At 43.5% G+C, this 57,669-nt stretch carries 53 protein-coding genes and 8 tRNA genes; 58 read left to right on the top strand and 3 right to left on the bottom strand.

The window, feature by feature from the left end; all coding sequences use genetic code 11:
• Positions 1-163 precede the first annotated feature (163 nt).
• The 7 genes from B5F53_RS16515 to B5F53_RS16485 all read left to right on the top strand — a co-directional run bounded on the left by B5F53_RS16515 (position 164) and on the right by B5F53_RS16485 (position 754).
• Positions 164-237 (top strand) — tRNA-Asp (locus B5F53_RS16515).
• Positions 238-258: 21 nt separating this feature from the next.
• Positions 259-331 (top strand) — tRNA-Val (locus tag B5F53_RS16510).
• A gap of 18 nt (positions 332-349) precedes the next feature.
• Positions 350-422 (top strand) — tRNA-Thr (locus B5F53_RS16505).
• Between the two features lie 4 nt (positions 423-426).
• Positions 427-508, top strand: a tRNA-Tyr gene (locus tag B5F53_RS16500).
• Positions 509-524: 16 nt separating this feature from the next.
• A tRNA-Met gene (locus B5F53_RS16495) sits at positions 525-598 on the top strand.
• A gap of 4 nt (positions 599-602) precedes the next feature.
• Positions 603-675, top strand: a tRNA-Phe gene (locus B5F53_RS16490).
• Between the two features lie 6 nt (positions 676-681).
• A tRNA-Lys gene (locus tag B5F53_RS16485) sits at positions 682-754 on the top strand.
• A gap of 153 nt (positions 755-907) precedes the next feature.
• On the opposite strand, the gene B5F53_RS16480 is transcribed toward B5F53_RS16485, so the two are convergent.
• Positions 908-2,095 carry a metallophosphoesterase gene (locus B5F53_RS16480; protein ID WP_087225696.1) on the bottom strand — a complete coding sequence of 396 codons (1,188 nt, stop codon included), beginning with the start codon at positions 2,093-2,095 and terminating at the stop codon, positions 908-910.
• 94 nt (positions 2,096-2,189) lie between these two features.
• On the opposite strand from B5F53_RS16480, the gene B5F53_RS16475 reads away from it, so the two are divergent.
• From B5F53_RS16475 to B5F53_RS16450, 6 genes are all read left to right on the top strand, one after another.
• Entirely contained in the window at positions 2,190-3,029 is an 840-nt protein-coding gene (locus B5F53_RS16475; protein WP_087225693.1) for a SpoIID/LytB domain-containing protein, read from the top strand.
• A 77-nt stretch (positions 3,030-3,106) separates the two neighbouring features.
• Positions 3,107-3,880, top strand: a complete 774-nt coding sequence (locus B5F53_RS16470; protein ID WP_087225690.1) for a peptidoglycan DD-metalloendopeptidase family protein — start codon at positions 3,107-3,109, stop codon at positions 3,878-3,880.
• 96 nt (positions 3,881-3,976) lie between these two features.
• Positions 3,977-4,963 carry a LacI family DNA-binding transcriptional regulator gene (locus B5F53_RS16465; protein WP_087225687.1) on the top strand — a complete coding sequence of 329 codons (987 nt, stop codon included), beginning with the start codon at positions 3,977-3,979 and terminating at the stop codon, positions 4,961-4,963.
• A gap of 244 nt (positions 4,964-5,207) precedes the next feature.
• The gene (locus tag B5F53_RS16460; RefSeq protein WP_087225684.1) at positions 5,208-7,106 is read left to right on the top strand and encodes a sucrose-specific PTS transporter subunit IIBC; all 1,899 of its coding nucleotides are present in this window, start codon (positions 5,208-5,210) and stop codon (positions 7,104-7,106) included.
• A gap of 15 nt (positions 7,107-7,121) precedes the next feature.
• Positions 7,122-8,534 carry a glycoside hydrolase family 32 protein gene (locus B5F53_RS16455; RefSeq protein ID WP_087225681.1) on the top strand — a complete coding sequence of 471 codons (1,413 nt, stop codon included), beginning with the start codon at positions 7,122-7,124 and terminating at the stop codon, positions 8,532-8,534.
• A 211-nt stretch (positions 8,535-8,745) separates the two neighbouring features.
• On the top strand, positions 8,746-8,988 hold the full coding sequence (locus tag B5F53_RS16450; RefSeq protein WP_087225678.1) for a GIY-YIG nuclease family protein: 243 nt from the start codon (positions 8,746-8,748) through the stop codon (positions 8,986-8,988).
• Between the two features lie 98 nt (positions 8,989-9,086).
• On the opposite strand, the gene trhA is transcribed toward B5F53_RS16450, so the two are convergent.
• Positions 9,087-9,755, bottom strand: coding sequence for a PAQR family membrane homeostasis protein TrhA (trhA, locus tag B5F53_RS16445; protein WP_087225676.1), 669 nt, complete (start codon positions 9,753-9,755; stop codon positions 9,087-9,089).
• A gap of 403 nt (positions 9,756-10,158) precedes the next feature.
• Between trhA and B5F53_RS16440 the strand changes: the two genes are divergently transcribed.
• From B5F53_RS16440 to spoVT, 7 genes are all read left to right on the top strand, one after another.
• Entirely contained in the window at positions 10,159-11,013 is an 855-nt protein-coding gene (locus B5F53_RS16440) for a tyrosine-type recombinase/integrase (RefSeq protein WP_087225673.1), read from the top strand.
• A gap of 330 nt (positions 11,014-11,343) precedes the next feature.
• On the top strand, positions 11,344-16,173 hold the full coding sequence (locus B5F53_RS16435) for a SpaA isopeptide-forming pilin-related protein (RefSeq protein WP_087225670.1): 4,830 nt from the start codon (positions 11,344-11,346) through the stop codon (positions 16,171-16,173).
• Between the two features lie 111 nt (positions 16,174-16,284).
• Entirely contained in the window at positions 16,285-17,883 is a 1,599-nt protein-coding gene (locus B5F53_RS16430) for a SpaH/EbpB family LPXTG-anchored major pilin (protein WP_087225668.1), read from the top strand.
• 43 nt (positions 17,884-17,926) lie between these two features.
• Positions 17,927-18,808: a class C sortase gene (locus B5F53_RS16425; RefSeq protein ID WP_087225665.1), complete on the top strand. Its 882-nt coding sequence runs from the start codon at positions 17,927-17,929 to the stop codon at positions 18,806-18,808.
• 39 nt (positions 18,809-18,847) lie between these two features.
• Positions 18,848-19,897 carry a class C sortase gene (locus B5F53_RS16420; RefSeq protein ID WP_087225662.1) on the top strand — a complete coding sequence of 350 codons (1,050 nt, stop codon included), beginning with the start codon at positions 18,848-18,850 and terminating at the stop codon, positions 19,895-19,897.
• Positions 19,898-19,984: 87 nt separating this feature from the next.
• A complete protein-coding gene (locus B5F53_RS16415; protein ID WP_087225659.1) occupies positions 19,985-21,724 on the top strand; it encodes an RNA-binding domain-containing protein in 1,740 nt (579 codons plus the stop codon).
• Between the two features lie 181 nt (positions 21,725-21,905).
• Positions 21,906-22,454, top strand: coding sequence for a stage V sporulation protein T (gene spoVT / locus B5F53_RS16410; RefSeq protein ID WP_087225656.1), 549 nt, complete (start codon positions 21,906-21,908; stop codon positions 22,452-22,454).
• Positions 22,455-22,510: 56 nt separating this feature from the next.
• On the opposite strand, the gene B5F53_RS16405 is transcribed toward spoVT, so the two are convergent.
• Complete coding sequence (locus B5F53_RS16405; RefSeq protein WP_087225653.1) at positions 22,511-23,980, bottom strand: nicotinate phosphoribosyltransferase; 1,470 nt, start codon at positions 23,978-23,980, stop codon at positions 22,511-22,513.
• 203 nt (positions 23,981-24,183) lie between these two features.
• Here B5F53_RS16405 and B5F53_RS16400 point away from each other — a divergent pair.
• The 38 genes from B5F53_RS16400 (at position 24,184) to B5F53_RS16215 (ending at position 57,460) form a co-directional block, all read left to right on the top strand.
• Positions 24,184-24,255: transfer RNA gene (locus tag B5F53_RS16400), tRNA-Gln, on the top strand.
• 353 nt (positions 24,256-24,608) lie between these two features.
• Positions 24,609-25,448, top strand: coding sequence for an Rpn family recombination-promoting nuclease/putative transposase (locus tag B5F53_RS16395; protein ID WP_087225650.1), 840 nt, complete (start codon positions 24,609-24,611; stop codon positions 25,446-25,448).
• A gap of 44 nt (positions 25,449-25,492) precedes the next feature.
• Entirely contained in the window at positions 25,493-25,942 is a 450-nt protein-coding gene (locus B5F53_RS16390; RefSeq protein ID WP_087225647.1) for a DUF4869 domain-containing protein, read from the top strand.
• Entirely contained in the window at positions 25,932-26,342 is a 411-nt protein-coding gene (locus B5F53_RS16385; RefSeq protein ID WP_087225644.1) for an ATPase, read from the top strand. Before B5F53_RS16390 ends, B5F53_RS16385 begins: the two co-directional genes overlap by 11 nt.
• 83 nt (positions 26,343-26,425) lie before the next feature.
• The gene (locus B5F53_RS16380) at positions 26,426-27,019 is read left to right on the top strand and encodes a hypothetical protein (RefSeq protein WP_140398264.1); all 594 of its coding nucleotides are present in this window, start codon (positions 26,426-26,428) and stop codon (positions 27,017-27,019) included.
• A gap of 65 nt (positions 27,020-27,084) precedes the next feature.
• Complete coding sequence (locus B5F53_RS16375; protein ID WP_087225707.1) at positions 27,085-27,804, top strand: acyl-[acyl-carrier-protein] thioesterase; 720 nt, start codon at positions 27,085-27,087, stop codon at positions 27,802-27,804.
• A 7-nt stretch (positions 27,805-27,811) separates the two neighbouring features.
• Complete coding sequence (locus B5F53_RS16370) at positions 27,812-28,657, top strand: CvfB family protein (protein WP_087225638.1); 846 nt, start codon at positions 27,812-27,814, stop codon at positions 28,655-28,657.
• Between the two features lie 19 nt (positions 28,658-28,676).
• On the top strand, positions 28,677-32,147 hold the full coding sequence (locus B5F53_RS16365; RefSeq protein ID WP_087225705.1) for a DNA polymerase III subunit alpha: 3,471 nt from the start codon (positions 28,677-28,679) through the stop codon (positions 32,145-32,147).
• Between the two features lie 71 nt (positions 32,148-32,218).
• Entirely contained in the window at positions 32,219-33,232 is a 1,014-nt protein-coding gene (gene pfkA / locus B5F53_RS16360) for a 6-phosphofructokinase (RefSeq protein ID WP_087225635.1), read from the top strand.
• A 78-nt stretch (positions 33,233-33,310) separates the two neighbouring features.
• Positions 33,311-34,120 (top strand): TrmH family RNA methyltransferase, encoded by an 810-nt coding sequence (locus tag B5F53_RS16355; protein WP_087225632.1) that lies wholly within the window; start codon positions 33,311-33,313, stop codon positions 34,118-34,120.
• Positions 34,108-34,551 carry an NfeD family protein gene (locus B5F53_RS16350; RefSeq protein ID WP_087225630.1) on the top strand — a complete coding sequence of 148 codons (444 nt, stop codon included), beginning with the start codon at positions 34,108-34,110 and terminating at the stop codon, positions 34,549-34,551. Before B5F53_RS16355 ends, B5F53_RS16350 begins: the two co-directional genes overlap by 13 nt.
• A 13-nt stretch (positions 34,552-34,564) precedes the next feature.
• Positions 34,565-35,506 (top strand): SPFH domain-containing protein, encoded by a 942-nt coding sequence (locus tag B5F53_RS16345; RefSeq protein ID WP_087225627.1) that lies wholly within the window; start codon positions 34,565-34,567, stop codon positions 35,504-35,506.
• Positions 35,503-36,636, top strand: a complete 1,134-nt coding sequence (locus B5F53_RS16340; protein WP_087225624.1) for a patatin-like phospholipase family protein — start codon at positions 35,503-35,505, stop codon at positions 36,634-36,636. Before B5F53_RS16345 ends, B5F53_RS16340 begins: the two co-directional genes overlap by 4 nt.
• Before the next feature lie 28 nt (positions 36,637-36,664).
• Positions 36,665-37,666, top strand: a complete 1,002-nt coding sequence (argF, locus tag B5F53_RS16335) for an ornithine carbamoyltransferase (protein WP_087225620.1) — start codon at positions 36,665-36,667, stop codon at positions 37,664-37,666.
• Positions 37,657-38,430, top strand: coding sequence for a biotin--[acetyl-CoA-carboxylase] ligase (locus B5F53_RS16330; RefSeq protein ID WP_087225617.1), 774 nt, complete (start codon positions 37,657-37,659; stop codon positions 38,428-38,430). Before argF ends, B5F53_RS16330 begins: the two co-directional genes overlap by 10 nt.
• A gap of 9 nt (positions 38,431-38,439) precedes the next feature.
• Positions 38,440-38,775: a DUF6145 family protein gene (locus tag B5F53_RS16325; protein WP_087225614.1), complete on the top strand. Its 336-nt coding sequence runs from the start codon at positions 38,440-38,442 to the stop codon at positions 38,773-38,775.
• Positions 38,772-39,725 carry a tRNA dihydrouridine synthase DusB gene (dusB, locus tag B5F53_RS16320; protein WP_087225610.1) on the top strand — a complete coding sequence of 318 codons (954 nt, stop codon included), beginning with the start codon at positions 38,772-38,774 and terminating at the stop codon, positions 39,723-39,725. Before B5F53_RS16325 ends, dusB begins: the two co-directional genes overlap by 4 nt.
• Before the next feature lie 69 nt (positions 39,726-39,794).
• Positions 39,795-40,580 (top strand): ABC transporter permease, encoded by a 786-nt coding sequence (locus B5F53_RS16315; protein WP_087225607.1) that lies wholly within the window; start codon positions 39,795-39,797, stop codon positions 40,578-40,580.
• A 1-nt stretch (position 40,581) separates the two neighbouring features.
• Positions 40,582-41,313, top strand: a complete 732-nt coding sequence (locus B5F53_RS16310; protein ID WP_087225604.1) for an ABC transporter ATP-binding protein — start codon at positions 40,582-40,584, stop codon at positions 41,311-41,313.
• Positions 41,314-41,343: 30 nt separating this feature from the next.
• Positions 41,344-42,042, top strand: a complete 699-nt coding sequence (locus B5F53_RS16305; protein WP_087225601.1) for an IspD/TarI family cytidylyltransferase — start codon at positions 41,344-41,346, stop codon at positions 42,040-42,042.
• The gene (locus tag B5F53_RS16300) at positions 42,027-43,097 is read left to right on the top strand and encodes an NAD-dependent epimerase/dehydratase family protein (RefSeq protein ID WP_087225598.1); all 1,071 of its coding nucleotides are present in this window, start codon (positions 42,027-42,029) and stop codon (positions 43,095-43,097) included. The genes B5F53_RS16305 and B5F53_RS16300 overlap by 16 nt, the downstream gene beginning before the upstream one ends.
• A gap of 36 nt (positions 43,098-43,133) precedes the next feature.
• Positions 43,134-45,101, top strand: a complete 1,968-nt coding sequence (locus B5F53_RS16295) for a LicD family protein (RefSeq protein WP_087225595.1) — start codon at positions 43,134-43,136, stop codon at positions 45,099-45,101.
• Between the two features lie 25 nt (positions 45,102-45,126).
• A complete protein-coding gene (locus B5F53_RS16290) occupies positions 45,127-46,818 on the top strand; it encodes an InlB B-repeat-containing protein (protein ID WP_087225592.1) in 1,692 nt (563 codons plus the stop codon).
• Positions 46,819-46,904: 86 nt separating this feature from the next.
• Entirely contained in the window at positions 46,905-47,174 is a 270-nt protein-coding gene (locus B5F53_RS16285) for a DUF7724 family protein (protein ID WP_087225589.1), read from the top strand.
• Positions 47,167-47,388, top strand: coding sequence for a DUF7723 family protein (locus B5F53_RS16280; protein WP_087225586.1), 222 nt, complete (start codon positions 47,167-47,169; stop codon positions 47,386-47,388). Before B5F53_RS16285 ends, B5F53_RS16280 begins: the two co-directional genes overlap by 8 nt.
• Before the next feature lie 2 nt (positions 47,389-47,390).
• On the top strand, positions 47,391-47,675 hold the full coding sequence (locus B5F53_RS16275) for a DUF4160 domain-containing protein (protein ID WP_087225583.1): 285 nt from the start codon (positions 47,391-47,393) through the stop codon (positions 47,673-47,675).
• A gap of 199 nt (positions 47,676-47,874) precedes the next feature.
• Positions 47,875-48,024, top strand: a complete 150-nt coding sequence (gene rpmG / locus B5F53_RS16270; protein WP_140398263.1) for a 50S ribosomal protein L33 — start codon at positions 47,875-47,877, stop codon at positions 48,022-48,024.
• 22 nt (positions 48,025-48,046) lie between these two features.
• Positions 48,047-48,256 (top strand): preprotein translocase subunit SecE, encoded by a 210-nt coding sequence (gene secE / locus B5F53_RS16265; RefSeq protein WP_087225580.1) that lies wholly within the window; start codon positions 48,047-48,049, stop codon positions 48,254-48,256.
• 17 nt (positions 48,257-48,273) lie between these two features.
• Entirely contained in the window at positions 48,274-48,789 is a 516-nt protein-coding gene (gene nusG / locus B5F53_RS16260; RefSeq protein WP_087225577.1) for a transcription termination/antitermination protein NusG, read from the top strand.
• A 53-nt stretch (positions 48,790-48,842) separates the two neighbouring features.
• A complete protein-coding gene (gene rplK, locus B5F53_RS16255) occupies positions 48,843-49,268 on the top strand; it encodes a 50S ribosomal protein L11 (RefSeq protein WP_087225574.1) in 426 nt (141 codons plus the stop codon).
• 52 nt (positions 49,269-49,320) lie between these two features.
• The gene (gene rplA, locus B5F53_RS16250; protein ID WP_087225571.1) at positions 49,321-50,013 is read left to right on the top strand and encodes a 50S ribosomal protein L1; all 693 of its coding nucleotides are present in this window, start codon (positions 49,321-49,323) and stop codon (positions 50,011-50,013) included.
• A 100-nt stretch (positions 50,014-50,113) separates the two neighbouring features.
• On the top strand, positions 50,114-51,178 hold the full coding sequence (locus B5F53_RS16245) for an acyltransferase family protein (RefSeq protein WP_087225568.1): 1,065 nt from the start codon (positions 50,114-50,116) through the stop codon (positions 51,176-51,178).
• Positions 51,179-51,271: 93 nt separating this feature from the next.
• The gene (greA, locus tag B5F53_RS16240) at positions 51,272-51,754 is read left to right on the top strand and encodes a transcription elongation factor GreA (RefSeq protein ID WP_087225565.1); all 483 of its coding nucleotides are present in this window, start codon (positions 51,272-51,274) and stop codon (positions 51,752-51,754) included.
• 26 nt (positions 51,755-51,780) lie between these two features.
• Complete coding sequence (gene lysS, locus B5F53_RS16235) at positions 51,781-53,712, top strand: lysine--tRNA ligase (RefSeq protein ID WP_087225562.1); 1,932 nt, start codon at positions 51,781-51,783, stop codon at positions 53,710-53,712.
• A gap of 96 nt (positions 53,713-53,808) precedes the next feature.
• Positions 53,809-54,912, top strand: coding sequence for a PDDEXK nuclease domain-containing protein (locus B5F53_RS16230; protein ID WP_330396228.1), 1,104 nt, complete (start codon positions 53,809-53,811; stop codon positions 54,910-54,912).
• A 314-nt stretch (positions 54,913-55,226) separates the two neighbouring features.
• The gene (locus B5F53_RS16225) at positions 55,227-56,027 is read left to right on the top strand and encodes a MarR family transcriptional regulator (RefSeq protein WP_242970355.1); all 801 of its coding nucleotides are present in this window, start codon (positions 55,227-55,229) and stop codon (positions 56,025-56,027) included.
• On the top strand, positions 56,020-56,418 hold the full coding sequence (locus B5F53_RS16220) for a hypothetical protein (protein ID WP_242970354.1): 399 nt from the start codon (positions 56,020-56,022) through the stop codon (positions 56,416-56,418). Before B5F53_RS16225 ends, B5F53_RS16220 begins: the two co-directional genes overlap by 8 nt.
• A 181-nt stretch (positions 56,419-56,599) precedes the next feature.
• On the top strand, positions 56,600-57,460 hold the full coding sequence (locus B5F53_RS16215) for a tyrosine-type recombinase/integrase (RefSeq protein WP_087225556.1): 861 nt from the start codon (positions 56,600-56,602) through the stop codon (positions 57,458-57,460).
• Positions 57,461-57,669: the final 209 nt, after the last annotated feature.

Genomic DNA, 57,669 nt, shown 5'->3' with positions numbered 1-57,669 from the left:
AGGTAGATAGGACAGAGGTGGAAGTGCAGCAATGCATGGAGCTGACTGTTACTAATCGGTCGAGGGCTTGACCTGGAAGCATAAGGGAGAGGCCTTATGCAAAAGAAGAGTGGATTTGTTGCAGCATGTATGTGGTTTTGAAGGTACAATAGTTACCTGAAATGGCCCAGTGGCTCAGTTGGTTAGAGCGCCGCCCTGTCACGGCGGAGGTCGTGAGTTCGAGTCTCATCTGGGTCGTTTATTTCTAATTTATATAGCGGGATCTTAGCTCAGCTGGGAGAGCATCTGCCTTACAAGCAGAGGGTCATAGGTTCGAGCCCTATAGGTCCCATTTTGATACGGCACCCGTGCCGATGTGGCTCAATTGGCAGAGCAGCTGATTTGTAATCAGCAGGTTATCGGTTCGAGTCCGATCATCGGCTTCATGGATGGATTCCCGAGTGGCCAAAGGGGGCAGACTGTAAATCTGTTGGCAACGCCTTCGAAGGTTCGAATCCTTCTCCATCCATTTAAAATATTAATATCGCGGGGTGGAGCAGTCTGGAAGCTCGTCGGGCTCATAACCCGAAGGTCATAGGTTCAAATCCTGTCCCCGCTATTTTGCCCAGATAGCTCAGTTGGTAGAGCAGAGGACTGAAAATCCTCGTGTCGCTGGTTCGATTCCGGCTCTGGGCATTTTTTGGAGCATTAGCTCAGTTGGTAGAGCACTTGACTTTTAATCAAGTTGTCCGGGGTTCGAATCCCCGATGCTTCATGAAAAAACGGTATGGCTAACTGCCATACCGTTTTTTTATGTAATAGGAAATCCGATGGAATTTGACTGCCTGCGGCAGCCTGCATCTGGCGAGCCCCTCAAGAGTGAGGGAACGAGGAATTGAAGTGGGCTGCCCACTTTGTTTTTATTATACTAATTAAAATGAACCGTTATGGAACAAATCTCACTTCTGGTTCCCACGCGGATTCCAGGTCCCCATACGCCGGCTCCTGAGGTGACGATGCTGTGCATGTTACCGATTTCTAAATGGCCGTAAGAATTTTTCCAGGATAAACGGGTAATTAGATTAACAGGAAACATCTGTCCGTCGTGGGTATGACCTGAAAGATGCAGATCGATTCCACAGGTAGATAAGGTCTGTAAATCCTTTGGCTGATGATCCATTAAGATAAGGAACATTTTTTTATCTGTCTCAGATAGTAATTCCTCAGGAGACAATCGTTTTTCCTTTAATTTCTTTGTACGCTCTTCATCCTTTCGCCCTATCAGACAAAAAGAATCTCCCAGGTAAGTTTTCTGGTCTTCCAGTAACCGGATACGGGATTTCTGCAGAAATTCTTCCATACGCGGATCGGCAGTGATATTTTTTCTATTGGAGAAGGTGAATCCTGCTAAAATTGGCTCCTCAATGTCGTGATTACCCCAACAGGCATAAATGCCACAGGGGGCTTTCAGGCTTTGAAAAACGGTAATCAAATTTCCCGGAGAATCCAGAGCCTCATATTCGTTATCAAATATATCACCGGCAATACAGATGAGATCCGGGTGAAGGCGGTTAATGGCCTGTACGATTTTCATTGCGTGTATAGTTCCGGAATTATAGCCCAGATGGAGATCCGCCAGAAGAACAATTTTCAGTGAATCTTTTGTATGGGGCTTACCGGTTACAGTAATCTGGTAAGAAGTAATCTGCAGTCGTTTCGACTGATAAATCCCATAAGCGCTGATGGTTATTATAAAAAAGGCGGCAAAGGCTCCGGTTAGTATAAATACCATCCGGTTATCTAAAAACTTCAGATGAATACCAAAAATCAGAACAAGTCTGGCCAGATCCAGAAAAACCAGAGTAACAAGAAGATAACAGAAAATGCCCAGAAAATAGTTTCCAATGTTTTTCAGGATACGATGCAGCAGACGGGGCTTCTTTATAAGAAAGCCAGTGAGCGGAGCCGTTGCAATGATTAAGTAAAGGAATAATAGTAAAATCCTTAGAAAAGGATTTTGGAATATGTGATGGCAGGCATTCATCCACTGAAAGATTCGCCAGCCGATATAAAAATTGGTTAGTATATAAATGGGAGAAAGAAGTATTGCAATCATAAAAATTTCCTCCTTGAGTAAATTATAATTTATTTAAGGAAAAATGGGAAGCTTTTTACATATAGTATAGGAAGGATGTTATAAGGCGGTTTTTATGAAAGAGCGTCTTTCTATGGTTTTTTCTTTTCTTTTTCTTCTTCTTATTGTTCCCTATTTAGTTACTATTTTTATTAACGGCCCTCAAAGTTGTTTGAAGAGTAAAAATGCGGATCCGGAGGAGTTTTTGCCGTTTCTGGTATCCCGGCAGATACCGGGGGAATGTGATGCAGAAACTATGAAGGCTCAGGCGGTGATTACGAGAACAAATTTTTATTTTCAGATGCAGACGAAGGATATGCTGACTGTCTTAAAGGAAAGTTTCCAGAAACACAGTGATTTGATCTGGTTTCAGTTTTTAAAAGATTATCCGAAATTTACCGATGCTGCAGAGGCCACGGAGGAACTGGTGCTGACGAAGGATGGAGAGTTTTATCAGGTTCCTTATCATAAGGTCAGCGCAGGGATAACCAGAAGCGGCTCAGAGGTTCTGGGAGAGGAATATTCTTACCTGGAGTCGGTGGACAGCCGGCAGGATAAGGAATCGTATCAGTATCTGACCTCTGTTTATGTGGAGAAATCCCGGCTTCCGGATAAGCTGGAAATCGGGGAGAAGGATTCCCAGGGATATGTTATGACGGTATTTATTGACGGGGAAGGTATATCGGGAGAAGCTTTTGCGAAAGAAATGGGGCTTGCATCCAGTAATTTTTCCATTCAGGAGGTGGGGGAGAAGATTCGTTTCCTGTGCAGAGGAGAAGGGCATGGTTTTGGGATGTCTCAGTTCGGAGCGGATTTTCTGGCAGAAGAAGGAGACAGTTATAAAGAAATTTTAAGTACATATTTTCCCCAGTTTGAACTGGAGCGAAAAACAGTTGTAAATAAAGGAAGATTTTAAGAAAATAATGAATAGAGTCTCATATTCTGGCAACCATATACCTATAGCAACAGATAACAAGCAGAGGTGAAAAGAATATGACAAAAAAACAGAGAACCATCAGAATTATCGTAAACAGTGGGCTGTTAGTCGCTGTATTGGCTCTTGGTATTACCGTATACCAGGCAGGAACGAAAGATGAGGCTGTTCCACAGGAAATCACGGAGAACGAGGAGAGAGAAACCTCCTTTTTTTCAGAAGAAGAGGATAACAATTCTGTGAATATGGAAGACAGTCAGACAACAGAGGAGACAACAGACAGAGAAGAAACTGAAAGCCAGACAAAAGAGCAGGAAACAGAAGCTGACGAAACAACCAGTACATCTGTAGATAATGTAGAGGCAGAGGAATCCGCCAATACAGAAATCGATACATCATCACAGCAGGCAGAATTAAACTTTACAGAGGATTCCCTGATGGAATGGCCGGTAAACGGGAGTATTTTAATGGACTACAGTCCGGATAAAACTACGTATTTCCAGACTTTGGATCAGTATCGGATTAATCCGGCCCTGATTTTGCAGGCTGACCCGGGAACACAGGTTTCTGCGGCAGCCGACGGATCTGTATATTCTGTCTATGACGATCCGGTTATCGGAACAACTGTGATTATGGAACTTGGTAATGGGTATCAGGCTGTTTACGGACAGCTTCAGGATGTTACGGTAGCAGAAGGAGAAACCGTCATTGCAGGTTCTCCTGTGGGATGCGTGGCAGAACCTACAAAGTATTATGAAAAAGAGGGCAGCAACCTCTATTTCGCTCTGAAAAAAGACGGAGAACCGGTAGATCCCATCGTTTATCTTCCGTAAAGCTTTTTCCTCTCACTTCTTGCCGGGAATTGAATTTTGCAAGTATCCATGATACAATTTGGTACAGAGAATATCAGCAGGGCAAGAGGTGAGAGAATGAATATTAACGAAATCGCACAGCTTGCAGGGGTTTCCAGAGCCACTGTTTCCAGATATTTAAATGATGGATATGTAAGCACAGAAAAAAGGGAGAAGATACGGGCGGTCATAGAGCAGACCGGGTATCAGCCTTCTTCTCAGGCGCAGACACTGCGGACAAAGAAGACGAAACTGATCGGTATTATTCTGCCGAAAATAAATTCTGAGACCATCAGCCGTATGGCCGCCGGCGTCAGCGAGGTTCTGAACAAAAAGGGCTACCAGATAATTCTGGCAAATACGGATAACAGTATTCAGGAAGAATTAAAATATTTATCCCTGTTTAAAGATAATCAGGTGGATGGGATTATTTTTATCGCCACGATTTTTGTAAAGAAGCATCTTCAGCTTTTAAAAGAACTGAAAGTGCCCATCGTGATTCTGGGACAGTATCTGGAAGGATATTCCTGTGTATATCAGGACGATTACCATGCGGCGAAAGACCTGACGAAAATCTTATTGAAACAGAGTAAAAATGTGGGCTATATCGGAGTGACTTTAAAGGATAAGGCAGCAGGTTACAGCAGAAAGAAAGGATTTGAAGACGCCTTTAAAGAAGAAAAGCGCTCCCCGGATCCCCGGTATATGAAAGAGGCAACCTTTCAGCTTAAGTCCGGGTATGAAAAGGCGAAAGAACTTCTGGAAGAATTTCCCGAGGTTGACGCCCTGTTCTGCGCTACGGATAATCTGGCTATTGGCGCCTTAATCTATCTGCGGGAGCAGGGCAGAAAGGTCCCCGGGGAAATACAGGTGACAGGAACCGGAGACATACCCATGGGACAGATTGTGGTACCGAAACTGACTACGGTTCACTATTATTATAAGACCAGCGGAAAAGAGGCTGCATCGATGCTGGTGGGACTTCTGGAATCGGAAGAAGCGATAAGGAAGGAAATAAAAATGGGATATGAAATCATTCTCAGAGATACTACGAAGAATGAATAGAACTGAATTTAGGAATCAGAAACTGCTGTTAAGGGAGCTTATCAATCCCGCAGCAGTTTTTTTCTGCTATTTTATACAAAAAAGAGGGGGCAAGTTTGGTGGATACGATCTATTTACAAAATGGAAAAGGGGGAATATAATAAAGTCAAATATGAGAACGATACCATATATAATAAAAATATTAAAGATATTATATATGAAAAGTAACGTAAAATAAGGGAAAAAGAGAAAGGGTGGTTATGGGATGGATTACAGGAAATCAGCACAAGAAGTACTGAAACACATTGGCGGAAAAGAAAATTTAATTTCCGCAGCTCACTGCGCAACCAGGCTGCGTCTGGTTATCGGTGACAACAATAAGGCGGACAAAGAGGCCGTAGAGAACATTGACGGTGTAAAAGGCGTTTTCTTTGCCCAGGGACAGATGCAGATTATTTTCGGCACCGGAGTGGTAAACAAGGTTTACGATGAATTCATTAAAGAGGCAGGCGTATCGGAAACGTCGAAAGAAGAACTGAAGAAGGCAGCGGCTTCCAAAGCCAATCCCTTTCAGAGGTTAATTAAGACGCTGGGGGACATTTTTGTGCCGATTATTCCGGCCATCGTTGCCAGCGGTTTCTTAATGGGTATTATGGAATCCCTGAACTTCATGGTTTCCAACGGATTTTTAAATATTGATACTAACAGTTCGGTATATGTATTTGCCAATATCTTCAGCAACACAGCCTATACGTTCCTGCCGATTCTGATCGCTTTCAGTGCAGCGAAGGTATTCGGAGCCAATCCGTTTCTGGGAGCTGTCATCGGTATGATTATGATTCATCCGAATCTGCAGAATGCCTGGACGGTAGCAACAGAAGGCGTACAGGCAACCCAGAGCGTATGGTTCGGCCTTTATAAGATTAACATGGTAGGTTATCAGGGACACGTTATTCCGGTGGTAATCGCCGTGTGGATTCTGGCACAGATTGAGAAAAGACTGCATAAAATCGTACCTGCAATGTTCGATTTATTTGTAACTCCTCTGGTCAGTGTTTTTGTCACAGGATATTTGACCCTGTCTATTATCGGACCGGTATTTGTAACCATTGAAAACGGAATCTTAGACGGTGTACAGATGCTGATTGCCATTCCTCTGGGAATCGGAAGTTTCATTATGGGCGGTTTATATGCCAGCACTGTTGTGGCAGGCGTTCACCATATGTATACCATTATTGATTTGGGACAGATTGCCAAATACGGAATGACCTTCTGGCTTCCGCTGGCATCCGCAGCCAATCTGGGACAGGGCGGCGCTGCTTTGGCAGTGGCATTAAAGACAAAGAATAAAAAACTGAAATCTATGGCTCTTCCTTCTGCGCTCAGCGCATTTATGGGAATTACAGAACCTGCAATCTTCGGTGTGAATCTCCGGTTCGGAAAACCCTTTATTATGGCTTCTATCGGAGGCGCCTGCGGAGCGCTGGTTGCATCGGTGACTTCTCTGGGAGCTACAGGAACAGGTGTTACCGGTATTTTCGGAATCCTGTTATGTCTGAACAGCCCGCTGAATTATCTTTTCATGATGGTGGTTTCTGTCGGCGCAGCTTTTGTACTGACCTGGCTTTTCGGATTTAAGGATGAGAAAAAGGAAGCGAAGAAAGAGGAAGTAGTGGAAGAAGTTACGGTACAGGATCCTGCTTTCCAGGCAGAGAAGAATACCGTTTACAGTCCTCTGAAAGGGAATGTGATTCCTCTGGAAGAGGTAAAGGATGAAACCTTTGCAGCAGGCATTCTGGGTCAGGGCGTAGGTATTGAGCCTTCAGAAGGCAAAGTAGTATCTCCGGTAAAAGGAAAGATAGAAACTTTATTTGATACCAAACATGCTGTGGGAATTACCAGCGAGGACGGAGTAGAGCTTCTGATTCATGTGGGCCTGAACACTGTGGAGCTGGGAGGAAAATACTATACCGCCCATGTAGCAGAAGGAGATTCTGTGGAAGCAGGACAGGTACTTCTTACCTTTGATATGGAGCAGATAAAAGCAGCCGGCTATGATGTAACAACTCCGGTATTGGTGACAAATGCAGATCAATATGAGAAAATAGAGAAAAAAGACGCCGGACAGACAGAATTCTTAGAGAAACTTATTCAGGTAGGATAAAATAAGGAGAAAGAAATGAATCAGTTAGGGAAGATCATACAGGCAGAAGTATTGAGAATAGAAGAGGAGAGCAGGGGAAAAGAAATCCCCTGCCGCCCTCTGTTTCATATTATGCCGCCTGCGGGCTGGCTGAACGATCCCAATGGGCTTTGCTGGTTTCAGGGGAAATATCATGTGTTTTTCCAGTATTCCCCTTTTGACGTCAACGGAGGACTGAAGATCTGGGGACATATGACAGGAGAGGATCTGATAAACTGGGAATACCAGGGAGCCCCTCTTCTGGCCGATACCCCGTATGACTGCCATGGAGTTTACTCCGGATCAGCCTGGACTGAAGATGGAATCATGCATCTGTTTTACACAGGAAATGTAAAGTTTGAAGATAAAGAGTATGATTATATCAATAACGGCAGAGGTTCCTGTGTGCTTCACGTTTCCAGCAGAGACGGGATTCATTTTTCGGAAAAAAAGGTCGTGCTGACAAATCAGGATTACCCGGAGGACTATACCTGTCATGTGCGGGATCCGAAAGTCTGGAAAGAAGACGGAAAATACCGCATGATTTTAGGAGGCCGCAGAAAAGACGGGAAAGGTGCTGTGCTCTTTTATCAGTCGGAGGATTTGGAACACTGGGAACTGGAAAAGGAGTTAACCACGGAGAAACCCTTTGGCTATATGTGGGAATGTCCGGATCTCTTTTCTGTGAACGGGCAGAAGATTTTATCGGTATCTCCCCAGGGGCTTGAGCCTCAGGAGTACTGTTATCAGAATGTTTATCAGTCGGGATATTTCCTGGTTGAGAAGGAAGACGGCCGGGAACTTCAGCAGTTTAGAGAATGGGATTACGGATTTGATTTCTATGCGCCCCAGACTTTTGAGGATAACAGAGGAAGAAGGATCCTGATCGGCTGGATGGGCATGCCGGACAGCACAGAAGAATACCAGAATCCTACGGTCGCCCAGGGATGGCAGCATGTACTGACTCTGCCCAGGGAGATTACGGTCAGAGAGAAGAAAGTATATCAGTATCCGGTGGAGGAGCTGAAGGAACAGAGAAAAGACCGGGCGGAGATAAAGGGAGGAGAGGTTTACTCCTTTGAGGGAAATTATTTTGAAGTAGAGGCAGAAGCTGCCCGGGGAGATCTTAAGATTTGTCTGGATGAGGATCTTCATCTGGAATATGAGGAGAATACCCGGGAAATCCGTCTTATCTTTACAGGAGCAGGCGGATGTGGAAGAACCATAAGAAAGACGAGACTGGAGGAATTTCATTCTGTCAGACTGACTGCAGACGCCTCTTGTGTGGAGATCTATCTCAATCAGGGAGAAATGGTGTTCAGTACCAGATACTATCCTCAGACAGAAAAACGAAGTCTGAAGCTGGAAGGGATCTGGAAGTCCGCGGATTTTTATAAACTGAGCCGCTGAGAAAGGGATTCACAAAAACCGGAAATCTGAGTATAATAAAGCAGGCAGGGGAAAACCCCGGCTCCTTATTGAAAATACGCAGTCGAATTTTATTTTACAGAGCTTTATGGTTTCAATAAGGGAAAGATACTTTAATCGATTGCTTTATGATAGAGAGGAAGATCGCCGTGAGGACACAGCGGTTTTCCTTTACATAGATGGAAGGGAAATTATGAATTATACGTATCTGGTCCGGTGTGCGGACGGAACTTTCTATACCGGGTGGACAAACAATCTGGAAAAAAGGATGAAGACTCATAATGAAGGAAAAGGAGCCAAATACACCAGAGGAAAACGGCCGGTGGAACTGGTCTATTATGAGGGATATAAAACCAGAGAAGAGGCCATGAAAAGGGAATATGAGATTAAACAGTTAAGCCGTCAGGAGAAAGAAAAATTAATAAAAGAAGATTAAAAATCCCGAAACAGTCAGCAGATGATGGGACTGTTTCGGGATTTCCTATTACATGAAAAACGCTCCGCCATGGATGTGACCAGATGTATATGGACTTTTTATACGGGAAGGGGAAAGCTGGCTACAAAGAAGTACATAAGAATAAAGTGGCAGACGCTTCCCAGCATTACAAATACATGGAAAATTTCATGGGAACCGAAATTTTTATGTTTTGCATCAAAAACAGGAACTTTTAATCCGTAAATGATACCCCCAATGGTGTAGATAATGCCCCCGGCCAGAAGCCATCCGAATCCCGCCCGGGGAAGGGAATGGAAGATCGGGAAGAAGGCAAGTACACAGAGCCATCCCATGCCGATGTAGAGGACAGAGGAAAACCACTTGGGACAATTAATCCAGAATCCTTTCAGTAAGATTCCCACTATGGCTACGGTCCAGACACCGGCGCATAAAAGATAACCGATTTTATTATGAAGAACAATAAGGCATACGGGTGTATAACTTCCGGCAATCATAATAAATATCATCATGTGATCCGCCTTGCGGAGTCTGCGGTTGACCTTCTCCGAAGAATCCACGGAATGATAAATGGTGCTGGCAGTATAAAGCAGCACCATGGTCAGGATGAAGATGCTGATTGCGATAATATGAATGGTATCTGCCTCCCGCGCTGCTTTCACAATTAAGGGGACTGCTCCGACCCCCGCCAGCAGAACAGCGATCCCGTGAGTGATGGCGCTGCCTGGATCTTTCAACTGAATTCTCATGTTATACTCCTCCAATCTTGCATATAAAAATGAAAACTTTTATAAGTAGTTTTTAATACTATATTATCAATCTATGATTACTATACCACGATATTGAAAATAATCAAGGGGTTTTATAAAAAATTAACAAAAAAGTAGACAGAAATTCTACAGATTTTAACGAAAAAATTTTTAATGGGATAAATGGCTAAAAAATGATATAACTGGTACTTGATATTGCGGGAGGAAAGACTTAAAATATAAGAACCAAACGTTAAAGTAAAATAAAATTTATAAAAAGGCCATTAACATTTGGGGGAATTTCTGAAAGTTTACAAACCTGACCGTATAATTTTTGTTAAGAGTCTGCATAATGGTAGGTGAATCTTTTTAATTGGAACCTATAGGAAAGGAGCACCAGTTTATGCAGAAATTATACTTAACTTCAGAATGTATGGAGCAGTTCGGGGACTTTTTGAAAGAGAGGGAGAACACGCAGGCGACCGTGGAAAAATATCAGAGGGATGTAAAAGCCTTTCTGAGATATTTAGGCGGGGAACGGGTAGTTACTAAGGAGATTTTAAACCGCTATAAAGAATGGCTGCTGGAACATTATGCCGTATCCAGCGTAAACTCTATGATCACTGCCGTAAATCAGTTTTTAGTCAGCCTGCATGGAGAGGAGTTGAAGATTCGCAGAGTAAGAGTCCAGAGAGAGTTTTTCAGAAGTGCATCCAGAGAACTGAATCAGGAAGATTATAAAAAAATCCTGGATATTGCACAGAGGAAAGGGAAAGAACAACTGACCATGATTCTGCAGACCATCTGTGAGACAGGCATCCGGATCAGCGAACTTCAGTATTTCACCGTAGAGCAGGTGAAAAGGGGAAGGATCGAGATTCTGAATAAAGGAAAGTACAGGGTCATTTTACTTCCTGAAGGGCTGAGAAGTAAACTTCTTGCTTATATCGGTAAGTGCCGGATAAAGGAAGGTTATGTTTTCTGTACCAAGAGCGGAAATAAGAAAGACAGGAGTAACCTGTGGCGTGAAATGAAAGCGCTCTCCAGGGAAGCAGGCGTTCAGCAGGATAAAATGTATCCTCATAATCTGAGACATCTGTTTGCAAGGAATTTTTATAAGGAAACCGGAAATTTATCAAATCTGGCAAATCTGCTGGGACATACAAGTCTGGAAGTGACCCGTGTTTATACCATGGAAAGCATGGAAGAATGTGAGAAAATGCTGAATTGGGTAAACAGAAGGACAGCAATATTATAAAACAAAATAGAATAACAACATAATATTAGTTATGTTGTACCTTTTTTTAATTTTAGAGACTCTCAAGGCCTCTGTCAACACAATTACAATGAAATTTATTACATTAACCCATAAAATTTGGGCAATTTAACAAACATTTTACATAAAAGAATACACACCAGTTAATTTTCAATGCTTTTTTTACAACGTAACTAATACTATGTTGTTAAGAAAGCATTTTTTAAATGGATAAAACTGGATACCACATCCGGCAGACTTGTTCTGGCCGGATTGCTGGCCCTATAGTCTGATAGATAGATAAGATTTATAGGATAAAGGAGGAGTGAAAAGGTGAAAACAAAGACAAAACGGATACTGGCTCTGATGCTGGTGTTTCTGCTTGTAGTCACTACAGGCGGCGGAGTTGTCTCTGCGAATGTGGGAGAAGAGCAGGCAGAAGAGACGTACTCCGACGGTTTGTGCGAGCATCATCCGGAGCACACAGAGGACTGCGGTTATCAGGAGGCTTCTGAGGGAAGCGACTGTACCCATGAACATACGGAGGACTGTTATACGCAGGATGAGAATGGAGAAACGATTCTCGACTGTCAGCATGAGCATGACGATACCTGCGGATACGAGGAGGCCACAGAAGGAAGTCCCTGTACATATAACTGCGAAATCTGCAGTGGAAATGTACTGGAAGAGGAAGAGACAGCCGTTCTGGAAGAAGAAACCGATGAGATACTGCAGGAAGAGGGAACAGATGAAGCTGCCCCGACAGCCGGTCAGACAGAGATTTCTCAATGGACCTGGGTGGATGATTATGAAATCATGCAGTGGTCTGAGGAAAATAAGCAGTGGGAAGTGGCTTTTCCCGGAGCGAGCCAGTCTAATCCGGTGACGGCAGAGATATTAAAAGAAATGTTTCCACAGAAGATACAGACAGAGAAAGATGGAAACAAACAGGAAATTTCTATTACATGGGATTTTAAAGGATTTCCGGAGAGCGCTTATGAAGGTGAGTATACCTTTACTCCTTCATTGGAAACCGGTTATCAGTTAGCCAAAGATGCAAAACCTCTGAAAGTACATATGACATTAGGTGGCGCAGACGCTTATGCGCTAAGCGATTATACAGTAGAGGGAATATCTCCCCAGGGGACTACAATCAATCTGTTTGATTACTGGAACGGGCAAAATGGAACGGAGGTAGTGGGTGACACTACAAATGGAATTAATCAGAACAGGCAGCTTCACTTTCATGCAGGTGATGCAATTGGCAGAGATCCATTTAATACCTGGACAGGATCCGGAGGCGGATCCAGACAGGGAATAGTGAAAAAAACTCTGGAAAATGGATACCCGATGCTGGGTGCTTCAAATACATTAGGTATTGATCAAGATGAATCATTGGCTTATTTGTTTAATAGTTATGATTCCGATACAACGGGCAGTAATTATGTAAACGGAAAAAAAGCTTACGCAGATGTGGACGGACTGCTTCAGTTGGATGACGATGGTTACTATTATTATAATGCAGCATATAAAGTGACGCGAACTGGCTATCAGGGAAATTATACTTATAACAGAGATTGGAGTACACTTCCGGATGGATTTGCATCTGCCAATTTTGCTACTTTTAATGCAAGTACGAATTCCTTTGAACTTTATAATCAAGGTGCGGTGTCTCCCACAGGAACAACATCTCCTAACGGACAGTTCTTTCCTTTTGACGGGGCAGGCGAGGTGTTTCGGGAGGCAAATGGAAGTCTTCAGAGAAAGGATAAGACATCGGGAAGCGGAAGCGGATTGAATCATTATTTCGGACTTTCCATGACTTCCCGCTTCGTTCAGCAGGAAGGCGGTACAAATGATGGAAAAGACGTTACATATCAGTTTTCCGGTGACGATGACGTCTGGGTGTTTATTGATGACGTACTTGTAGGGGATCTGGGTGGTATTCACGATGCCTGTTCATTCACCATAAATTTCAAAACGGGGAATGTAACGGTTTATAACAGCGTTGGCGGTGAGGTTCAGAATACTACATTAAGAAATTTATATAATGCTGCAGGAAGATTAGATAGTGTTCAGTGGTCTGCAGATAATAGGAATACTTTTGCAGACAATACGTATCATACCCTAAACTTCTTCTATCTGGAGAGAGGTAACAATGACTCCAATATGAGCCTGAAGTTTAACCTGGTAACAGTGCCTCAGAGTAGTGTATTTAAGGTAGACCAGGCAGGCGAACCGGTAGCAGGCGCAGAGTTTGAATTATACAGTGCAGATGAAAATTATAATGTAGGAAATTTGATCTGTAGGGGAACAACCAACGAAGCCGGCGAATTCGTATTTGTGGATGATGAGGGATTCCTAATCAGTCTGGAAGATCTTTATAATACTTATGACTATTTAGTTCTAAAGGAAACAAAGGCTCCGGAAGGTTACCGGAAGATAAAAGACGCTGAGCTGTATTTTTATGAAGGAAATGGAAATCTTGCGTTACTGTCGGGTAATCACTGGGAAACGGGAGCATATGCCAGTGGTAATGCGACCATTTCTTCAGGCGAGAAAGTTGAATTAGAAGACGGGACAGAGGTAAATCTTGATGATGGCGGGACCATGTTTGCAGTTGTACTGAGGTATAAAGGACCAACATCTGCAGAAACTGCTGACCTGGCAGATTCAGCCAACTGGACTGCCATGTATGGAGATCCCATTGACGGCTGGCATTCCTATGATACTGGTGATGCACTTGGGGATTCCATCCAGGCGGCACAGACAAATATGCAGACATATAATAAGAATTACTCTTTTGCAGCAGATTCAAGCGGAGCCTATGTGGCAACGGTAACGGATTTGCCCGGAGACGTAAAAACTTATTATCATATGCTGGATAACAATGAAAAAGAAAATACGAAGTACATTATAACCTTTTATTACACAACCGCTTCCAGTGTTATGGGGGCAACTACAGGCAATACAAGTCGCGTTGCAGATACTTCCAATCAGGATTTGTTTAAACGTAACTTTTCCGTGAATTTATTTGTGACGGATATTAAGAATAATCTCTATGTTCAGAAACTGGATAATGAGGGACATGCAGTGTCTGTAGCGGAACATGGCAGTGCAACGTTTGCATTAGTTCCGGCTGATAATAATGGAGATTACGATGAAACTATAGGAGCATGGGATGAAAAAGATACAGCAGATTTGACGGAGCCATTTGCACTTGAAGGAGGAATTCAATTTACCGGTATTCCAGAGGGAAAATACTACCTGGTAGAAACACAAGCCCCGGATGGTTATAAACTGAATTCTACTCCGATCGCCGTGGTAGTAGACAACACAGGTGTCTATGTAGACGCGGGGAACGAGGAGGACGGCGTTGCCGTATGGCGTGGTGTCGGCTCCATTGTAAAGAGTATGGTTCAGTTCGCGGCAGACGATATGGTGGATGCGACTCTCCATGATATACAGGCAATTCTGTGTAATACGGATAATTATGAAGGAGAAGGAACCACCTGGACAGAGACCGGTCAGCAGACGCATCTGCAGTATTTAACAGGAAATCCGCTTCTGGAATATGGACCTGCCACAACAGACAGCATGCAGTCTCTGCAGACGACATCAGGGTGGTCGAAACTTGTGATTCAGCAATGTCTGAATCATGATGATGAAACTAATTCCCCGAAACAGGAGATAGGCGATATAGATCTTGTAAATCTTTTCTCTGGTTCTGTTATTGTAAATGTAGAGGATCAGAAGATTGGAAACCTGCAGATTAGCAAAACGGTTACAGGAGATGACGCTCCGGCAGGCGCTGTGTTTGCCTTTGATATTACGCTGAGAGATGCAGAGGGAGATCTGCTCAATGGGGAATATACGACAGTAGATGAGAGTAACCAGACAGGAACGATTACCTTTACAGATGGTAAGCCTTCTGTGGAAGTGAAACTGATGAACGGAGAATCGATAACCATTCAGGATCTTCCCGCCGGGGCAACTTATACCATTCAGGAAACCGATATTCCTGCGGGATTTACGCCTTCCGTTACGGTAACGGGCGATGCTACTGCGCAGACGCAGGGAGGTACAGTAAACGGAACCGTTCCTCATAACCAAACGGCAGCGGCAGCATATACAAATGATTATAACGGATATGCAACGGTAACTATTTCCGGAAGAAAGACGTTAGATGGAAGAAATCTGACCCAAGAGGATCATTTCGGATTTACTGTTGAGGCAGCAGGAGACACGGTGGATGCTGTGGGGGCAGGAAATGTGGTTATGCCGCAAAATACAGCGGCTGAGGTAACCGGAGACGGATCGGTTAATACTATGCAGTACTCCTTTGACGGAATTACATTTAAGCAGGCAGGTACCTATACTTTCCATGTGAAGGAAACGCTGCCCCAGGGAGTGACAGGAGATTCGCCATCTCAGAATGGTATGACTTATGATACCCATACTGCTGTTGTAACAGTAACGGTAGAAGCGAATGCAGATGGGATTTTAGAAGCAAAAACGGTCAGCTACGACAATACAGGAGCGATAGATGCCCAGGATGCCCAGACGACGGATATGGCGGCATTTACGAACTACGTATCTGCAGACTTTGCTTTCACAAAAATAACGAAAGACGGCGCGCCTCTGGGCGGAGCAGTATTTGCGCTCTATCGGCTGGAATGCACAGATACGGAACATCACGATCATGCAGATGATCTGATTGAAGTTGGAGATGCACAGACCGGAGTTCTCAGCGATAATTACGCTTATAAAGACTGCTGGAAACTGGTTGATGTACAGACTTCCTCTGAGGATGAGGGAGAGGTAAACTTTACAGGAATTGCTGTAAGTGGAATCGCATACCGATTAGTGGAGATAAAAGCACCGGATGGTTATACACTTCCCAATGGACAGTGGATCGTTTCTTATAATGAGGATGAAAAGGAATTTACCATTCAGGAAAACGGTGCAGTGGGAAATCCCCCGGCATTTAACGGAGCGGACGGTACTATTATTAACTACTTACCAAGCGAACTTCCCTTCGCCGGAAATATCGGCATCCTGAAATTCCTGGCCATTGGCGCAGTGCTGATGGCGGCAGGAGGAGCAGGATTCCTGTGGAACATCCGCAGAAAACGGAGAATGCAGAGAATCCGCAAAAACTGACACAAATAAACGAGGCAGAAGGAGCAAATCCATAAGTTGGATATAGGCGGGAAGACGCCTTTAAAATAAAAATCCATATTAAATATTTTTTATTAAAGGAGGAATTTCTTTATGAAGATGAAGAAGAAATCCATGTTTTCAAAAATGCTGGCAGTATGTCTGGCATTGGTATTCGCTCTTTCTATGAGCGTAACCGCATTTGCGGCAATTACACCAGATGAAACAGGAAGCTTTACAGTGACTGGTTTTGATACGGACCCGGCCCCAAGTGTAAGCGCCTATCAGATCATCACAGTAAATGTAGATGCAACTTCAGGACAGCCATCCTACCCCATGTATACCTGGAATGCAGAGGTAGCTACATGGATGAAAGCGAACAGTTATGCATCTTACGTGAACGACAATCTGGGAACCAATGCAGTTGCAGACGCGTTTGATAATGCAGATGCAGGAACTATGACAACTTTCCTGGAGAAACTGACAGCAGCCATTAAAGCAGGGACTGTACAGCTGACACCAACAACAGTTACTGCTGCTGACGGAACTGCTTCATTTACAGATATGGCAATGGGTGAATACCTGATTACAGCCAACGGCGGCGTGAAGATTTATAAGCCTACAACCGTTGCACTGGTACCGGAAGAGACAGACGGAGAATGGAATCTGGCAGACGCCACAGTAGCTATGAAAGGCGCTGCTCCTAGTATTGGAAAAGAAGCAACTGAAGAGGTGGACGGTGACAAGACCGTTGCTATCGGCGATACCGTAAAATACAAACTGACCGTTACCGTACCTTCCTATCCGGAAAATGCAACTCACACAAGCTTTATAGTAAGTGATAAATTAAGCGCAGGTTTAACCTTTGATGGAGTAAGTACGATTAAAGTTTACAGTGATGAAAATCTGCAGAATGAAGTAGCTGCAGCAAATTATACAGCAACAACTACAGGTGTTGTAGAAAACAGAACTTTCCAGATTTCTTTTGAGGATACCTTTACAACTACAACAACATTTACAACTCTTTACATTACTTATACTGCAACTGTAAATGAACATGCAGTTGAAACAGATGCTCTTGAAAATGAGGCATTCCTGACATATAACAACGATCCGTATAGTGACAATACTTATGAAACTGAAACTCAAGAAGAGGTCTATACATACGGCATTGACTTAAAGAAGGTAGACAAAGATGGAACAGCTATTACATCTGGAGCCGGTGATAAGAAAGCACAGTTTACACTTTCTGATGATACTGGAGTATTAAAATTCACAGAAACAGCAACAGACGGCGTTTACAAATATGATGAAAATGGAACGGCAACTTTAGAGGTAGCAGCAGATGGTACTCTTAGAGTTCAGGGTCTGGATGAAGGAACTTATACATTAAAAGAAACGCAGGCTCCGGAAGGCTATGTTCTTCCTACAGGAGAAATTACAATTGTAATTACAGATGCTGCTCCGGAAGACGGAACTATTGATGCAGCGAATGTAACAGCAGGTCAGGGAACTGTAGCAATTAACGGAGCTGCCGCAAGTCTGAACGTTGTTTCCTTCAATGTTGAGAATACAAGTTCTGATGATGCAGGCTTTACTCTTCCCACTACCGGTGGTATGGGTACTATGATTTTCACAATCGCAGGTGTGCTTCTGATGGCCGGCGCTGTGACCATGATCGTTGTAGTATCTAAGAAAAGAAAAGCGGAATAAGAAACGCTTAAATAAAAAATAATAGAATTGGGTTTTATCTTATATGGAACAGAAAGAAAAGAAGAAAAAGAGAAACCCGTGGGTATTCCTGGCGCCTCTGCTGCTTTTTGCAGCAGGTGCCGGGATTTTCCTTTATCCTGCGGTAAGTAATTTATTGGCGGAAAGAAACCAGCAGAATGTGATTCATACCTATCAGGCGAAGGTGGAAGAAACCAATCAGGAAGAGCTGGATGCAGCCTGGGCGGAGGCTGTTAAGTACAATGAAAATCTGGCAGGGGATCCGGTACATGACCCTTTCGTTATGGGAAGCGGCTATGTGCTTCCTGATAATTACCAGGATGTGCTAAATGTTGACGGCGACGGGGTTATGGGATATATTGAAATTCCCAAGATAGATGTTTCTCTCCCAATTTATCACGGAACCAGTGAAGAAGCTCTGGAGAAGGGGGCCGGACATCTGGATGTGACAGCTCTTCCCATTGGGGGAGAGGGGAACCATTCAGTTATCAGCGCGCACCGGGGACTGCCAAGCGCAGAGCTTTTTACCCGTCTGGATGAAATGGAAAAGGGAGACGAATTTTATATTCATGTGCTGGATAAAACTCTGGCTTATGAAGTGGATCAGATTGAAGTGATTTTACCGGAGGAGCTGGCTCTTCTGCAGCCGGAAGACGGGAAGGATCTGGTAACTTTGCTTACCTGTACCCCTTATGCGGTAAATACTCACCGGCTTCTGGTGCGCGGAACCAGGATTCCCTATGTGGAGGAGGAAGCGCAGGAGGGAGACTGGACGGAAACCATAAAGACTGCCTGGGCCAGGGATTACGTGAAGGCCATTGCAGTGGGAGCAGGGATTCTGCTTCTGTTCATCCTGGCTGTTTTTCTGATTCGAAGAAGGAAGAAGAAAAACAATAAGACATCATAGATTCAGACGCAGAGGCAGGAAGAGAAAGGAAAATCTCCAATGAAAAAAGTGTTGTTGTATCTGATCATGGGCGTATTATTTCTGGCCGGATTTCTTTTGCTTTTATACCCTGTCGGGGAAAGCGCGATTACAGAATACCGGAACAAAGAAACCATCACGCATTTTCAGAAATTAATGGTAAAAGAAATTCCCCGGGAGGACGACAGTTCACAGAGCAGTACCCGGGAGGAGCCATCGGATGCCCGGGAGGGAGAAAGCACAGCAGAAAATGAGAAAACGGCGGGAAAGGATCTTCCCTATGAGGATCTTCTCCGGGAGATGCGAGAGTATAACCAGAGGATTTATGAGGAAGATCAGGAAAGTCTCTGTGACGCCTGGAGTTATCAGCAGAATGTGTTTGATTTCCATTCTGCAGGTCTGGAAGACGATATGGTGGGTTATATTACCATTGACGCCATGAATATTGAAATTCCCCTGTATATTGGAGCAAATGAGGAAAACATGGGGAAGGGCGCCGTGGTGTTAAGCCAGACCAGTATGCCCATTGGCGGAGACAATACCAACTGTGTGATTGCGGCTCACCGGGGCTGGTACACATCCCCCATGTTTCAGGATATAGAGGTTCTGCAGCCCGGAGATGAAGTAAAGGTTACCAGCCTGTGGGGAACCCTTACGTATGAGGTGGTTAAGTGTATTGTTATCTACCCGGATGACATTGAAGCGGTGAAGATTCAGGAGGGGCAGGATTTACTGACCCTGGTTACCTGCCATCCTTACACGAAAAATTATCAGAGATATGTGGTCTACTGCAGCAGAACCGGCGGGGAACTGGCGGGGAGCCAGGAGAGCGTAATGAAAGAGAAAACTGCGGCAGGAGAGGAAGGTACGCAAGTGACGGCAGAAGAGGACACTTCCCGAAAAGTGGTAATCCCTTATGAAGGAGTTGCCTATGAATCTTCCCGGGAGGCGATCCGCAGGGAGCGCAGGATTAACCGGGCAGGCAGCTATCTGGCCGGAGGCGCCGCTGTGATCCTGGTGCTTGTTTTACTGATTCGTTTTATAAAGAGAAAAAAGAAAAACAGGGATTAAAGAACTCAACAGAAAAGAGGAAATTTGTTGCTATAGGGTAATGGATAATATATAATACTTATATTTAGAAAAGGCGGGTGAAAATGTGTGGATAGTACGGAGATATTGGGATTGTTAAAATTTGGAGAGCGTATTAATTTAGAGTGTAAAAAGGCAGAATCTAAGCTGCCTAATTCCGTGTGGGAAACATATTCTTCATTTGCAAATACGGACGGTGGTGTTATTTTATTTGGGATTGAAGAACATTTGAAAGAAACGGATTATAATAAACGATTTTCTTTTGTATCTATACATAATCCCGAACAGAGGCTAAAAGATTTTTGGAATACAGTAAACAGTGAAAAGGTAAGCAGTAATATTCTGGTTGATGCAAATGCTGGAATTTGTGAAGTGCGAGGAGCAATGATTATGTGGATTCAAGTCCCTCAGGCAGATTATCGGCAGAAACCCATTTATATCAATGGAAACCCTATGAAAGGCAGCTTTAAGCGTAATCATGAAGGAGATTATCATTGTACAGAGGAAGAAGTAAAAGCCATGCTGAGGGATGCCAATGATTCCGGCAATGATGGTAGCTTACTGACAGGCTATACAATGAATGACATTGATTTAAATTCCTTACGCTCCTACCGCATTGAATTTGAACATCGCAATCCCGAGCATATCTGGAACGGAAATGACGATGAAGCATTTCTAAAAAATATGGGCGGATATGCAGTTGACAGGGCAACTCAAAAAGGATGGCTGACAACGGCAGGATTATTGATGTTTGGAAAAGGATTATCGGTTCGAGAACGGTTCGATAATATCCGTATGGATTATATTGATGAGAGTAATCTTGTGCCTGGAAGCCGTTGGAGTGATCGGCTGACGTATGATGGAATGTGGGAAAATAATCTGTATAATTTTGTCCGGCAGATAACTCCTAAATTGTCAGCAGGAATCAAACGCCCTTTTAAACTGGAGGGCATGATTCGGGTTGATGATACGCCTATTCATAAAGCAATTCGTGAAGCGGTCGTAAATATGGTGATACATAGTGATTATTTGATTACAGGTGTATTGAAGGTCGTGAAAACAGATAGTGGATTTATGTTTTCTAATCCCGGCAATTTGAAACTTCCTGTTCAAATGATTTATGAGGGAGGACATTCTGTTGCCAGAAATCCAAGGATTCAAACGATGTTCCGTATGATTGGATTGGGAGATAATATAGGTTCTGGGTTTCCTGCAATATTAAACGCGTGGGGAAAAGAACAATGGCGGAAACCGGATTTGAGCCAAAATGAAGAGCTGCATCAGGTAGAATTAAAACTTTGGATGGTTTCTTTGATGCCGCCAGAATGTACAGAATATTTGTATCATTTGTTTGGCGCTGCATATAAGCATCTTGATAAGGATTCCCAGATTATATTAGGAACAGCTTATCTTGAGGAAGGAGTAACAAATGCCAGGATGCAGTCAATATTGGAACTCCACAGTATTGAGATTGGACATATCTTAGCAAGTCTGGTAGATAAAAATATGCTAATTGCAGATAAGAAGGGTCGATGGACAAGCTATAGGATAAATACTGATTATGATATGAAGCCAGAACAGCTTCAATTTTCAGATATTCCATTAGATATGATAGAACTAAAAAATGAGACAGACAGACAGATTTATGAATATATTTGTATCAATGGATTTATTACGGTACACCAAGTCTTGGACATTACAAAAATTACAACTCAGCAAGGTGCAAGTGTTGCACTCAATAGATTGATCAGCGCAGATTTAATTATAAAAAAGCGTCGGGGAAGACAATTTATTTATTGCAGAAAATAATTGTAAAAAAATCAGTTGTTGTATTATTGTTGAATCAGTTGTTGTATTATTGTTGAATCAGTTGTTGTAACTGCAATATTTCAAAAAATCTATTTAGACGAAACAGCAGCGCATAAAATTCCTACATTTACAGATACTATTTCCAGACTTGGAAAGTACAGTAGATGGAGGAATTATTTATATGAAAGCAACAGGAATTGTCAGGAGGATCGATGATTTGGGCCGGGTGGTGATTCCTAAGGAGATCCGCAGAACTCTGCGGATTAAAGAGGGAACGCCGCTGGAAATTTTTACGGACAGAGAAGGAGAGATCATTTTAAAGAAATATTCCCCGATTGGAGAGCTGAGTATTTTTGCCAGGGAGTATGCAGAGGCATTGAGCCATACCACAGGATATTTGGCCTGTATTACGGATCATGATCAGGTAGTGGCTGCGTCAGGGGCCGGATATAAAGAACTGATGGGGAAGGAGATCAGTCCGGATCTGGAGGAACTGATCACAAACCGGGAAACCAAGTGCTTAAACAGTAAGGAGAAAGGGCGTATTGCTGTGATAAGCGAAGAGAAAGAGGCCAGGGCAGGTCAGGTAATTTATCCGATTATCTGCGAGGGAGACGCCATTGGTTCCGTGGTTCTTATGGGAAGAGAAGAGAAAGAATCTATGGGAGATACGGAGAAGAAACTGGTACAGACAGCGGCGGAATTTCTCGGCAGACAGATGGAACAATAAGGAATGTATGATATAGAAAGCGGGCGCTCTCCTGTGGGAGATGACGCCCGATTTTTCTAGTCGTTATTTAAAGATTTGGAACTCATTTCTTCCAGCAGGGAAGCTTTCATATCATAGAGTTTCTGTGAAAGGTCTACATAGACTTCGTGGGGATTGATCAGGCGGCGGGACTCTTCCCAGAGAGTATCCAGTTCCTGGCTGCAGATTTTCTGAAGCTCCATAACGCCGGGGGAGGAGTAAACCCGTTTTCCTTTCTCGATGACCGGGATCAAAAGCTCCCGCATGGTATAGGTACCGCCGAATACCTTCGTCTTCTTCCAGGTATCAATGGGATCGAACAGGATCATATCCTGAGAGGGATCGTAGGTCTCGCCTACCAGACAGATTAAGTCGGCCTTGATTTTCCCGGTGGCTTTATTGTAAATACGATAAATGGTCTTGTTGCCGGGGTTGGTTACTTTCTCTGTGCTTTCGGACACTTTTATTTTAGGGAGGAATTCCTGAGATTCTTCGTCTTTAATGGCGGCCAGTTTGTATACGCCTCCGAAAGCAGGATTGTCTGCGGAGGTGATTAAACGTGTTCCTACGCCCCAGGAGTTAATTTTTGCATCCTGGGTTTTCAAGCTGTTGATGAGATATTCGTCTAAATCGCTGGAAGCAGATATGACAGCGTCGTCAAATCCTGCGGCTGCCAGCATTTTGTATGCTTCTTTGGAAAGGTAGGCCAGATCGCCGCTGTCAATACGGATTCCATACCGGGTGAGCGGGATTCCCTCTGCGCGCATTTCTTCAAAGACGCGGATGGCGTTTGGCACGCCGGATTTCAGCACATCATAGGTGTCTACCAGGAGTATACAGCCGTTTGGATAGAGTCTGGCATAGGTTTTAAAGGCTGTGTATTCGTCGGGAAAACTCATGATCCAACTATGGGCGTGGGTGCCTAATACAGGAACGTCGAACATCTGTCCTGCAAGGACGTTGGATGTACCGATGCATCCGCCGATAACCGCCGCTCTGGCCCCGTAGATGCCCGCATCCGGGCCCTGTGCGCGCCGCAGGCCAAATTCCATAATTCCGTCCCCTCTGGCCGCGTACGCCACTCTGGAAGCCTTTGTGGCAATCAGGCTCTGATGGTTGATAATGTTTAAGATAGCGGTTTCGACTAACTGTGCCTCCATGATTGGGGCAATGACTTTTACAAGCGGTTCATGAGGGAAGACAACCGTTCCTTCGGGAATGGCATAAATATCTCCGGTGAACCGGAAGTCTCTCAGATAGGAGAGAAAGTCTTCTTCAAAAAGATGAAGGCTGCGTAAATAGGAAATATCCTCATCGGTAAAGGTGAGGTTTTCGATGTAATCTAACATCTGCTCCAGTCCGGCGGTAATGGCGTAGGCGCCTTTGCATGGATTTTCCCGGTAAAATACATCAAAGATAACCGTCTGATTGGAGGGGTTTTTAAAGTATCCCTGCATCATGGTCAGTTCATACAGATCTGTAAGCAGGGTTAAGTTGCTGGCTCTCATAGGGTCCTCCTTTGCGTACGAAAATTTATTTACATTATTATACCACAAGTTTTACTATTTACTATTGTAAATTGGAAAAGATTACGGTTTTAAAATCTCTGGTTTTGCCTGTTTTATAGGGAAATGAAAGAAAAATAAAAAAAATAAAAAAAGTGCTTGCATTTTTTGGGATTATCCTTTATAATTCATTTTGTCGCGAAAATAGGGCTATCGCCAAATGGTAAGGCAACGGACTCTGACTCCGTCATTTCAAGGTTCGAATCCTTGTAGCCCTGTCAGGAGCACTTCAGAAGAAGTGCTCTTTTTTTATGTAATAGGAGTAAGGTATCAAAAGCCTTTTTTCTATACTTGGTAAAATGCACAAAATATCCTTCCGCGCGAAGCGCACAAAAACATTCCGATGAGCCTCCGAAACCGGAAATCGTGTTCAGCAAAGGCTTCCACGATTCCCTGAGTCTCATCTCCATTGTGCGCAAAGTCGCGACGTCCGGATGATTTTGTGTATTTTACCGAAACATAATTCCAGGAATAGTGATCTATAGAAAGAATCCTGCCAGTTTATTGAATTGCCACGGAAGAAAAGGTATAATATAAGCAGTCGCTGAAAGAGATGGAAGAAGGGACAGACATGCTGGAAATAAAAGGAAAATCCTGGGAGGAAATCGGGTTATCCAATGACTTTCTCTTTGGAAAGGTAATGAGAAATCCAAAATTGTGCAAAGAGCTTCTGGAAAGAATCCTTCCGGAGCTGAAAATCGAATATATGGAATATCCTGAGCTGCAGAAACCCATTAAAGAGGATGTAGATGCCAGAAGTGTCCGTCTGGATGTATATGTCAGAGATGGGGAAGGAACTGTATATAATATTGAGATGCAGGCAGTGGATACCAAAGAACTGCCGAAAAGGAGCAGATATTATCAGGGGATGATTGATCTGCAGTTACTGGATAAAAACCAGTCCTATAAGGAATTGAATAAAAGTTTTGTGATCTTTATTTGTATGCAGGATATTTTTGGAAAGGGGCGTCATAAATATACCTTTGAAAATATCTGCAAAGAAGACAGGGAGTTGCTGCTGAAGGATGAAACAACAAAGATTTTTCTTAATGCAGACAGCAGCATGGACGATGTCAGCAGGGAACTGAAAGCATTTCTGGACTACCTGGCAGGAAAAGAAACGGACGACAGATATGTCCTGGAACTGGAAGAGGCAGTAAAAAATGCCAAAAAGAATCGGGAATGGAGGCATGAGTATATGACGTTATTAATGCGTGATCAGGAAAATCAGGAGATCGGAAAAGAGATTGGAAAAGAGATTGGAAAAGAGATCGGAAAAGAGATTGGGAAAGAGATGGAACGCAGAAAAATCATAAGAAAGATGCTTCGTCAGGGGTTTAGCAATGAACAGATTATGATGCTGTGTGATACTACGGAAAGTGAAATTGAAAGCTGCAGAGAAGAGGTTTAAGAAGTGATGGCAATATCAATTTTGTAGGGGAAAGAAGGTGCATTATGATTTATATTTATACACAGAGGTCTGGGGAAGACTGGATTGTGCAGAATGATTTGCACTTTAATCTTTACACAGGAAATCAGCCATTTACAGAAGAGGATAAAAGGGCCATACTGGAAATTGATCATGCGAAGCTTACAAAAGATATGCGTATTGAAACGGAATACGGAGTAGGGACAGTACGTAATCTTTCAAGCGGTTGCAAAACATATTTAAATATTATAAAAAATCCGGATAAGATTGTTTGTACTGACGAGTGTGGTGCGAATGTATTGGGAAAAATATTTCAACTGGATAATATTCGTATTTGTATGACCAGGCCAGAGCGTTTTCCTATTAATGATGACGTAAAAATCTGTTTTAATGATCAGGATTTTGTAACGGGACGTAAAGGATATGAACATTGGTGGACAAAAGAATATGAAAGGAGAGCAGAAAATGGTTTATGATTCTATAGAATTTCAGGCTGCTCCCTTTTTTTACCATCTGAATTTTTCAGAACGGCTTACATTAGTAAGAGGGGACAGTGCAACAGGAAAAACATACCTTTATCAGATGCTGGAAGATTTGCGGCTGACGGAGAAATATAAAGAGATTCGGCTTTTTAATTACAAAACAGAGAATTTCCATGACAATTTAAAAAAATGCAACGGTAATTTTATCGTAATAGATAATGGGGATATTCTTCTGAAGGAAGAGGACAAAAATTTCATTAATTTTAATATAAGTAATCAGTATATGTTGTTTTTGAGAAACTGTGATGGCTTAAATCTTTCAACCGGAAGTTTTACAGTTCTTGAGAAAAATAAAAATCATATTACCCTGAAAAGAGAGTTGGTGGCAGATTGATTTTCTTATGGACAGAAGATAGCAAGGCGGGATTCCATTTTTGGAATCTGGTTAATACGTATCTATTTCAGGACAGGCTGCAGGTGGAAAGTAAAAAAAGTAATCAAGGCATTTTAGATGCTGTAAGAGAGCTTGTGCCCAGGCAGGGGGATGTCTACTATATAGCTTTTGACCACATATATGATAATATGGATGTGGTAAATAAACTTATGGATTTACAACAACTGGCCGCAAGATATTCGGAACAGATTATATTACTGGATATAACTTGTTTCGAACATATTATTCTTAGTTTTTCTAAATTAATTACATGGACAGGAAGCAGAAATTATAAAGCAATTCATTTAAGAAAAGAGATTTTAGGAGCATTAAACCAACATCGGATTGCTGTGGAACAGATAAATGACATGGATACTCTCAATTATCTTAAGGGATTTAAACATTTTTCTACAGAAAGAATATTAAAATCTTTAGCAAATAATCTGACAGATACTGCTAAATGGAGCATTAAAGGCAATAAGATGGGGGCTTGTTGGTGTGAAGATTGCTGTGTTCTAGAAGAATCAGAGAAGAAAAACTGTGGTGTTGAAAAATCGCTGGGAAAAGAAAAGCTGATGGAATTGTTCAGTGATCAAGAGATGCAGCATATTCTCGGAAAGATGTTAACGGAGGCATGAGTATATGACATTATTAATGCGTGATCAGGAAAATCAGGAAAAGATCCGGAAAGGGGCCTTTAGAGATGCATTATTCGTTTGAAAGTAAGATTCGTTACAGTGAACTGGATGAGGATGGGAAATTATCTTTAAATTCCATTATTAACTATTTCCAGGACTGCAGTATTTTTCACTCTGATACCGTTGGAAGAGGCATGGAGGTGCTGGCAGAGGAGCATCGCGGCTGGGTTCTGTCTTCCTGGCAGATTGTGATTGACCGGTATCCTGGTTTGGGAGAAGAGATCCTGATTGAGACCTGGCCCTATGATTTTAAAGGATTCATGGGCTATCGAAACTTTGTTATGAAGACCAGCGAAGGGGAGATGCTCGCCTGTGCCAATACTCTCTGGAGTTTTCTGGATACGGATACAGGAATTCCTGTGAAAGTAAAGCCGGAAGATGTGGCAGGTTATGGAATTTCTGAGAAACTTCAGATGGATTATGCCCCCAGGAAGGTGGCAATGCCCAAAGAATACAGGGAGGAAACGCCCTTTGTGGTTCAGAAGCATCATCTGGATACCAACCATCATGTTAATAACGGACAATATGTACAGATGGCCCGTGATTTTCTTCCGGAGGGATTTATCATCCGGCAGATGCGGGCGGAATATAAAAGGCAGGCTGTCTTAAATGACAGGATTTATCCAAAGGTCTGTATCCGGGAGGATCTGGTGACAGCCGCTCTGTGTTCCGAAGAGGGGAATCCTTATGCGGTGATAGAATTTATGAGACAAAAGAAAGGTTAAGCAGTATATGATAGAATTAGGAAAGAAACAGAAATTAGAAGTAGTAAAAATCGTAGATTTCGGCGTTTATCTGGGAGAGAGCCAGGAGGCGGCACAAAATGAGAGGGTGCTTCTTCCGAAGAAACAGGCGCCCCAGGATGTGAAGCCAGGAGATGTTCTTTCGGTATTTGTCTATAAGGATTCGATGGACAGACCCATTGCAACCACCAGGGAACCTCTGCTGTGCGTGGGAGAAACAGCGGTTCTTAAGGTGGCTCAGAATACCAGGATGGGAGCATTTTTAGACTGGGGACTGGAGAAGGATCTGATGCTTCCGTTCCGGGAGCAGACCATGCGTGTCCGGGAAGGACAGGAGTGTCTGGTGGCTCTGTATGTGGATAAAAGCCAGCGTCTTTGCGCTACTATGAAGGTATATCCTTATCTGGCTCAGAATTCTCCTTATGGAATCGGCGATATGGTACAGGGACGGATTTACGAGACAAGCGATAACTTCGGAGTGTTTGTGGCTGTTGATGATAAATATTCTGCCCTGATCCCCAAACAGGAGGTACACGGTACCTTTAAGGTGGGAGAAGTGCGCCAGTTCCGCGTTACTGAGGTGAAAGAGGACGGAAAACTGAATCTGAGTCCCAAACAGAAAGCTTATCTGCAGATAGAGGAAGACAGCAGACATGTTATGGAAGTCATTGATGAGTTTGCAGGTGTGCTGCCTTTTGACGATAAAACCACCCCCCAGGTGATTGAACGGGAATTTGGTTTAAGTAAAGCGGCTTTTAAGAGAGCCGTGGGACATTTACTGAAAGAAAGAAAAGTGAAGATACAGGATGGCAGAATTTACAGAATTAACGGATAAAGTACAGGAGGTCGGCGCATTGAACTTCACACATCTGCATGTGCATACGGAGTACAGTCTTTTAGACGGTTCCAATAAGATTAAAGAATATGTGGCAAGGGTAAAAGAACTGGGAATGGACAGTGCTGCCATTACCGATCACGGGGTGATGTACGGCTGTATTGATTTTTACCGTGCGGCGAAGGCGGCCGGGATTAATCCCATCCTGGGATGTGAAGTCTATGTGGCTCCGGGCTCCCGGTTTGACAGGGAAATAGGTTCCGGAGAAGACCGCTATTACCATCTTGTTCTGCTGGCAGAGAATAACCAGGGGTACAGCAACCTGATGAAGATCGTTTCCAAAGGATTTGTGGAAGGCTTTTATTATAAACCCCGTGTGGACATGGAAGTACTGAAACAGTATCATGAGGGAATCATTGCATTAAGCGCCTGCCTTGCGGGGGAAGTGGCCCGGTACCTGGAAAGAGGTATGTATGAAGATGCCAAAGATGCGGCTTTAAGACATGAGGAGATATTCGGAAAAGGAAATTATTTCCTGGAACTGCAGGATCACGGCATTCCGGCCCAGCAGACAGTCAACCAGCAGCTGATCAGAATGCACCAGGAGACAGGGATTCCGCTGGTTGCTACCAATGATGTGCATTATACTCTGGCAGAGGATGCGGCTCCTCATGACATTCTGCTGTGCATTCAGACAGGGAAGAAACTGGATGATGAGGACAGGATGCGCTATGAGGGAGGCCAGTATTACGTAAAATCTCCCCAGGAGATGGCAGAGCTGTTTCCCTATGCTCTGGAGGCGTTGGAGAATACGTACAAAATCGGCCAGAGATGTCATGTGGAAATCGAATTCGGCGTAACCAAGCTGCCGAAATTTGACGTGCCGGAAGATTATACTTCCTGGGAGTATTTAAATAAACTGTGTTTTGAAGGCCTGAAAGAACGTTATCAGCCGGTGACAGAAGAATTAAAGAAGCGTCTTAATTATGAGCTGGAGACCATCCGGAATATGGGTTATGTGGACTATTTTCTGATCGTCTGGGATTTCATCCGCTATGCCAGAGAACAGGATATTATTGTGGGTCCGGGACGTGGTTCGGCAGCGGGAAGTCTGGTGGCTTATACCCTGGGAATTACCAGGTTGGATCCCATCCGCTACGATTTGCTCTTTGAACGGTTTTTAAATCCGGAACGTGTTTCCATGCCGGATATTGACGTGGACTTTTGCTTTGAACGGCGTCAGGAAGTGATTGACTATGTGGTGGAAAAATACGGGAAGGACCGGGTGGTTCAGATTGTTACCTTTGGTACCATGGCTGCCAGGGGAGTGATCCGGGATGTGGGCCGGGTGCTGGATATGCCGTATGCCCAGGTGGATGTGATCGCCAAGATGATCCCCCAGGAGCTGAATATCACCATTGAGAAGGCGTTAAAGATGAATCCGGAACTGGCGAAAGTTTATGAGGAAGATCAGGAAATCCGATCACTTATTAATATGGCCAGACGTCTGGAGGGTCTTCCCAGGCATACGTCTATGCATGCAGCGGGAGTAGTTATCAGCCAGAAAGAGGTGGATGAATATGTCCCCCTTTCCAGAGCTTCTGACGGTACGATTACCACCCAGTTTACTATGACAACCTTAGAGGAACTGGGCCTTCTGAAAATGGACTTTCTGGGGCTTCGTACGCTGACTGTCATCCAGAATGCTGTGAAATTGGCAGAAAAGAGTACCGGAAAGAAACTGGATATGGACGCCATTGATTATGATGATAAACAGGTGCTGGATTCCCTGGGAACAGGAAAAACCGACGGCGTGTTCCAGCTGGAAAGCGACGGGATGAAAAATTTCATGAAGGAATTAAAGCCGCACAGCCTGGAAGATGTGATTGCCGGAATTTCTCTGTACCGTCCGGGTCCCATGGACTTTATTCCCCAGTATATCCGGGGAAAGAATCATCCGGAAACTATTACCTATGACTGTCCTCAGCTGGAGGAAATTTTAAAGCCCACTTACGGATGTATTGTATATCAGGAGCAGGTTATGCAGATTGTGCGTTCTCTGGCCGGATATACCCTGGGACGGAGCGATTTGCTGAGAAGAGCCATGTCTAAGAAAAAGGCATCGGTAATGGAAGAGGAGAGGCAGAATTTCGTTTACGGAAACCAGGAGGATAAAGTGCCGGGCTGTATTCAGAATGGGATTGATGAGAAGACGGCCAATAAGATTTACGATGAAATGATCGATTTTGCCAAATATGCCTTTAATAAGTCCCATGCTGCAGCCTATGCGGTGGTTTCTTATCAGACGGCCTATCTGAAATATTACTATCCGGTGGAATATATGGCCGCTCTTATGACTTCGGTCATTGATTTTCCAAGTAAGGTGGCGGAATATATTCAGACCTGCCGGGAAATGGGGATTCCCATTCTTCCGCCGGATATTAATAAGGGTGAAGTCACCTTTTCTGTGGACGGAGGAGCCATCCGTTATGCCCTGTCTGCCATTAAAAGCATCGGACGCCCGGTCATTGAGGGAATTGTAAAGGAACGAAACCAGAACGGTGAATTTAAGACTCTGAAAGAATTCCTGACCAGAATGAGCGGTAAAGAGATAAATAAACGGGTCATTGAGAACTTTATCAAAGCAGGAGCCTTTGACAGTCTGGAAGGCAGCCGCCGGCAGCTGATGCTGATTTATGTGCAGGTAATGGACAGTGTAAACCAGGAAAACAAAACCAGCATATCCGGGCAGATGAGCCTTTTCGATCTGGTGGGAGAAGAAGAGAAAAAAGCCTTTGAAATCCGTCTTCCCGATGTGGAGGAATATGATAAGGAAACGCTCCTTGCTTTTGAAAAGGAAGTCCTTGGGATTTATGTCAGCGGTCATCCCCTGGATAATTACCGATCCATTCTGGAGAAGAATATTACTGCTTCTACAGCGGATTTCCAGCCGGACGAAACTACAGGAATTGCCAAAGTAAGAGATGGAGAAAAGGTAGTTCTTGGAGGAATGATCGCGGATAAAACCATAAAATATACAAAAAATAATAAAGTAATGGCATTTTTAACTCTGGAAGATCTGGTGGGAACCGTAGAAGTTGTGGTTTTCCCAAGAGATTATGAAAAAAACCAGCAGTTTATGAAGGAAGAGGAAAAAGTTTTTATACAGGGCAGAGTTTCGGCGGAAGACGAGAAGGCCAGTAAATTAATCTGCGAAAAGATTCGTTCCTTTCGTGAAATCCCCCGGGAAGTCTGGATACAGTTTGCGGATATGGAGACATTTCGCCGCAGCGAGCAGGAATTGTATCAGGATTTAATGGATTCTGAAGGGGACAGCAGCGTTGTCATTTACCTGAAAGATGTGAAAGCCATGAAGCGTCTGCCCGCCGGCAGAAACATTCTGGCAGACAACGGGACCGTAGATTTTCTAAGGAAAAAATATGGTAAGGAGAACGTGAAAGTTGTGGAAAGAGTATTGAAAAAGTTCTAGAAATACTATACACTGAAGACGAATGTGCAGATGAAGAATTGCAGAAAACTCATAAGTATGGAGGAAAAATTATGGCAGAGAAGAAAATCAGGACGATAGGCGTTTTAACCAGCGGCGGCGACGCACCGGGTATGAATGCGGCGATTCGTGCGGTTGTAAGACGCGGTTTGAGTAATGGACTCCAGGTAAAGGGAATCTATAAAGGCTATAATGGACTTTTGAATGAGGAAATCCGTGATATGACTGCTCAGGATGTTTCGGATACAATTGAACGCGGCGGTACTATTCTTTATACAGCACGCTGTGCGGAATTCAGAACCGAGGAAGGCCAGAAGCGCGGTGCGGAAATTTGCCGGAAACACGGAATTGAAGGACTGGTTGTTATTGGAGGAGACGGTTCCTTTGCAGGAGCTCAGAAACTGGCCAATCTGGGAATTAATACAATCGGCGTTCCGGGAACCATCGACCTGGATATTGCCTGTACAGAATATACCATCGGATTTGATACAGCAGTAAATACCGCTATGGAGGCGATTGATAAAGTCCGTGATACTTCTACTTCTCATGAACGGTGCAGTATTATTGAAGTTATGGGCCGCAATGCGGGCTATCTGGCTTTATGGTGCGGTATTGCCAATGGTGCAGAAGACGTGCTGCTTCCGGAAAAATATGATTACGACGAGCAGAAAATTATTAATAATATTATTGAAAACAGGAAACTGGGAAAGAAACACCACATTATTATTAATGCAGAGGGTATCGGCCATTCGGAAGCTATGGCGAAACGGATTGAGGCCGCAACCGGAATTGAAACCCGTGCAACTATTTTAGGTCACATGCAGCGTGGCGGAAGCCCCACCTGTAAGGACCGTGTGTATGCGTCTATGATGGGCGCCATGGCTGTGGATCTGCTTCTGGAAGGCAAGAACTGCCGGGTGGTAGGTTACAGACACGGGGAATATGTGGACTTTGACATTAATGAAGCGCTTGCCATGAACAAGGGAATTTCTGAATACCAGTTTGAAGTCTGCCGTTCTTTATCTCATAACTATAATAAGTATGAGAAAAATAATAAAGACAGATAGAGAAACAACTGAACACAGTGCAAATAATTACCCTCGGCTCTGCGGGGGTGATTTTTGTAGGAGGATTTTTAAACATTTATGATAACAAGTACCGGCAATGGACAGATTAAAAATATCATACAGCTGAATCAGAAAGCCAAAGCACGAAGAGAGCAGGGACTGTTTGTGGCAGAGGGGATTAAAATGTTTCTGGAAGCGCCTCTGGAGTGGATAGAAAAGGTATATATTGCCGAATCTCTTAAGGATAGTCAGCAGATTGCTTCCAAAACGGCCCGGGTGCCCTGTGAAATCGTGGCGGATTCCGTGTTTGCACAGATGAGCGATACCAAGACGCCCCAGGGGGTCCTGTGTCTTCTGAAGCAGCCCGGGTATACTCTGGAGGAGATTCTTCCTGAGACAGGGGAACCGCTGATTCTCGTTCTGGAGGATTTGCAGGATCCGGGAAATATGGGAACCATTCTGCGTACGGCGGAAGGGGCAGGAGTAAACGGAATCCTGTGCAGTAAAAATACGGTGGATATTTTTAATCCTAAGGTGATACGTTCCACAATGGGTTCTGTCTACCGGATGCCCTTCTTCTATACAGAAGATCTGGAAGCTGCAGTAAAAGAGTTAAAGCAGAGAGGCATCCGGACGTATGCGGCACATTTAAAAGGTGAGAAACGATATGACCAGGAGTCTTATTGTAAAGGGAGCGCGTTTTTTATCGGCAATGAGGGGAAGGGATTAAGCCCGCGGCTGACGTCTCTGGCTGACGGACTGATTCGTATCCCCATGGCCGGACAGGTGGAGTCATTAAACGCGGCGCTGGCAGCAGGAATATTAATGTATGAAGCGGCCAGACAAAGAGAATTTCGACAGGGAGGGTGCAGTGGATGGAATATGTGATATTTTGGCTGGTTTTAGTGGCAGTGCTGCTGATTATTGAAGCCGCCACGGTGGGACTGACCACCATATGGTTTGCAGGAGGCGCGCTGATTGCAGCAGTTGCATCCTTTTTGGGTGCGGGGCTTATCTGGCAGGTGGCGCTGTTCCTGGTAATTTCCATAGGTCTTTTAGTTTTTACACGCCCCTGGGCGCTGCGCCATTTAAATAAAAAGGTGGAAAAGACCAATGTGGACAGCCTGATTGGCAAGACGGCCAGAGTGGTGGAAGCAATTGACAACCTTCAGGAAACCGGAAGAGTTCTGGTAGGAGGAATGGAATGGACCGCCCGTTCGGAAGAAGAGACTCAGAAGTTTCCGAAAGAGAGCATTGTCTGCATAAAAGCAGTAAAAGGCGTGAAATTAATTGTAGCACAACGACAGGACAAAGAATAAAGGAGGGTTTTATATGGCAGGAATCGTAGGAATGGTTTTTTTAATCGTATTGATTGTTATTATTTTACTGATTGTATCGTCTCTGATCCGGATTGTTCCCCAGGCACATGCCTACATTCTGGAACGTCTGGGTGCGTATCAGGCAACCTGGGAAACAGGTATTCACTTTAAGATACCTTTTATTGAAAAAGTTGCAAGAAAGGTCAACTTAAAAGAGCAGGTGGTGGACTTTCCGCCGCAGCCGGTTATTACCAAAGATAATGTTACCATGCAGATTGATACGGTAGTATTTTTCCAGATTACAGATCCCAAGCTCTATACCTATGGAGTGGAAAATCCCATTATGGCCATTGAAAATTTATCAGCGACCACTCTGAGAAATATTATCGGTGAGATGGAGCTGGATGAAACTTTAACTTCCAGAGAGACCATCAATACACAGATGAGAGCATCTCTGGATGTGGCCACGGATCCCTGGGGAATTAAAGTAAACCGGGTGGAGCTTAAGAATATTATCCCGCCGGAAGCCATCCGTGACGCCATGGAGAAACAGATGAAGGCAGAGCGTGAACGAAGAGAGGCTATCTTACGGGCCGAAGGTGAGAAGCGATCCACGATTCTGGTGGCGGAAGGTCATAAAGAATCTGCGATCCTGGATGCCGAGGCCGATAAGCAGGCAGCCATCCTGAAAGCGGAGGCAGAAAAGGAAAAGATGATTAAAGAGGCCGAAGGTCAGGCGGAGGCAGTTCTGAAGGTGCAGAAGGCGACGGCAGAAGGCCTTCGGATGATCCGGGAAGCAGGCGCCGATGAGGCTGTGCTTACTCTGAAAAGTCTGGAAGCCCTGGAGAAAGTGGCTGACGGTAAATCCACCAAGATCATTATTCCTTCGGAAATACAGGGACTGGCCGGACTGGCGACCTCTCTGAAAGAGATTGTGACGGAGGATAAGAATTGAAACCTGTCATTGATTTGACAAAAGAATATGGAATTGTTCTGGAAGGCGGAGGCGCCAGAGGTGCTTACCAGATCGGCGCCTGGAAGGCTTTAAAAGAAGCCGGAGTAAAGATAAAGGGTATTTCCGGAACCAGTGTGGGCGCTTTAAACGGCGCTCTTATCTGTATGGGAGATCTGGAGAAAGCGGAAAGAATCTGGAAAAACATTTCCTATTCCCGGATTATGGATGTGGACGACGAAGTAATGAAAAATCTTCTTCGTGGAAAACTTCCCCTGAAAGAATTTCTTCAGGAGAGCCGGAAGATGATTCGGGAGGGAGGCTTTGATATAACGCCTCTGAAGAATCTGATTGATCAGGAAATCCGGCCGGAAAAAATCCGGGAATCAGATATGGAATTCTTTCTGCAGGTATTCCATGTGGATTCTTTACAGGAGCTCCATATTAATGTGAAAGAAGTGGAACCGGAGCTTATAAAGGATTTGCTGCTGGCCAGCGCCTGTATGTATCCGGTTTTTAAGAAAGAAAAATTCTTCGGGGAGACCCTGATCGACGGCGGCATTGCCGATAACGTACCTGTGGGAGTGCTTCTGGAAGAAGGGTACAAGGACATCCTTGTTGTGCGGATTTATGGTCTGGGGCTGACGAAGCCGGTAATCGTTCCGGAGGACGTTCAGATAGGTACCATTGAACCGCGGATTGACCTGGGAAGCATTATGGAGTTTGACCGGGACAGGAGCCAGAGGAATATGGTTGCCGGATATTACGATGCTATGAGAATGATATACGGGCTTTCCGGAATTATTTACTATATTGATCAAAATCAGGACCAAGTGTATTATTTAAACAGTCTGGTGAAGTTAAAAGAGAAAGAAGAGGAGCTTCGCCGTTATGTGGAAGCAGTTCTGCCTAAAATGGCAAGGGAACTGCGTCTGGGAGAATGGGATTATGAGAAGCTGTATTTATCCATTCTGGAAGCTACGGCGAAACTGGCCAGGATTCCCAAGTACCGGATTTATACGGCAGAAGAACTGCTGGAAGAAATCAGAAAGAACAAAGAGATCTTAGAGGAAGAGGACGATCTGCCCGATTTTGCCAGAAGACTGATAGGAGAAGAGGCGCCGGTGAAATAGAAGGAAGGCCGGTGCAAAGGAGGATATTATGAATTTAGAAGGAAGAGACTTTTTAACCCTGCGTGATTTTACAAAAGAAGAAATCTTATATCTGCTGGATTTGGCTGCGGACTATAAAGAAAAGAAAAAAGCAGGAATTCCGGTGGATGAATACAAAGGGAAAAATGTGGCGTTAATTTTTGAAAAAACCAGTACCAGAACACGCTGCGCATTTGAAGTGGCAGCTCATGATCTGGGAATGGGAACCACCTATCTGGATCCCAGCGGTTCCCAGATTGGAAAGAAAGAGAGTATTCCGGATACTGCAAGAGTGCTGGGAAGAATGTATGATGGAATTGAGTACAGAGGCTTTGGACAGGACATAGTAGAAGAACTGGCCAAATATGCGGACGTTCCTGTATGGAACGGCCTGACCAATGAGTATCACCCCACCCAGATGCTGGCAGATATGCTCACTATCCGGGAACATTTCGGAAAACTGGAAGGAATTAAACTGGTTTACATGGGCGACGCCCGCTTTAATATGGGAAATTCTCTGATGGTTGCCTGTGCGAAACTGGGAATGCATTTTACTGCATGTACCACGAAGAAATATTTCCCCAATGAGGAACTGGTAAATGCCTGCCGGGAATATGCCAGAGAGTCCGGAGCAACCATAACTCTTACAGAAGACGCAATGGCCGGAACCCAAGATGCAGATGTAATTTATACAGACGTATGGGTATCCATGGGCGAGCCGGATGAAGTATGGGAAGAGAGAATCCGGGAATTAAGCCCTTATAAAGTGACAAAGACCATTATGGAGAATGCAGGAGAGAAAGCGATTTTCCTTCACTGTCTGCCTGCCTTCCATGATCTGAAAACCAAAATCGGAAAAGAAATGGGAGAGAGATTCCAGATTACCGATATGGAGGTTACTGATGAAGTATTTGAATCTCCCCAGTCGAAAGTGTTTGATGAAGCCGAGAACCGGATGCATACCATTAAGGCGGTTATGGCAGCCACTTTGAGGAAATCAAAATGCAGTTAAGTTCCGGGTGGGCCGGATGTGAGTTCTATTATGAAGAAGAGACAGATTCCACCAATCTCTGGCTGAAACGGCTGGCCAGAGAGGGAGCCCCCCATGGGGCTGTGGCGATGGCTGAGAGGCAGACTGCCGGAAGAGGACGGCGGGGGAACCAGTGGGAAACTCTGCCGGGTACGGCTATCGCTATGAGTATCCTTTTGAGGCCGTCCTTTGCGCCTGTTCATGCCCCCAAGCTTACCCTGGTAATGGGATTAAGCGTGGCTCAGACCCTGAGAGAAGAAGGCGTGAAGGCATGGATTAAATGGCCCAATGATGTGGTGATAAACAAAAAAAAGCTCTGCGGAATCCTCACAGAAATGTCTGTGAAAACGCCGGAAGCCATTGACTATGTGATCATCGGAACCGGATTAAATGTAAATGTGGAGGAATTTCCCCCGGAAGTATCTTCGGTAGCCACGTCCCTGAAGCTGGAAACCGGGAAAGACTGGGATCGGATGGAACTTTTAAAGAAAATTTTATATACGTTTTCTGAAAATTATGAGAAATTTTCGGAGACGGAGGATCTTTCTCTGCTTAGGGATGCGTACAGTGGCCTTCTGATTAACCGGCAGAAAAAGGTGAGAATTCTGGAAGATGCGGGGAACTGGGAAGGGATTGCCAGGGGCATTAACCAGGAGGGAGAACTGATGGTAGAGAAAGAGGATGGAAGTCTGACGGCGGTATCCGCCGGGGAAGTCTCGGTGCGGGGACTTTACGGATATATCTAGGAGGAAGTTATGTATCAGGATAAGGTTGTGCTGTGCGGCGCCAGCGCTTACCAGCAGAAATATTATTTTAATCAGGACTTTTCAGCTCTTCCGGATCAGGTAAAGCAGGAACTGCAGATTCTCTGTGTGTTGTTTACTGAAGAGATTGGCGGAATTTTAACTCTGGAGTTTGACCAGGAGGGAAATCTGGAGTTTAAAACAGAAGCCCTGGAGGCGGACGCTATGTTTGACGAAATCGGAAGCGCTTTAAAAATAAAAAAGTTACAGACAGAAAAGAGAGAACTTCTGGAGTCTCTGGAGATGTTTTACCGGGTTTTCTTTCTGGGTGAGGATGGTGAAAAATGATCCGAAGCTGGAAGATAGGTAAGGTGGAAATTGAGAATCCCTGGGTTCTGGGACCGATGGCAGGAGTAAGCGACCTGCCATTTCGACATTTATGCAAGGAACAGGGAGCGGGCCTGGTTTATACGGAGATGGTAAGTGCAAAGGCCATTTATTTTAAAAATAAAAATACGGATGAGCTGATGGAGACGGAGTCTTTTGAAAGGCCGGTGGCTCTGCAGTTATTTGGTTCTGACGCGGATTTGATGGCAGATATGGCCAGGCAGATTGAGGATCGGCCCTTTGACATTCTGGATATTAATATGGGATGCCCGGTGCCCAAGGTAGTAAACAACAAAGAGGGATCGGCTCTTTTAAAAGATAAAGAGAAAATCCGGGAGATTATCACAAAAGTTTCAAAAAGTATTCAGAAACCGCTGACAGTGAAAATGAGAATCGGTTTTGAGGGGTATCCTATTGATATGGTGGAACTGGCGAAAATCGCAGAGGATTCCGGGGCTGCGGCAATCGCTGTCCACGGAAGAACCAGAGAACAGTATTATTCCGGGAGCGCAGACTGGGAACCTATCCGGAAAATTAAAGAGGCGGTTTCCATTCCTGTGATAGGAAACGGGGATGTGGACAGCCCCCTAAAAGCCAAAGCGATGCTGGAACAGACCGGATGCGACGGCGTGATGATTGGCCGTGCAGCCAGGGGGAATCCCTGGATTTTCCGGGAACTGAATCACTATTTTGAAACAGGACAGCTCCTTCCCAGACCAGAGTGGGAAGAGATAAAGGCTATGATTCTGCGCCATGCAAAGATGCAGACAGAGTTAAAAGGCGAGTATACAGGGATTCGGGAAATGCGCAAACATGTGGCCTGGTATACGGCGGGAATGCCCCATTCCGCCCGTTTAAGAAGGGATGTAAACCAGGTGGAAACTTACGGGGAACTGGAACAATTACTTTGAAATATTGCTATTGCAGAGGTAATAGTGTATAATAAATTGATATTTTGTAGAGAAAGTTGGGAGAAAACAATGTTCAAGAGATTCTGCTTTGACATGCAAAAGTACTTTAAGTATGCCATCTATTCTTCCAGGGCACAGTTAAAGTCGGAAGTGGCAAATTCTTATCTGAACTGGCTGTGGTGGGTATTAGACCCCCTTTGTTTTATGCTGATCTATACCTTCATCTTTGGAACTGTCTTCGATGCCAGTGAGCAGTATTTCCCATTATTTATTTTTATTGGTATTACCATGTGGGATTTCTTCAATAAGACGATGCTGCAGAGTGTGAAACTGGTTAAAAACAACAAGCCCATTGTATCAAAGGTATATCTGCCCAAGTATATTCTGATTGTTGTAAAAATGATGATCAATGGATTTAAGATGCTTATATCCATTGCTATTATTGTGGGAATGATGATTTTCTTTCAGGTACCGCTGACCTGGAATGTGCTGTTTGCCATTCCGCTGATGCTGACCTACATGCTGCTGATCTTCGGGTTTGGTACGATTCTGCTTCATTTCGGCGTATTTATCGAGGACTTATGGAATGTAACCAATATTGCCCTGCGTCTGGTATTTTATATAACCGGTATTTTTTACGACGTGTATAAAAGGCTGCCGGAGCCCTTTAATGAGATTGTCATTCGGTGCAATCCAGTGGCTTTTTGTCTTTCTTCCATGAGAAAGTGTGTGTTATACGGACAGGCGCCGGACTTAGCGATACTTTTGATATGGTTTGTAATCGGACTGATTCTGGCCGTTATCGGAGTCCGGATCGTGTATCGATATGAAAATAGTTATGTAAAGGTGATCTGATATGGAAAGTAATCATGCGATAGAAGTAAAAGATTTGGTAATCAGTTATAAAAATCTGAAAAAAATGTCTATCAAACAGAGCCTTCTGCATTTTCGGAGGAAAAAAGCGGAAAATTTCGTGGCTGTTAAGGGTGTCTCTTTTTATGTAAGAGAAGGTGAGATTTTAGGAATTATCGGTAAGAACGGAAGCGGAAAGTCTACCATGCTGAATTCTCTGGCAGGGATTTTCTCTCCGGATTCCGGAACCATTGATTTGCATGGACACAGTATTTCACTTCTTTCCATCGGTGTGGGATTTCAGAAGGAAATGACAGGAAGAGAGAATATTCTCCTTTCCGGAATGCTTCTGGGATTTTCCGAAAAGGAAATCAAAGAGAAGGAAGAGGAAATTATTCAGTTTGCAGAACTGGGGAAATTCATTGATATGCCTGTAAGGACGTATTCCAGCGGTATGCACTCCAAACTGGCGTTTTCCATTACCGCCATTCTGGAAACGGATATTATGCTGATTGACGAAGTATTAAGTGTGGGCGACGCGAAGTTTAAGAAGAAGAGCTTTAAGAAAATGAAGGATCTGATTTCGGATGAGAAGCGTACAGTGGTTATTGTGTCCCACAGTATAGATACGCTGTCGTCTTTATGCGATACGGTCATGTGGATGCATGAGGGGGAGATTAAGAAGATTGGAGAACCGAAGGAAGTTCTGGATGAATATCTGGAATTTATGAAATAAGATACACAGGTATGTGGGAAAGGAGCAAAAATGAATATTGGGTTAATTATTGCCGGAGGCGTGGGAGCACGTATGAATATGACTACTCCGAAACAGTTTGTTGCCGTAAAGGGGAAACCGATTCTGGTCTATACACTGGAGGCATTTCAGAAAAATGAATCCATTGACGCCATTGCTGTGGTCTGCCTGCGGGGGTGGGAAGACATGGTATGGAAATATGCCAGAAAGTATCATATTACCAAGCTGAAATGGATGACCCTGGGCGGAAGCACAGGTATGGAGTCCCTGCGAAACGGCATGGAACTTCTGCGGAAAAACTGCTCCATGGACGATATCATTGTGATTCATGATGCAGTAAGACCTCTTGTCAGCGATGATATTATTAATGCAAATATTGCAGGGGTAATTCAGAAAGGAAATGCGATTACCTGCGTGCCCTGTACAGAGGCGCTGTTAAAATCTGACGATGCGGAATCTTCCGAAGAGGAAGTGAACCGAGATACCATTCAGAGAACCCAGACCCCGCAGAGTCTGTATCTGTCCAAGTTTATCTGGGCTCATGAAGAGGCAAAGAAGAGAGGAATTGAGAATACGGTTGCTACCTGTACTCTTTTAATTGCCCTGGGGGAAAAGGTGTATCTGGTTCCCGGAGAAGGGACAAACTTTAAAATTACTACAAAAGAAGATATAAAATTAATGGAAGCGTACTTAACGTGTACAGAAAGGTAGAGAGAATGTTAAATCCGGTAATTCAGGAAGATGTGGAACGTATTTGTAAAGGAAACGCAGATCTGGCCGCCTTTGATAACCAGACACTGATGATTACGGGAGCCACGGGATTTGTGGGATCCTTTCTTGTTCATACGCTTTTGCAGTCTTCTTTAAAAAGAAATGGAAAGACCAAGATTATTGCAATTGTGAGAAATGAACAGAGGGCCAGAGAGATGTTTGCGCCATATGTGGAAAAGGGCATGATGGAATTTCTGGTTCAGGATGTGTGTCAGCCGGTTCGTTATGAGGGGCCGGTGGATTATGTGATTCACTGCGCCAGCAATGCAGCGCCTAAGGAGTATGGAACGGATCCGGTGGGAACCATGAAAACCAATTTCCTGGGAACCAATCATCTCCTGGAGCTTGGCAGGGAAAAGAAGATTAAGAAATTTTTATATGTGTCAACCATTGAAGTATACGGAACCACTTATAATGTTCCCAGAATCGGAGAGCATGATTTCGGTATCATCGATTCCACGAAGGTGCGTTCCTGCTATCCCATCAGTAAAAAGGCCTGTGAGACTCTGTGTATTTCTTACAGCGAGCAGTATCAGGTGCCGGTGGTGATTGGAAGACTCAGCTACATCTACGGGCCGGGAATGAAGCCCAACGATTCTAAAGTAGTGGCGCAGTTTACCAGGGACGTAGCGGCAGGCAGAGACATTGTAATGAAAAGCAAGGGAGAACAGCTTCGGTCTTATACGTATATTGCAGACGCTGTTTCCGGCCTGCTGACGGTACTGGCAAAGGGCGCGGACCAGGAAGCTTATAATGTGGCTTCCCCTGACAGCATTACCACAATCTGCGGTATGGCGCAGACCTTAGTAGAACTGTTTCCTGAGAAGGGAGCGAAAGTTCTTTTTGATTTACCTACAGAGACGGAAGCAAAACGGTTTTCTTTGATTCAGGATGCGGTGTTAAATCCGGAAAAACTGGAGACTTTGGGGTGGAAAGCAGAAATCTCTCTGAAAGAAGGACTTGCCAGAGTGGTAGAGAGCCTTTCTGAAAAGTAATACGAAAGATTGAAGAGGAAAGGAAAACGAGAGGACATGAATGAATTTGTATATGATACATTGATTGTACCCGTTACCAGAATAGAGAAATTAAACCTTTCTCCCTCCCCGTTCGAACAGCCTTATAAAAAATACGTTCTTATCTGCCAGGAACATGGAATTGTGCCGTATCTGGCAGGCAGTCTGCGGCATTTATACCGGAAATTTCCGGAGGTGGAGATTGAGATTGTAAGGGAAAACGCTGAGGCAGACACCGCTTTTTGCCAGGAGCTCCAGAAGACGGTAGGCGCTGTCACCGTATGGGATTCTATGGAAGAATACAAAAAACAGGAGAAAGGAACGGATCCGGTCCTGTACTACTATTTTGCGAACCTGAGAGATCCCAAATATCTGGAGAAAGAGGAACGGGATAAAAAGACGAAACATATGATAGAATGTCTGGATTTCTTCGCAGAGAAGGAAGGAAACCAGTTCGTTCTTGCAGACTGTATTCCTACCCTGGAGAAACTGCCGGATACCTGCAATGCAGTGGCAGAAAGAGAATATGAAGTGGTCTATGCGGCGAAGCCCCAGAACAGCCTGGAAAAATACGTGCTTTATCTGGAAGATATTCTCAGGGAATACCTTCAGAAGGGACGTCAGGTAAAAGCAGTACGTCTTACCAATGTATTCGGACCCGGGTTCTGGGAAGACGACGATCTGTTTGTATATTCTTATATTAAAGATGCTGTGGATCACCATAAAGTGGTACTGAGACCGGATAAAATCAATTCCTATTATTCAGCCGCCTATATTCCCGATGCAGTCACTGCGCTTATTTTAATCGGACACCTGGGAAGAGTGGGAAATATTTATCATGTAAGCAGCAATACCCTTACCGAGTACCAGGCGGCCAATCTGATTTATTCCAATGTGGAACAGGAAGCACAGCTGTCCATTGAAGAAGGAAAGAAGAAACCGGCCAGTTACCATGTATTAAATGCGAAGAAGAGCCTTCTGCTGTATTATTCTAAGAAGCTGAACGGCTCGCTTATCACTTCCATGGAAAAGGCATTAAAGATGACGCTTCTCTCTTATCAGGGAGTGGAAGGTTATGTGGAGACGAATCCTTTTAATGTCTATTATGGAAGAATCAACCGAATCCGGGAAATCGAACTGGATATTCTAAATGATGTGGATAAGATCTGTAAGGAACATAATATTAAGTATTTTCTGGCGGGCGGCTCCATGCTGGGAGCTATCCGGCATAAAGGATTTATCCCCTGGGATGATGATTTGGATATTGCCATGCTGCCGGAGGATTATGAAAAGTTCCTGAAAGTATGCCCGGATCATTTAAGTACGGAATTCGGCTACCAGAACTGGAGTACGGAGAAAACCAGTCATTACATTCATGACAAGATCCGTATTAAGAATACGTATTTTTCCACCAAGTATTCCAATCAGTATCAGATGTATAACGGGGTTTATATGGATGTTTTTGTGTATTACAAGACGTCTAATTCTCCCAGAATGCAGAACCTGCATTTATATCTGATTAATGCATGGCGCAGGATTATCGGCCTGCGTTGGGCGGGATACGCCAGAAAGAATATTCATTACTATAAATCCAAGATGGTACTGCCGATTATGAAGCGGATACCGTTTGACTGGTTCCATAAACGTTATATGGGACTGCTGAAACTTTATGAAAAGAGGAAAAACAGTAAGTACAGAATTGACGCCATGGGCTTTAATCTGCGGAAAGTGGGGGCTTTCCCGGACGAGTGGTTTCATGATCTGACAGAGGGGGAATTTGAAGGTAAGAAATATCCGATACCGGTTCATTACGACGATTACCTGCGTCACTGGTACGGAGATCATTATATGGAATTGCTTCCTGTATCTCAGAGAACTTCCGTTCACGATGTGATCCGGATTGACCTGGGAGAATATCTGACAAAAGACAGTGTGGGAAAGGGATTCCATCAGGCAGATTTACGAGGCGAACTGTTTGAGGCATAAGTAAGAGGGTTAAGTATTATTTATTATGAAGGGATATAAGACACTCACAAGGGTAATTACAGGGATTTTGCTTTTTGTTATTGTGCTGTCGTCTCCCGTGGAGGCGGTGGCGGCCATCAAAGAGGCAACGGTATTTCGAGATGCAGAGTGGAATTATGTTGCGGAGACAACGTTAAAAGGAGGGGACGGCTGGCTGCAGTCGATGTGCGCCACCGAAGATTATATCGTTTGTCTTGAGAACGCATCATCTGAAACCGATGATCCGGACACTTTAGTTGCTTTTTACCGGAATCCTTACGATGAGAACGGCAATCCGGTAGAACAATACAGTGTGGCAAAATATGTAACAGAGACGGATTACGAACACGGGAATGGAATGACGTACAATCCGGTCACCGACGAGATTGCCATTGTGGGCGCAACGCCGCTGCATGAAGAGAACCGGGGCGTTGTTTACCTGGTTGACCCACACACCCTGCAGCTAAAAAGGAAAGTGAAAGTATCCAATATGAGAATTTCTGCCATTGGATATTCGGCAGATTTAAATCAGTATGTGCTTTTGCTGGGAAAAGGATCCCGATACTTTTTTGCTACGGCGGATTCGGAATTGAACCTGACAGATACCATTTTCGAAGCGACTGACGAGGATGGTTCCACTTTTCAGGATCTCTGTGTTTCCGGAGACTATATTATAATTCTTCCGGTGAAGACGTCGGATCCCATACTTCAGGTATATTCTCTGTCGGAACAGAGGCTGCTGGGTACCTATGATTTATATATTCCAGTGGATGAATCGTATGTGGAACCGGAGTCTATCAGCGAACTGGGGCCGGGACAGATTATCGTGGCCAATGCCCTGATGGATCCGTCGCGGATAGCTTTTTATATTACGAACGTGGAACCGGCCTTTAAGGTAACCACAGATGTGGAGAATGGAACGGTAACCAGTTCTCAGAAGAAACTGGATCAGGGATCTTCCTTTACGGTTTCCTATAAGCCGGATACGGACTACGAACTGAACAGCCTGCTTGTGGATGGGGAAGAAAAGGATATAAAAGTATATCCAAGCGGTTATACCTTTGATAATATCCAGGAAGATCATACGCTGAAGGCAGTTTTTACAGAGATTCCCAAGTTTATGATTACTACCAGTGTGGAAAACGGTACCATCCATCCATCTTCGGAGGTACGAAGGGATAAGGATCTGACGATTTCTTACTGGCCGGATCAGCATTATGAAATTGATACGCTGACCATTGACGGAGAGCTGGTAAGTACAAAAGGCCATGAGGAAAGTTATACCTTTGCCGACGTCCAGGAAGAACATTCCATTTCTGTAAGCTTTAAGAAGATTCCACACTTTACGGTATCTACCGAGGTGGTAAACGGTACTATTACGGATACGGATAATGAGGTCTACCGTGACACTTACTATACGGTAGCATACCGACCGAAACGGGAAGATTATGAAATTGCCCATATTTACATTGACGGCAAAGAAGTGGACGATTTGAACATCGGAACCAACGGTAATAAGTATACCTTTGAAAATATTCAGAAGGGCCATTCTATAAAGGTGGTTTATCAGTGGAAATATCTGCCGGCGATTATTCTGGGATATGCATGGGCTGTGATGTGGCTGATGATTCTGGTCAGCATCCAGAGAACCCGGAATAAGAAGAAAATCGCAAGGAAGCGGGAGCGGCAGGAGGAATAGAAGATAAGCAGAAGACGGTATCAGAGATTTGTTTTACAAAAATCCGGAGAAGTCTTCTGCTTTTTTAGAATGAAGGATGTGAGATTATGGACTATGCAATTCTAAGTAACCAAAATGGTTTTACCGTGTTTCGCTATATGGACTATGTAATTAGATTTAAGGCTCCCTATTCGTTAGAAAAGTACACTGCAGTAAAAGAATGGGATGATGGATATCTTGTGGTTATGGCAAAGTATAGACATAATAGTGAAAGTGAAGAAGAATATATTGATTTGGTTCCTATATTAGAAAATTTGTATATTTTGCCAGAAGAATTTTTAAAACCAATTAAGGAGGTAAGAATTGAAAATGCTTGATATTATTAAAGTTGCAGATGAGGCTGATTTGATAGTAAACGGATATGCATTTACTAAATGTGTAAATGGATACAAGGTGTTAAATCTGAATAGACCTACCTGTGCAGCAGTATTATCTACAGAAGGTGAAGTTCTGGAAACAACAATGGATGATATTGAAATTCAAATTGTAAAAGATTATTTCAGAAATAATAAGAAGTTTATGGAGGATTGATAATGCCCAAATATTACGAATTTAAAGTTGCCGGCTATTATCTGTACTTTACCTCGTTTTGTACGGTTGAATGTATGCATGTTCATGCCAGCGATAAGAAATTAACAGAAGCGGGCTCCGGCAAATTCTTTGTAAAAGATAATGGAGATACCATCCTTCAGAATAAGGGACGTCTTAATGAGAGAGAAATCGCAAAGATACAGGCATTTATTAAGAACAATTATAAAGAAATGTATAAACGATGGTCAGAGTATAGTGAGCATGGATTTTACGGTTCACCAAACTAAAACAGATAAAAAGCAAAGATAAGGTTCTTTGATGAAAGAGGCGTAATTGCTTTGAAAAGACTTGACTCCATGTAGTTTGTATGATACAATATGCAGGCGACATGGAAGTAGGTCTTTTTTTTATGCCTGAAAACAGTTTGCGTGAGACTGAAGGAGGGCAATTAGACTGTGCAAATGAATAACAGTGGAGGTGGAAGTTGTGCGCACAAGAATCACATTGGCATGTACAGAGTGTAAACAGCGTAACTACAATATGACCAAGGACAAAAAGAACCATTCGGAAAGAATGGAAACCAAGAAATATTGTAAGTTCTGCAAGACACATACAATGCACAAAGAAACGAAGTAATCACAGAGTGTGAGGTTAAGCTATGCAAGGAAACGAGAAAGCTGCTGGCAAAGGCCAGAAAAAGAGTTGGTTTCAGGGGCTTCAGGCAGAGTATAAAAAGATTATCTGGACAGACCGGAACACCTTAGTGAAACAGACAGTTGCAGTTGTTGTGATAACTGTAATCATGAGCCTGCTCATCAGCCTGTTTGACAGCGGAATTCTGGCAGCTCTGAATCTCTTATTGAAATAAGGACGAAAGGTGATTGTATGTCAGAGGCAAAATGGTATGTTGTGCATACCTATTCCGGGTATGAGAACAAGGTAAAGGCCAACATTGAAAAAACCATTGAGAACAGGCATCTGGAGGATCAGATACTGGAAGTACGGGTTCCCATGCAGGATGTTGTGGAAATGAAAAACGGTACACAGAAGGTTGTCCAGAAGAAACTGTTCCCAGGATATGTGCTGCTTAACATGGTAATGAATGACGATACCTGGTACGTGGTAAGAAATACCAGAGGCGTTACCGGATTTGTCGGACCGGGATCCAAACCGGTTCCCCTTACAGAAGAAGAGATGCTTCCTCTGGGGATTCAGAAAGAAAGTGTACAGGTGGATCTGGAAGAGGGAGATTCTGTTATTGTAACAGGAGGCGCCTGGAAAGACACTGCCGGAATTGTACAGAGCATCAACGTTCAGAAACAGACTGCAACGATTAACGTTGAGTTATTCGGCCGCGAGACGCCGGTAGAAATAAGTTTCGCTGAAATCAAGAAAATGTAAGACAATCGTGGGAGGGATATACCCCCGCCAATACCACATAGGAGGTGCCGAAAATGGCAAAGAAAGTAGAAGGATATATTAAATTACAGATTCCTGCTGGAAAGGCAACACCAGCTCCGCCAGTTGGTCCTGCTCTTGGACAGCATGGTGTAAACATCGTACAGTTTACAAAGGAATTCAACGCAAGAACAGCCGATCAGGGAGATCTGATTATCCCTGTAGTAATCACTGTTTATGCTGACAGAAGTTTCAGCTTCATAACCAAGACCCCGCCGGCAGCAGTTCTGCTTAAGAAGGCCTGCAACATCAAATCCGGTTCAGGCGTTCCGAATAAGACAAAGGTTGCGAAGGTGACAAAAGCTCAGATCCAGGAAATCGCTGAATTAAAGATGAAAGACTTAAATGCAGCTACTCTGGAAGCAGCAATGAGCATGATTGCTGGTACAGCAAGAAGCATGGGTATCACAGTAGAAGATTAATAAATAGAAGTGGGAGGGATATTCCCGCAATTACCACAGGAGGTTATAGAATATGAAACGAGGAAAGAAATACGTGGAAGCTGCGAAAGCAGTAGACCGTACAACATTATATGAAACCGCTGATGCAATCAGCTTAGTAAAGAAAACAGCAGTTGCTAAATTCGATGAGACAATCGAAGCTCATATCCGTACAGGATGCGACGGACGTCATGCAGATCAGCAGATCCGTGGCGCTGTTGTACTGCCTCACGGAACCGGAAAACAGGTTCGCGTTCTTGTATTTGCAAAAGACGCTAAGGCAGAAGAAGCAAAGGCAGCAGGTGCTGAATTCGTCGGTGCAGAAGAGCTGATTCCGAAGATCCAGAACGAAGGATGGTTAGATTTCGACGTAGTTGTTGCTACACCGGACATGATGGGCGTTGTAGGACGTCTGGGACGTGTACTGGGACCGAAAGGTTTAATGCCGAACCCGAAAGCCGGAACCGTTACCATGGATGTAACAAAAGCGGTTAATGAAATCAAAGCCGGTAAAATTGAGTACCGTCTTGACAAAACAAACATTATTCACGTGCCAATCGGAAAAGCTTCTTTCACAGAGGAGCAGTTAGCGGACAACTTCCAGACGCTGATGGATGCTATTTTAAAGGCAAAACCAAGTACGCTGAAAGGTCAGTATTTAAAGAGTGTGACCATCGCTCCGACAATGGGACCTGGTGTTAAAATTAATCCGTTAAAATTAGCATAAATATATTTTATCGTAAAACCAGAGGACATCCCATTCCCATAATTTACTATGTGACTGAGATGTCCTTTTTCTATTATTTTGAAGAGGGAATAGAAAAAATATGAATGAGGAAAAGAAACCAGTGAACGGTTTGATGGGTTTCCTGGCCCGTACGAAGATTTACGACAGTTCCATACAGATGGAAGGACGAAGAAACTGCTACATTGACAATGCCCGTTTCCTGATGATTACTCTGGTTGTAATTACTCATTTTACGCAGACAACCGGAGTATTTACCGGATTATGGAAATATGTATATTTTTTCCACATGCCGGCCTTTCTTTTTCTGAGCGGATATTTTGCAAAACCTCAGAGAAATGCAAAGAAATGTATGGGAATCCTGATGCTCTATTGCATCAGCCAGGTGCTCTTCATTTTTGTAGAGCGGGTATTTTTAGGAACAGACTGTAAAATTTCTTTGTTCTATCCTAAGTTTGGACTATGGTATTTAGTAGCCATCTTCTTTTACCTTTTGCTTTTGCCTCTGATGGATCTGATAAAGCCCTGGATTTTATTTGCGGGCTTATATGCCCTGGGTCTGATCATGGGAATTGATCGAAGTGTAGGAGAGTTTATGTCTTTATCCAGAATTTTTGTATTTGCTCCTTTTTATATGATGGGATATTATGCAAATAAAACGAAGGTTCTGGAAAGACTATCACAGAAGATGTGGCTGCAGAATGTCTGCCGGGCTGTGGCAGTCCTTGCCTTAATTGCAGTTGTTTATCTGCAGGATGGAATCCGGGGGCAGGTGCTGACATCGAAACGGTCTTATGACGCAATGAATTTAACAAACCCGGAAGGACTTTTACACAGAGCGGGCTTTTATATTATAGGAACGCTTCTGGTCTGGGTCATTTTGCTGGCTGTTCCCAGAGGAAAAGCCTTTTTCACCAGAGTGGGAACAAACTGTGTTACGATCTACCTGATACACATATTATTAGTAGACATCTTAATTAACACAGGCGCTTTTCCTGTAATACAGAGCTATGTGACAAAATGGGGACTGATTGTACTGGCCGTTCTTCTGGTATTTGTATTGTCTCCGGACTTTCTGGCGAAGCCCCTGAACCGCCTGATGAAAGGGGAATATCCGTGGCTGTATAAAAAGGAAACGGAGCAATAAGAATATTGACAATTTCTGTTATATTCGATATAATACAGGGCATTGTGAAGGAATATGCCTTCTTGTAATAGGATGTGAAGGGAGTAAGGTATAATGGAAGAAAAGAAAAACTTACTGACATACGCGGGTTTGAAAAAACTGGAAGAAGAACTTCATGATTTGAAGGTTGTTAAGAGAAAAGAAGTGGCCGAAAAGATTAAAGAGGCCAGAGAACAGGGAGACTTATCTGAGAATGCAGAGTACGATGCAGCTAAAGATGAGCAAAGAGACATTGAAGCCCGTATTGAAGAAATCGAAAAAATCCTGAAAAATGCAGAAGTCGTTGTAGAAGACGAAGTGGATTTAAAGAAAATCAATGTGGGATGTAAAGTGAAAGTTCACGACTTTGAATACGATGAGGATATTGAGTTTAAAATTGTAGGTTCTACAGAAGCAAACAGTCTGGAAGGCAAGATTTCCAATGAATCTCCGGTGGGAAAAGCCCTGATCGGCGCAGAAAAGGGAGATATTGTAAAAGTGGAAATGCCGTCCGGCATTATGGAATACAAAGTACTGAAAATTCAGAGAAACGTATAAAAATATAACGTAAGGAGGCAATCGCATTGGCACAGCAGAATCAGCAGCCGAAGCAGCAGGATGTAAATCAGCTTTTAAAGGTTCGCCGTGAAAAACTTGCAGAACTGCAGGCAAACGGCAGGAATCCCTTTGAAATTATGAAATATGAGGTATCTCACCACAGTGAGGAAATTAAAGAGAAATTCCAGGATCTGGAAGGGAAAACCGTAACGGTTGCAGGAAGAGTGATGTCCAAACGTGTTATGGGAAAGGCTTCCTTTTGTCATGTTCAGGATTTACAGGGACAGATCCAGTCTTATGTGGCCAGGGACTGCCTGGGAGAAGAAGCCTATAAAGACTTTAAGAAACTGGATATAGGCGATATTGTGGGAATTAGAGGAGAAGTTTTCCGTACGAAAATGGGAGAAATCTCTATTCATGCGGAAGAAGTGACTCTTCTTTCCAAGAGCCTTCAGATTCTTCCGGAGAAGTATCACGGACTGACCAATACGGATCTTCGCTACCGTCAGAGATATGTGGATTTGATTATGAATCCGGAAGTAAAGGATACGTTTATTAAACGTTCTAAAATTATCAGCAGCATCCGCAGATTCCTGGATGGCCAGGGATTCATGGAAGTGGAAACTCCTATGCTGGTATCCAATGCCGGCGGAGCGGCTGCCCGTCCCTTTGAAACACATTTCAACGCGTTAAACGAAGATTTGAAACTGCGCATTTCTCTGGAACTTTATCTGAAACGTCTGATCGTAGGCGGTATGGAAAAGGTCTATGAGATTGGCCGTGTATTCCGTAATGAAGGTCTGGATACCAGACACAATCCGGAATTTACCCTGATGGAACTGTATCAGGCCTATACGGATTACAACGGGATGATGGACTTAACGGAAAATCTGTATCGTTACGTGGCTCAGGAAGTTTTAGGAACCACGAAATTTGAATATAATGGAATTGAGATGGATCTGGGCAAACCCTTTGAGCGGATTACCATGGTAGATGCCGTTAAGAAGTACTCCGGCGTAGACTTTAATGAAATTCATACTCTGGAAGAAGCCCGCGCTGCAGCCAGAGAACATCATGTGGAATTTGAAGAGCGTCATAAGAAAGGCGACATTCTGAATCTGTTCTTTGAGGAGTTTGCAGAAGAACATATGGTTCAGCCTACCTTTGTTATGGATCATCCGGTGGAAATCTCACCTCTTACCAAGAGAAAACCGGACAATCCCGATTATGTGGAACGTTTTGAGTTCTTTATGAACGGCTGGGAGATGGCAAATGCCTACTCCGAGTTAAACGACCCCATTGATCAGAGAGAACGTTTCAAAGCCCAGGAAGAGCAGTTCGCCCAGGGTGATGAAGAAGCAAACCATACTGACGAAGATTTCCTGAATGCTCTGGAAATCGGTATGCCTCCAACCGGCGGTATCGGATACGGTATTGACCGGATGTGTATGCTATTTACCAACTCTGCGGCAATCCGTGACGTGCTGCTGTTCCCCACAATGAAGAGCATTGACGGGGATAAGAGCGGGGCAAAGGCAACATTTACCGCTTCTGCAAAAGACGCAGAACCGACTGTGAAGGTGGACTTTTCCAAGGTAAAAGTTGAGCCGCTCTTTGAGGAGATGGTTGATTTTGATACCTTCAGTAAGTCAGATTTTCGTGCAGTGAAGGTAAAAGCATGTGAGGCAGTTCCGAAGAGTAAAAAACTTCTGAAATTCGTTCTGGATGACGGAACCGATACAGACCGGGTGATCTTAAGCGGAATTCATGAGTATTATGAGCCGGAAGAACTGGTTGGAAAGACCTGTATCGCTATCGTAAACCTGCCGCCCAGAAAGATGATGGGAATTGATTCCTGCGGTATGCTGATTTCAGCAGTCCATGAGGAAGACGGACGGGAAGGATTAAATCTTCTGATGGTAGATGACAGGATTCCGGCTGGTGCGAAGTTATATTAAAACTATAGGGACATTTCTCTAAAAGAAATTTTAGAGAGGTGTCCTTTTTGTGAAGAAATAGGTTGAATGCGGAAAGCGAATAAGGAAGTGGTTCAAGTGGAGAATAAGTTGGTAAACAGCGGAAATAATAGCCTTATGGATAATTTTGAGAAAACCAATGACATACTTAAGGATATGTGTTCTATTATTGAGTCCTCCCAGAAAGCAGCGCATCAGGCAGTCAACACAGCGCTTGTGCAAAGGAACTGGCTGATTGGTTACCGCATTGCGGAGGAAGAATTACAAGGCGAGAACAGAGCTGAGTATGGCGCTGAAATAATCAAAAGATTAGCAAAAGAACTTACTGCTGAATACGGGAAAGGCTTCACAAAATCAAACTTGTATAATTTCTATTCTTTTTTTAAGATATATCCTGAGATTTTCCAGACAGCGTCTGGAAAATCAGCACGATTGCTGTCATGGTCGCATTATGCCGTATTGCTGCAAGTTAAGGACAGTCAGGCCCGTGCCTGGTATGAGAAAGAAGCATTTGAGCAGACTTGGAGTGTCCGTACATTACAGAGAAATGTTTCGTCTCAGTATTATTACCGTATGCTTCAGACGCAAAAGAAAGAACTGGTAGAGCGTGAAATGCAGGATGTAACATCCCAATATCAGAATGATAAGCTGGAGTTTATTAAAAATCCTATTATCACAGAGTTTTTGGGATTGTCCTCAAATACCGATTTTACGGAAAGCGACCTTGAGAAAAGTATCCTTTCTAATTTGCAGAAATTTTTGATGGAACTTGGAAAGGGATATGCCTTTGTGGCAAGGCAACAGCATATACAAACGGAAAAGCAGGATTATTATATCGACCTTGTGTTTTATAACTATATCCTCAAATGCTTTGTGCTGATTGATTTGAAAACAGAAAAGATTACACATCAGGATGTGGGGCAGATGGATATGTATATCCGTATGTATGATGAGCTCAAACGCAGTGAAGGTGATAATCCAACTATAGGTATCGTCCTTTGCTCAGATACCGATGAGGATATTGCAAGATATTCCGTGCTAAACGGGAATGAGCAGTTGTTTGCTTCAAAGTATAAATTATACCTGCCGACAGAAGAAGAACTGAGGGCAGAAATCGAAACACAAAAAGCAATCTTTTATTTACAGCAGGAAAAGAAAAATATAAATGAACAAAACCAATAGCCTTTTTCTCGATTTGTCCGGTTATTTGGCAAATGAAAGCTGCCGTCGTATAGGAAAACCTGTACGGCGGTTTTTCTGTGCAAAGGTACGTGAATATAATTTAACTTAAAAACTTGATTTTTAACATTGTAAAAGTTAAAATGGAATAAATTAAGTTAAAAGGAAAGTGGTAAAATATGCGTGAAAGTGTATTTGGCATTCCCATAAGATATGAGACATGGGATAAGCAAGATTCTCTGCCGCTGTATATTGCAGGAAGTTACGACTTCTGTATTGCCTATATTGCCGAGAAGCGTTGCCTTATTGTAAAACCAGTGGAAGAACTGGTTACGCTTCCTGCGTTAAAAAAGCAGATAGCGAAAATTCAGGAAGTGGATAACGTTCCTGTCGTCCTTGAACTTAGAACTGTATCCGCTTATCGGAAAAGAAGTCTGATAGAGAACCTTATCCCGTTCATCACAGAGAAGCAGGTTTTTCTTCCTTTTATCGGGACAATGCTGACAGGTGAGAAAGAACCAGAAAAGAAAGCAGAGAAATTTGTTTTTTCTACGCAGCAGTTGTTTTTGTTTTATTTGTACAGCAGGAAAAAAAGGCTGTATATTTCCGAAGCATCCAAAATGCTCCCGTTTACTGCAATGACAATGACAAGAGCTGTGCGGCAGTTAGAAAACACTGATTTGTTCTTCGTGGCAAAAGAAGGTGTAAATAAAGTCATCAAGTCAAAATATAGAAGGGCAGAGTTATTCCAAAAAGCAAAGCAGTATCTATCAACGCCGGTTCGTAAGGCAGGATATATGGACAAATCGCAGGTTACTTCCGATATGGTATATGCGGGAGAAACTGCGCTTGCTGAGAAAACCATGTTAAATCCAGGAAAAGTTATCACATATGCAGTGAGTGATAGAAATTTTGATAAAAAACTGTTGAGTGATGAGCTGGTTGACCCGGCAAAGCAGGTCAGGCTTGAACTTTGGGCATATGACCCGAAGATATTTTCTAAGGACAGTATCGTTGATAATCTTTCTCTAGCATTGTCTTTCCAAGATAACCCTGATGAAAGAATTGAGGAAGCGGTAGAAGAACTGGTGGAAGGAGAATTACAAGAGAATGGTTAAGGGAATTTTGTCTGCGATTTTGTTAAATGAAGCGTACTATGAGTTGTTGAAGAACGGACAGATAATAGTTGAAGGTGTTCCGGTACTGAATCCGACTTGCCTGATACCATTTAAGGCAAAAGCGTGGCTGGATTTAAAGGAGCGTAAAGCAAGTGGCCAGCAGGTGGACAGCAAAAATATCAAAAAGCATAAAAATGATGTATTTCGGCTTGCGCAGTTGATTCTACCTGAGACAAGGCAAGGCCTATGTGCGGAAATAGCGGGAGATATGAGAAAATTTTTGTCGGAAATGGAGAACGAGGATATAGACTTAAAGTCCATCGGCGTAAGGGGTGCGGATAAAAAGAGAATCCTTACTATTCTGTATCAGTGCTATGGCCTGGCGAAATAATATAAAAGGTAATCACGGGAAGTTGATTTTGTTGAAATAGCTGCGGCTTTTCGGATCGAATAAGATTTGACGAATAATAAGTGCGGATATGTTATAATATAAATATAGAAAGTAACTAAGAACAGGGAGCGTGCAAACGTTCCCTGTTTATTTGAGCAAATGGTTAGGAGGAAGGACAGACATGCAGAAAAAGGAAGCAGTAATCAAAGTAACCCGGATAGAAGATTTCAAACGTTATCTCTATGAAAGAGAGAACGCAGGCGCAACGATTCAAAAATATGTGACAGATATTCATACCTTCTTTCGCTATCTGGGAGAAGACAGGACGGTAGATAAGCAAAGGATTATGGCATATAAGGAATGGCTGCAAAAGGAGTATTCCATTAACAGCGCCAATTCTATGATTGCGGCCCTGAACCAGTTTCTGGATTTTCTGGATCTGGGTTCTTTAAAGGTGAAAAGGATTAAAATGCAGACAAATCTGTTCCTGCAGGACGAAAAAGAGCTGACACAGGACGAGTACCGGAGACTTTTAAAGGCGGCAGAGGAGAATGGAAAAGAACAACTGGCTTTATGTATGGAAACCATCGCCTCTACGGGGATACGGATTAGTGAGCTTGGATTTTTTACAGTGGAAAATGTGAGTAAAAAGTATATTCCAATTACAAATAAGGGAAAGTATAGAAGAATTTTCATGCCGGGAGTATTACAGGAGAAATTATTACAGTTTGCCCGGGAACAGGGAATCCAAAGCGGTCCTATCTTTATTACAAGAAATGGACACCCCAAAAGCCGAAGCAACATCTGGAGGGAAATGAAAGCCCTGAAGGAAAAAACAGGAATCGAAGGAAGCAAGATTTTCCCTCATAATCTGCGCCATCTTTTTGCCAGAAATTATTATGAAGTGACAAAGGACATAGCCGGGCTGAGCGATCTTCTGGGACATGGAAGTCTAAATGTAACAAGAATCTATACTTCAAATACGGGTAAAATTTATCAGAAACAATTAGATTTGATGAATTGTGTGAAAATGAATACATAATATCAGTTATGTTGTAAATATTGATGAAAAACACACTTTTTCTTGAATATCTCATGTAACTATTATGTTACACCCTTCTAATAAAGGATGTCAATATGCCGTTCTTTACATTTTGGAGTTTTTTAGGCCAATTTTGATTCAAAATGTCTCTCATTTCAAAAATAAATAGAATTTCCCGGATTTTATTGAATACATAACTGATATTATGT

It is taken from the genome of Blautia sp. An249 (genome assembly GCF_002159835.1).
GTDB lineage: Bacteria > Bacillota > Clostridia > Lachnospirales > Lachnospiraceae > Blautia_A > Blautia_A avistercoris.
The sequence above is the reverse complement of the archived record's forward strand: the minus strand, read 5'-3'. Positions and strand labels throughout refer to the sequence as shown.

What these genes read in the sequence shown, in the direction of transcription:
- B5F53_RS16480 (WP_087225696.1), bottom strand. Translation starts at nt 2,095, where the DNA reads ATGATTGCAATACTTCTTTCTCCCATTTATATACTAACCAATTTTTAT.
- B5F53_RS16475 (WP_087225693.1), top strand. Translation starts at nt 2,190, where the DNA reads ATGAAAGAGCGTCTTTCTATGGTTTTTTCTTTTCTTTTTCTTCTTCTT.
- B5F53_RS16470 (WP_087225690.1), top strand. Translation starts at nt 3,107, where the DNA reads ATGACAAAAAAACAGAGAACCATCAGAATTATCGTAAACAGTGGGCTG.
- B5F53_RS16465 (WP_087225687.1), top strand. Translation starts at nt 3,977, where the DNA reads ATGAATATTAACGAAATCGCACAGCTTGCAGGGGTTTCCAGAGCCACT.
- B5F53_RS16460 (WP_087225684.1), top strand. Translation starts at nt 5,208, where the DNA reads ATGGATTACAGGAAATCAGCACAAGAAGTACTGAAACACATTGGCGGA.
- B5F53_RS16455 (WP_087225681.1), top strand. Translation starts at nt 7,122, where the DNA reads ATGAATCAGTTAGGGAAGATCATACAGGCAGAAGTATTGAGAATAGAA.
- B5F53_RS16450 (WP_087225678.1), top strand. Translation starts at nt 8,746, where the DNA reads ATGAATTATACGTATCTGGTCCGGTGTGCGGACGGAACTTTCTATACC.
- trhA (WP_087225676.1), bottom strand. Translation starts at nt 9,755, where the DNA reads ATGAGAATTCAGTTGAAAGATCCAGGCAGCGCCATCACTCACGGGATC.
- B5F53_RS16440 (WP_087225673.1), top strand. Translation starts at nt 10,159, where the DNA reads ATGCAGAAATTATACTTAACTTCAGAATGTATGGAGCAGTTCGGGGAC.
- B5F53_RS16430 (WP_087225668.1), top strand. Translation starts at nt 16,285, where the DNA reads ATGAAGATGAAGAAGAAATCCATGTTTTCAAAAATGCTGGCAGTATGT.
- B5F53_RS16425 (WP_087225665.1), top strand. Translation starts at nt 17,927, where the DNA reads ATGGAACAGAAAGAAAAGAAGAAAAAGAGAAACCCGTGGGTATTCCTG.
- B5F53_RS16420 (WP_087225662.1), top strand. Translation starts at nt 18,848, where the DNA reads ATGAAAAAAGTGTTGTTGTATCTGATCATGGGCGTATTATTTCTGGCC.
- spoVT (WP_087225656.1), top strand. Translation starts at nt 21,906, where the DNA reads ATGAAAGCAACAGGAATTGTCAGGAGGATCGATGATTTGGGCCGGGTG.
- B5F53_RS16405 (WP_087225653.1), bottom strand. Translation starts at nt 23,980, where the DNA reads ATGAGAGCCAGCAACTTAACCCTGCTTACAGATCTGTATGAACTGACC.
- B5F53_RS16395 (WP_087225650.1), top strand. Translation starts at nt 24,609, where the DNA reads ATGCTGGAAATAAAAGGAAAATCCTGGGAGGAAATCGGGTTATCCAAT.
- B5F53_RS16390 (WP_087225647.1), top strand. Translation starts at nt 25,493, where the DNA reads ATGATTTATATTTATACACAGAGGTCTGGGGAAGACTGGATTGTGCAG.
- B5F53_RS16385 (WP_087225644.1), top strand. Translation starts at nt 25,932, where the DNA reads ATGGTTTATGATTCTATAGAATTTCAGGCTGCTCCCTTTTTTTACCAT.
- B5F53_RS16375 (WP_087225707.1), top strand. Translation starts at nt 27,085, where the DNA reads ATGCATTATTCGTTTGAAAGTAAGATTCGTTACAGTGAACTGGATGAG.
- B5F53_RS16370 (WP_087225638.1), top strand. Translation starts at nt 27,812, where the DNA reads ATGATAGAATTAGGAAAGAAACAGAAATTAGAAGTAGTAAAAATCGTA.
- pfkA (WP_087225635.1), top strand. Translation starts at nt 32,219, where the DNA reads ATGGCAGAGAAGAAAATCAGGACGATAGGCGTTTTAACCAGCGGCGGC.
- B5F53_RS16355 (WP_087225632.1), top strand. Translation starts at nt 33,311, where the DNA reads ATGATAACAAGTACCGGCAATGGACAGATTAAAAATATCATACAGCTG.
- B5F53_RS16350 (WP_087225630.1), top strand. Translation starts at nt 34,108, where the DNA reads ATGGAATATGTGATATTTTGGCTGGTTTTAGTGGCAGTGCTGCTGATT.
- B5F53_RS16345 (WP_087225627.1), top strand. Translation starts at nt 34,565, where the DNA reads ATGGCAGGAATCGTAGGAATGGTTTTTTTAATCGTATTGATTGTTATT.
- argF (WP_087225620.1), top strand. Translation starts at nt 36,665, where the DNA reads ATGAATTTAGAAGGAAGAGACTTTTTAACCCTGCGTGATTTTACAAAA.
- B5F53_RS16330 (WP_087225617.1), top strand. Translation starts at nt 37,657, where the DNA reads ATGCAGTTAAGTTCCGGGTGGGCCGGATGTGAGTTCTATTATGAAGAA.
- B5F53_RS16325 (WP_087225614.1), top strand. Translation starts at nt 38,440, where the DNA reads ATGTATCAGGATAAGGTTGTGCTGTGCGGCGCCAGCGCTTACCAGCAG.
- dusB (WP_087225610.1), top strand. Translation starts at nt 38,772, where the DNA reads ATGATCCGAAGCTGGAAGATAGGTAAGGTGGAAATTGAGAATCCCTGG.
- B5F53_RS16315 (WP_087225607.1), top strand. Translation starts at nt 39,795, where the DNA reads ATGTTCAAGAGATTCTGCTTTGACATGCAAAAGTACTTTAAGTATGCC.
- B5F53_RS16310 (WP_087225604.1), top strand. Translation starts at nt 40,582, where the DNA reads ATGGAAAGTAATCATGCGATAGAAGTAAAAGATTTGGTAATCAGTTAT.
- B5F53_RS16305 (WP_087225601.1), top strand. Translation starts at nt 41,344, where the DNA reads ATGAATATTGGGTTAATTATTGCCGGAGGCGTGGGAGCACGTATGAAT.
- B5F53_RS16295 (WP_087225595.1), top strand. Translation starts at nt 43,134, where the DNA reads ATGAATGAATTTGTATATGATACATTGATTGTACCCGTTACCAGAATA.
- B5F53_RS16290 (WP_087225592.1), top strand. Translation starts at nt 45,127, where the DNA reads ATGAAGGGATATAAGACACTCACAAGGGTAATTACAGGGATTTTGCTT.
- B5F53_RS16285 (WP_087225589.1), top strand. Translation starts at nt 46,905, where the DNA reads ATGGACTATGCAATTCTAAGTAACCAAAATGGTTTTACCGTGTTTCGC.
- B5F53_RS16280 (WP_087225586.1), top strand. Translation starts at nt 47,167, where the DNA reads ATGCTTGATATTATTAAAGTTGCAGATGAGGCTGATTTGATAGTAAAC.
- B5F53_RS16275 (WP_087225583.1), top strand. Translation starts at nt 47,391, where the DNA reads ATGCCCAAATATTACGAATTTAAAGTTGCCGGCTATTATCTGTACTTT.
- secE (WP_087225580.1), top strand. Translation starts at nt 48,047, where the DNA reads ATGCAAGGAAACGAGAAAGCTGCTGGCAAAGGCCAGAAAAAGAGTTGG.
- nusG (WP_087225577.1), top strand. Translation starts at nt 48,274, where the DNA reads ATGTCAGAGGCAAAATGGTATGTTGTGCATACCTATTCCGGGTATGAG.
- rplK (WP_087225574.1), top strand. Translation starts at nt 48,843, where the DNA reads ATGGCAAAGAAAGTAGAAGGATATATTAAATTACAGATTCCTGCTGGA.
- rplA (WP_087225571.1), top strand. Translation starts at nt 49,321, where the DNA reads ATGAAACGAGGAAAGAAATACGTGGAAGCTGCGAAAGCAGTAGACCGT.
- B5F53_RS16245 (WP_087225568.1), top strand. Translation starts at nt 50,114, where the DNA reads ATGAATGAGGAAAAGAAACCAGTGAACGGTTTGATGGGTTTCCTGGCC.
- greA (WP_087225565.1), top strand. Translation starts at nt 51,272, where the DNA reads ATGGAAGAAAAGAAAAACTTACTGACATACGCGGGTTTGAAAAAACTG.
- B5F53_RS16220 (WP_242970354.1), top strand. Translation starts at nt 56,020, where the DNA reads ATGGTTAAGGGAATTTTGTCTGCGATTTTGTTAAATGAAGCGTACTAT.
- B5F53_RS16215 (WP_087225556.1), top strand. Translation starts at nt 56,600, where the DNA reads ATGCAGAAAAAGGAAGCAGTAATCAAAGTAACCCGGATAGAAGATTTC.